Below are 55,433 nucleotides of genomic sequence, written 5' to 3'. Positions count from 1 at the left end.
TGAATCGATCAGGATCACTTGTGAGACTTCCCTGGGCGGAAGCCGCTTGACTGGTCTCAGGATGCATAGGGTTCAGCTCGCGGCCTCACGAGAGGCCAATTGAATCAGCTCCACCTTGTAGCCATCGGGATCTTCCACAAAGGCAATCACGGTGCTGCCATGTTGCATAGGCCCGGGTTCTCGCACCACACGCCCGCCTCGCTTTGAGATGGCCAAGCAGGTGGATTGAATATCCTCCACGCCCAAGGCGATATGGCCATAGCCCTCTCCCAACTCGTAGTGATCTTGGTCCCAGTTGTGTGTGAGCTCCAGCACAGTGGTGTCACTCTCCTTGCCATAACCGACAAACGCCAAGGTGAAGCGACCTGAGGGGTAGTCCTTTCGCCGCAACAGATGCATGCCTAGAACCTCGGTGTAGAAGCGCAGAGAACGATCCAAATCCCCCACCCTCAGCATCGTGTGCAACATCCGCATCTCGAGCGATCCTGACCTTTAAGACTCAGTTCATTCTGCGTCGTTCTACGACTGACAACAGCCTCAGCATCAGTAAAAGGGCTAGGCGGTACACAGTCCGAGGGATGGCAAACCATAGGATCCACGCAACTTCAATTCGTCACAGGTGATCGATTCCCTCGACCTCGTCATTGACACCATCGTGGCCAGAGAGGTTCTGGACTCTCGCGGCAACCCCACAGTTGAAGCAGAAGTGTTGCTCGAAGCAGGTGCTATCGGTAGGGCCATCGTGCCCAGCGGAGCAAGCACCGGTGCCCATGAGGCGCATGAATTAAGAGATGGCGACAGCCGCTACCTGGGCAAAGGGGTGACTAAGGCTGTGAACCATATCGAGGATCGGATTGCCCCAGCGCTCTGTGGGATCTCTTCCCTAGATCAGGCCAGTGTTGATGGCACCATGCAAGAGCTTGATGGCAGCGACAACAAATCAAGCCTGGGCGCAAACGCGATCCTGGCCGTGAGCATGGCCACTGCCCGCGCGGCCGCCAATGGCTTGGGTTTGCCCCTCTACCGCTACCTGGGTGGCCCCATGGCCTCATTGCTGCCCGTACCGCTGATGAATGTGATCAACGGCGGTGCGCATGCTGCTAACAATCTCGATTTTCAGGAATTCATGCTGGTGCCCCATGGAGCAAGCAGCTTCCGAGAATCGCTGCGCATGGGCGCAGAAGTATTCCACACACTCAAGGGCCTGCTCAGTGCTCAGGGGCTCTCAACGGCAGTTGGAGATGAAGGCGGCTTTGCACCCAATCTGGCCAACAATGATGCAGCAGGAGATCTGCTCATTCAAGCAATCGAAAAAGCAGGCTATTCGCCAGGTAAGGATATTTCCTTGGCACTAGATGTAGCCAGCACAGAGTTCTATCAAGACGGCTGCTATGCCTTCGGGGGTGGTCGTTACACCAGTACCGAAATGGTCAATGAGCTCGAAAAACTTGTTGATCGCTACCCAATTATTTCGATCGAAGATGGACTAGCAGAAGATGATTGGCAAGGTTGGGCTCTACTCACAAAAAAATTGGGGAAGCGTATCCAACTGATAGGTGACGATATTTTTGTAACGAGTACTAAGCGCCTACAGCAGGGAATTGATCAAAACGTAGCCAATTCCATCCTGATTAAAGTGAATCAGATCGGCTCGCTAACGGAAACGCTTCAGGCCATTGATCTTGCTGGGCGCTCTGGTTACACCAGCGTAATCAGCCACCGCAGCGGCGAAACGGAAGACACCACAATTGCAGATCTTGCCGTTGCCACCCGTGCTGGGCAGATCAAAACGGGCTCCCTAAGTCGCAGTGAACGGGTAGCGAAATACAACCAACTGCTGCGAATCGAAGACGAACTCGGTAGCCAAGCGGTCTATGCCGGTGCCACAGGACAAGGGCCACGGGGGCGAAGCTAAGCAAAGGCCTCAAAGGGGCTGGACGGGGATCACTTTGGAAGACTTTCAGCGACTCTGACTCGACAGATGATCCATGCGCGACTCACGTCCCAGCTTGATCTGCAATTTGAACCAACCGAAGCCCACCGGGAGAGCCGCGACCAACGGCAAGACAGCCCAAATCGGCCGACTACTTGCCCCCAAAAGAGCAGCTGCAATACCTAGAGAGCCCAATAACACCGATTGACCAAGGGCCTTCTGAACGCTGATCATGCGCCGCAACTGTCGATCGGATTCACCCATCCGGATCTGCAATTGCAGATCTCCTTGTTCCAGTCGTTCAAGGCTTTCGTCCAGACGTCTTGGCAAGGCTGCCGCCCGGCTGCCAATAGCACCGACCTGACGTCCGAGCTCATTGAACAAATCGTTTGGACCAGAACCGCTTGAAGTCATCAGTGGCAGTAAATATGGCTTGGCTATAGCCATCAAACTAAAGCCTGAGTCGAGGCTTCGCCCCACACCTTCAAAGGTGGAGAGAGCACGCATCACAAAAATCAGCTCAACTGGCAGCCGAAAGGGTTGGCCATAAACCAACTCGTACAGATCTCCGGAAAGTTTCTCGATCACATTGGCGCTGAAGGGGGGCGTCAAAGCGTCTTGAAACATCACTCGCACCAACCGCCGCACAGGTCCAACGTCGATGCCATAAGCAATCAAACCCGCAGCCTGCAACTCCTCAACCAGGGCTGCCGCATCTCTAGCCGCCGCCGCACGAATCATCGAACCGAGCCGACGTCGTAAAGAATCGGAGAGCAGCCCCATCATGCCGAAGTCGTAGTAAATGAGAGCTCCATCAGGGGCCACGGCAAGGTTGCCTGGATGGGGATCGGCATGAAAAAAACCGAATCGCACGAGCTGCTGCAGATAACTGGCGGCTCCAAGCTCCGCTACGGCCGAGGGATCAATGCCGGCCTTCAATAAAGCATCAAGATCATTCACCTTGATGCCTGGCAAATAATCGAGACAAAGAACACGCCGGGTGCTGAGCTCCCAGACCACTGCAGGCACGCGAATACGAGAATCATCAAGAAACTGTTGACGAAACCGAGCTGCGTACTGAGCCTCTACACGAAAGTCGAGCTCCCTTAACAAGACCCGACGGCATTCCTGAGCAATCCCCACCCAGTCGCGTCCACGTCCCCATTTGGGGTGACGTTGCAGTACAGCAGCGACCTGCTGCATGATTTGCAAATCCAGGCGAAACAATCGCTCCAGGCGAGGCCGTTGAATCTTCAGGACAACTTGCCGACCGCTGCGCAGACTGGCGCGATGAACCTGAGCTAGGGAGGCGGCGGCAAGGGGCTGATCATCAAGATCAATGATCTCTGCACAGCGGTCCCCCAATTCCTGCTCCAGCAGAATTTGAGCTTGCTCAAAACTAAATGCAGGGACCTTGTCCTGAAGATCAGCCAGTTCAGATACCCATTGAACTGGCAAAACATCAGGACGTGCCGAGAGCAACTGTCCAAGCTTGATAAAAGCTGAACCAAGTTGGAGCAATTCTGTAGTGAGCCAACGAGCTCGAATCGTTTGGCGGGCCTGCCGCCGCTCACTGGTACAACCACCTGGATAAGTCCAATGACGGGCATCCCACCAAACAAAGATGATTAACGTCAAAACTGCACGCCAAATACGTAGCGCACGCAGCCCACGCCGAATCGCTACCAGCAGGGACGGACAAGCCATTACTGGTTGATCTCAACTTGGCGATTGAGGTCTGCCACCTTTGCTCTAAGACGATCGATCTGATCCTGAGCCTGTTCTTGATTAGAAACTGGCGATGAGGTTGCCTTTGTCTCACTGACCTCGCCAGATTCCTGCTCCAGACGATCGGCCTCTGCAATCACCTCTTGCTGAAAAAGATCCCATTCCTTGCTAAAGCGCTCTGGAGCATCCTTTGCCAGCACGGCCAAGCCAGCAGCAGCGTCAGCAAGCCCATGACCCAATCGTGCTGCTAAGCGGTTCAAGGTCGCTCTGAGTAGGGAATCAGCAGAACTCATGACCACAGCACGGATGTCTGAAACTGTGGCAGATCCAACTCGCAATCAAAGCACTGAAGGAGCGTTGGGAGGCCTTGTCAAAGTATGAGGTGGGTCGCTTGGAAATGGGGTGATTACTTTCAAGGGCTTTTAGGGATAGTTCCTCCTAAGAAAGTCTGATACTGGCGAGTGCGGCCGTTGAGGGGACTCTCCCCTGCGAAGGAAATCTGATGCTGGTGTGCTGGAAGGCTTTGGCTTTGGCGCTACTGGCTGAGGCGGCGTTGGCCTGCCAAGAGAGTTTGATGCTGGTGTGCTGGAAGGCTTTGGTTTTGGGGCTACTGGTTGAGGCGGCGTTGGTCTGCCAAGAGAGTTTGATGCTGGTGTGCTGGAAGGCTTTGGTTTTGGGGCTACTGGTTGAGCAGGTCTTGTTCTCTGAGGGTTGATTGGTGCAGGCAGTTCTGGAGCAGCCAGAGCGGGGTCTGCAGAGTCGGCTTCTGTGGCTTGGCGAATCGCTTGAAGTTCTTGTTCACGACGAAGAGCAGCCGCCGCAGCCAACTTCTCTGCTTGCTGCTTTGCCTGCTTCTCAGCCTGCTCTTTGGTTTTACGTTTGGCTGAAATTTTGGCCTCCTTGGCAGCGACATCCGCCTGTAGATCTGCACTGCTGCCACCATGCCGACGACGCAGTCCTTCTAGGCGCTCTCCTGGAAATGGAAAAGGAGTCGGTCCAAAAGACTGTTGCTGAGGCTGCTGCGTGTTGCCACGCAGAATCATGATCCTCTGGGTCATGCCATAGCCCAGAGCAAAACACCCACCCACCAACAAAGGTCCAAGCCAAAAGCGTGGGCGCTTGCGGTTCTTCTGCTCAGTTGGTGATGGTTTGTCCACGTGATCAAGCATATCCAGTCGTCTTGATCAGCTTTAAAGTTCAAACAAGGGCAAAACAATCCCTGATGCCAATCAGTGCTAACTCGATCAAGACTGATCAATTATCCATATTTAGATGGGTCAAAGTAGATGCAAGCATAAAAGATTGAAACGAGAAGCTTTGAAGAATTTATAGACGTAGAGCAGGATGATCTAAGTGTTGCTAAAAGCTTCCAACTGCTGGCTTCCCACTAATTGCGATCTTAGGTTTATAGAAAGAAAGGCAAACTAGCTCCCGATCCCAACCATTCATGACATGACCTTGTCGATAGCCTGAGATAGAAAGTAAACAACCAAAAGCCTGATTCATCTGTAAAAGACGACTGACTAGCTTGGATTGCTGCATTACCATTCGCTTCAGCAAGCACACGCAAATTCGTTGTTCAAAAAGAAATGAGCCATTTCATGGCTGCCAAGTCAATGAACTGGAACAATCCGTTGCTGCATGGCAAGAGATGATGAGATAGAGATCACTGGAGCATCGGGGAGCTCCAGTGTGCTTGAACCAAGCTAAGCAGACATTTCTCTTGAAATGTAGATCAATGTCCATTAGTCGTACAAACTACCGTTGACAATATGGCCAATCCAGGTGCATTGAAGAATGGATAAGTAAATGAACTCGTGATGATCATGTATTCTCCTCTCAATCACTCTGAAAAGATTGCGCCCGCTGGTGTTGACGAAAGCAGGATTCAAGAGAGATTTAAGTTGGCTTTATTAACATATAATTTCCGCTTTATAGGATTACTTTTGCGTTGATGCATGCACTTATACAATAAGAATATTGCGAAACGAATTGCTTTAATCTGCTATGCGGCATAATAGAAAAACTGAAAGCAAGGAACGGGCATCTAGCCATCGCTGCCAATCATTATTGGCATTATCGTTGATGCAAGGGTTCATACAGGAAAAACTTTGATCATAGAAAAGCTTCTAACAATTCAATCTTAAGCAAAAAGTTGATAGCCAAAAGAAGAACTTGGGAACATGAAGCCTGGTGGCATCTTAGATAAGCAGAAAACAAACAATTGCAACACTACTCAATCAGCTCAGGAAGTTTTCCGGCCTTGCGCGCAGCTGTACAGGTCACTGAATTGACATTAGTATATTCTGGCGGCGCAAGATATCTAGATGTAATGGCACAAAGTTTCGAGCCAGTGTAAGGTTTTCGTTGCCCCGTAAGGTCTTCTGAAAAACCATTCGCTTGACACCAAGTTGATGTAGGGAATTGATAAGCACCAACTTTATCTTCACAGGCAACATTGGCTTGACGGAAAAAATAAGTATTTCCATTGTCACTATTGATTTTGATGCCGACGTCTTGTTGTGATTGAGCCTGAGCACTAGTTGGACCAGAGCATAGAAATGAAAGTAGTGTTGTCATTAAAATCGGGAGCCTTGATAATGTTCTCAACTGCCTAGCACTTGATTGATTGTATAATAACAGTCTCTAACACGAAAAGGTAAGCTTTTAACTTAATTGGCTCTAGTCTTAAATACTATTCTCGTGATGATCAATTGAATCATCACCTATGAGCTAGCTTGAAAAACAAGTCGATAGACTTTATGATTATTTATATCTGATATTTGAAAGTTATCAATTGAGCCGATGTGTCTTTTATAGACGAGCTAGCTTCTCCCCTCAAGCAAGAAAGATTAGATACAGTTTTATTGATCGAAATAACTTACGATCTTTTCTATCAAGAAATAGGTCGTTGTTAATTCAATCAAAGGGGGGGCGATGGTTGAATCAATATCTTGTCAATAGCAGCATACTTTGAATCCGAGGCTATGGAAATAATACCCAAAACTTCTTATAGAAATACACGCAGTATTGTGCTTCTAATCATCTAAACAAGGCAAAAAGCTTCATCTGCAAAAAAAGAAGGCATTCCCTTGGAGCGTAAGGTCACTTATGACACGCTGTGAGACAGTGGGATAAGTGATCCGCTGAAATGACCTTTGCAGTAAAAGCTACGTAAAGGAACTCTATCTTCAATGCCCAATCAATTATGCGGACCACTAGGCGCTTTAACAGCTAGAGATTGGCAAGAACAAAGTCTTGAAATTTATCTCTCAATGAATCAAACTCTTTACGAGTTTGATCATTGATTAGGCCCACATGCCCATTTTCTATGGCAGTGTGGGTTTCATTCAATGCTTTTAGCATGTAATAAATTTCTGATTGGGATTCAAAAGTAAATTTCATGGTAAAAGATATTAATATTATTAAAGTATCGCCGAGCAATGGAATGGGGCAATCTGTATAAACACTCATAAATTTAAATAGTGCACATGTCTATCGAGGGAATTGGCAGGTTGTAAATGTGAAGGGAAAATGAAAATGGTTAGGAAATCTAAGGTAAGGATCAAGAAACTGTCTCGCGCAAAAGATTACAGACTGAGCTTTACTGGGCAAGGCGAATGACTATTAACCTTATTCAAGGTGGCTTTACCTAACAGGTAATATGATTACCAGTTTAAAATTGAAATGATCGAAAACAAGCTTCTACCATACTGTTGAGAATTAAGATATAGACTCAGGCCTTGACTTGGCTCTATAATAGTAATTATATGATGCTAAGTCTATATGGGCCATCCTATTGCATTAATCATTGCTATTGCCATGTTGTGCACTCTTTGGCGACTGTTATATTTCTCAGATGCTGCCAGAAACTAGAGCTAATAGAAAGAGATCTAGGCATCATAAAGTCAACCCAAGAAATAGTTGTTATTTCTAATACTTAGCAGACAGTCAAGGCTTTCATTCATTAAAAGAGATTGATATTTTACGACCCACGCTAAACATCTTGTGACCGCTTAATCAAGTTTCGCATCGTCTTAAAGATACGGTTTATTCTCCTGCTGCATTTCTCTGACTATGAAGAAGCACCTTTTATGATTTGCCAGGAGAATATTAATCTTGCTGGGACCTTTTTCTCACTTAAATCAACAAAGGGATCATTAGTCAAAGCATATCTTAGCTTTGATGCTCTCAGTAAATTTTGTTGTCCATTGGGGAAACGCTCTGTATGAGACCTTCTAGAGGGATGAATTCTGCAAAGAATAAGCTCTGCAAAATTGTGCTGTATCAGATTAAGCAGCCAAGAGCGAATACCCCTCAAACGATATACAAAGACTATCGTTGCAATACCTAGAACAAGATGCCGATGAAATAACATGTGGGCATGATATCTTGATGGCAGTGGATTTGAACTATCTATCTATACGCATCCGCAAACGCTTTAAGAGTGCAATAGGTTGAGAAGAAGGAACTACTCTTTACTATCCATCGTGAAGATGTAGTACAAAAACCATCCTACACCAACTAGCAATAGCATGATAGCGCCAATTATGTCCCAAGGAATGGAATCCATAATCTACTTTTCAATCCTCACAGTAATAGCTTCATAGCAACTATAGTAGCTTAAGCACAAGCTCAAATCGAACAATGAAAAGGTACGCCTGCAAGGTTTGCACCTATGTCTATGACCCAAGGGTTGGTGACCCGACAAATGGGATCCCACCTGGCACGAGTTTTGCTGATTTGCCCAGAGATTGGAAATGTCCACAATGTAAAGTAGGAAAAGGAAAATTCAAGCCATGTAATTGATTCTGCGATCTCAAATTAACCATGCTTTGACTTCAAAAGTAGATGCTGGGATGAAACCACCAAAGCCTTGAAGCTGCTAACAAGACTCAAATAGATCTTAAACTAAGAAACCTGGCAATTTTCAATAGCCAAGAGGCCTATAAATCAGATGATGATTATTAGTATTTAGTGGCTTGTTGGCATCAACTTTTAGAAGATGTGACTTAGGGCTGATTTCTCTGCGAGTGCTTGGAAGCAGATCAAAAAAACGGAATTAATTTTGCCCGCAAGCCTTAAGAGCAACTTGCCTGCCTACACAATTGAATATGAAATATCCAAGACTTGTTGTGGAGAGATGTGTTGCAGAAAGCCTTTATTTGGTTGCAGACTTATCTTCTCGTAATTCATTGCTACCCTTGTAATTGCTGCATTTAATAAAATCATTGTCTTAGAATTTATCAGTCTAAGTATTGCTTGAGGTATTTAGAATGTATTTTACTCAGGATCTATTATGTGCGCCAGTGTCTCATTCGGCTAGGCAGCTTTAGATATAAGGATATTAAACTATGAAGAAATTGAGGTGATTGCTCGATCGACTGTATGGATGAGTACCCTCAGATGAAAGCCACACGCTGAGAATAAAGCTTGCATAGCATCTTCTTAATTGGCATGTAGAAATATGAGGAAGATAAAGAATGCGGTAAGTTTTCTTATTCGTATTCTCATGGCTTTTTAAACGCTGATTTTGAATCTCTAATTAGGGCACTATCTATCATATGGCTTGATCAAGCAAATAAGTCGATAAAGCAAAAACTTGATTGATTCTTATCTCCTCTTGACTAGCCAATATAATGATATTGATAGTCAATGAAGCCCGATGCTTAATCTGTTCAGTGATTCTCCACTTTTAGCCTCTTGTCAGGCGTCATTAGTGCTCATTTTTGGAGTTATTATGCTACTTAATGCACGCCGAAGCCGTCCTAATCTTAAATGGCATCCAGAATATCGTCAGTTGTTAACCAAAGCCTATGACAACTCACCCTATGTAAAAGGAAATAAACTATAAAATAAAAGCTTAGCTTAACCTCTGCCATTGATAGAAGCGGATCATGCGATGTTTATTCGATCCCGGTATGCCTTACTTGCAAAATATTAGATTGAGAGCAAAATTATTCTTCGCAAATGAAATCTGATGGTTCGGCTTTTTTCCAGTCGCACATCAATTACCTGGAAACGTTTGACTCATATTTATAAATGATAGATTTGAGCTTTGTTTACTGCAGCGATCTGTTCGATTTTAGATCTTCACCCAAGCGACTAATTGGATTGTCATCGTTCAGGTTTGGCGCCGGATAGAGGGTGGTGCAATTGAAGGCAAAATCACCACCAGCTTTCTGAACAATGTCTGCAATCTGGAGGAAGACCTCCTGTTGAATATCTAGCCAGTCTTTCCAAACAGTTGTTTTAGTAAAGCAATACACCATCATGTTGATCGAGGAGCTATCCCATTCGTTGAAATTCACTAAGATGCTCTGTTTTTGATCTATCTCTGGATGGTTTAATAGCAGACTACGAACATTCTTGCTAATCGCGTCGATACGGGGCAGATCTTCGTAGCGAAGACTAATGCTGGCCTTGATTCTTCTGTTATACATTCGTCCAGGATTCTCGATCGGAGTAGTCGCAAAGATCGAATTTGGGATATAGAGTGGTCGACGATCAAAGGTGCGAATGCGGGTGTGATACCAGCCAATTTTCTCAACTGTTCCATCATCAAAGCTCGAGACGCTAATCCAGTCACCTTCTGAGAATGGACGAGTAAAAAAGAGCATGAACCCTGCAAGGAAATTCTGAGAAATTTGCTGTGTCCCAAAGCCGAGGCCAATGCCTGCTCCACCAAGCAAAGCGCCTACTGCTGCGGTAGACACTCCAAAAGTCACCATCAGGGCCGCGATAGTTAAAACAATGACTCCAATGGTGAAAACTCGATCCAATAAGGCGGTCAACATCGCCTCATCTCTGGGATCTTCTACCTTCAGCCAGCGTTGAATGCGATTCGATTGCAGGAGCAGTGCCCGGCCGAGATTGATCGTGGCCCAGCCCAGAGCGATCACCACCAGAGCAGTTGAGACTGCTGAACTTTTAATAGGCAACAAGGCCTTGGCTTGCAGTTCCAAGAGGTGTAACAGCCAACCCAAGTAAAGAGCTGAACTAAATCCAAGCAATAAGGGCCTTCGGATGGATCTCGCTACCAGAGGGCCAATTCGCCTGCCGTACTTATCCAGAAGAACGAGTATCAACCAAAGAACAGCTAAGAAGACAGTTCCGACCAGGATCCCTTCTTGACTCTGAAAAAAATCGATCTTGTTGAGCAGCTCTTGTTGCGTATCGGGCATGCGGCTTGATCTGGTTTGAGCAAATCTTACTGAGGAAAGTTGAATCAGGGTAGAGATAAAACTGCCTTTATCACAGCAGCCACAATTGATCAAGAGCAAGATAAGCCTCTCTCAAGAAAGTGGTCTGATCCAGAAGTGGTCTGATCAAGAAGTGGTGTGTCTACCAGTTGATTTACAAGACATAGATGCACTGTCTCTCAGTGAATCAGACGATGCCATCTTCCAGACCATTACAAACATGTAGAGGCAGACAAGCTAGATTAATCAGAGCAAGGAGGCTAACAGTCACTGGTGGCAATGCTGATTCCAGCCTGAAGTTGACCGTGTCGCTGATGCCGATCTCTTAAGTTGCGCTAAAAAATTTATTGATTCTTGCTCATCTGCTGAAGATGATCAGATTGCTGTTGGTTATAGAGTCAGCATTGCTTTAAGCAAGTTTACGATGCTCTTTTGATTAGAGGTGATCGCTTTCCCCATAAATGACTTGATTTAGAGAAGGATCAGTTTCTTGTCTGAGATGATTGAGTGCATCCTTAATCAATCCAAAAAAATCTCATTGACACCCAGGCGATCACCTGTTGATGCAAATGGCTCAATCTTAGTTGGATCACTAGTAACCAAGAATTAGCCAGTAATGTTAAGCCTGAGATTAGTTCTCATCATCGTAAGCCTGCTTAATTTAAGTCAAAGAAGCCTTGTCGGTACAAGCAAGACAAGCAAATCTACTCATGAAGATCTAAGCTATGGATTCGCTAATGCGAAGTCTGCAAACTTTTTGCGTAATGTCTGAAAACCTTTGAGCGACTTCCTGTCCATTTCAAGCAATCCATTCTCAACACACCATTGAGTCTGGTTTAAGGCCTTCAACATGTAATAAATCTCCGTCTGAGATTCAAAGGTGAACTTGACAGCCATAGGAGATTGCTCTTTTGTGGTATCTAGCCTAATAGGAATAAAAGCAAAACGAGCGCGACAAGGATTTTCGCCCGATCCTAAGTAGTGGCGAAGGTGCGATTGTGTTGCTACTTTTAATGAAAACAATCTGATTTTAGTCAGCGTTATTTGAGGCCCACCCTTGAAAGCAGGTTGATGGAGATCTGTGAAATAATGTTGTAGCTATCCAGCCTATCCTAATTGCTTGGTGCCTAGATTAATATTTGCCTATTTCACTGCTTAACCTCTATGCAGCCCGAATGAATTTCATCTTCAGCTTACATGTAAATGAGAGTTAGTTTCTATGGTGGGAATATAAATAATTCCCTATGCGATTTGCTTTAAACCTGCCTCGAGGGATTCTCTTTAAGGAGTTTCATGAGAATCTTTTGCTGCATCTTGGCCGCACGAAGAATATCTCTTTCTTGCTCGGCCAATGCTAATTCTTTCTGAAGATGATCAATGCGCAGATCAAGCTCTTTCTCACTGCTACTCATGTTGGCTTCCGATCCATTAGGGGTAGGCTTAAGGTCTTCGCAGCTTAGATTCTATCCCTTCTTTAAGGGCATCCTATCAGAAATATTATAAATATCTAAATTGAAGTAGGCCTAATGGATAGAATCGAAGCTTGAATCACAGTTGACAGACATTTGTCTTGAATTTGTTGCTGATCTTAGGATCAGCACGCCACTCCGGAGAGAGTCCTTTGGGCTCGTAGATTTCGCCAGTGCTTGCGTTGCCCATAACAATTGTGTTGCCAGTGTCAGCGTCTGACATCCACAGGAAAAGCATACGAATCGTTGGTTAACCGCTAACAATCATTAGCAAGCCTGCCGAAAGGAGGAGGATGTGGATTGAGCCTCTGCAGATATGGTTAATGCAATCACAGAGCATAGGGCTGTGAGTATTTGTTTCACTTGACCATAGAATGATTTATAATAATATATTCATTTGCGTTCACCGAATGTCGATAAGGAAGAATAGATTTTGTTGATGCAACATCACGCAGGTCCTCCTTTTTTGACCTTGACATTCGATTAAAATAGCTCTGTCACTTGTGCTAAGACGATGCCAGACTTTTCACTTCCTACTATCCTGACAATTGGAGCACTGGTAGCTCTTATTCCTATTGCATTTGGTGGCTTTCTTGCGGTCAAGCGTCGCACAATCACAAGTTAAATCATTTGTTTTACCTTGTAGGTGTCGTTTTAATATCAAACTCCAAAAAGCTCTGGGATTACTACGACACTTGCTACTTTTATTCAATCAATTCGATCCTTGATGAGCTCCTAAGTAACCTGAGTGAAGCGAGCGTCCTCAGCAGTGATTTTGATGACTGATCACTGCTGAGGCACCAAAGTGATCAAATGACCTTTAGGCAGTCAAAAAAATGGTTTGATTACTTTCAAAACGACAATTCTTAAACCAATTTCTTCCGTCATGCGCGATCAGCAGTCAATAGAACTATGTTGTCTGCTAATAAAGAGGTGATTAGCCCGGTTAAAGGTTTTGAACGATTGATCGCAGGGTTTGGGATGCCTGCCATATTTCTTGATTTGGGTAACGGTAACCTTCGTCCTCAGGTTTGGCTTATCTTGGTTATCGGAGCCTCTATATGTAGCCAATACTGCTCTTGCCCCTACACCTGAACACATTCCAAGTCTTACCCCGGGCTATGTTCGGAGTAGTGGTGTCCGTCTGCTGTGCCGGCTTGACTCTTCCCGTAAGGGCTGAAGCTGGTTGTGCAGCCTTTGAGGCTATTGGATGGAATGAAAATTTAGCCTCTGGTGCAAAGTCAGGTTTGATCACGGGTGGCAGTTGGAGATGTTCAAATACTTACGCTGCTGGGGCTGGCTTTGTATCTGATGATTATGCAGTTACTGTACATACTTGTTTTGATGAAATATTTTGCAGTGACAGAGGCTTTGAAGTAGGAGCCATATATGTTCAGGTCAATAAGGATGGAATGAAAGGAAATTTTAGAGCTAGGGGACAGGTGCTCAAGACAGATCGTAAGAGCATGAAGGTGAAGCAGGTGGATTCGGATGTCGCATATAGCTGGACTGATGGTGAATACAATGAGTTCAATACTGCATCACTGTTGATAGATCGCTAGCATTAGAGAACTTTGTCGTTGCTAGGATGAACATTAAGCAACGACTGTAAAGAAAATACCTACACCTAATCGATGGCCTAAGGTCTTTGGCCAAATTTATCTATGCCCGACTAATGCAAGTATTGAAGGGATTGACTCTTTCGCCTTCCAGGCCTATCTCCTGGGGGTTGATGTTTTTAGTGTCTATATCGTTCTACGTTGTATTGCCATAATTGCGTTAATGCTCGAATTAGCATCCATTCTGTTGCCTTTTACTGGTCCAGGAGTTGAGGTTATCATCGAACTGATTCTTTGCACACTTGTGACTTTTCTGTTAAAGTCCAGATTTTATAAAAAATAAGCTTGTCTCGATAGAGACATTATAAATGAAGAGCTTAAATGCAGAAAATTGTAGTTATTTTCCTCAGTCCAGGTCTTCTTCATCAAGGAATCGATTGGCCACAAGGGCGTCGACTACTGCGAGCAAGGCGCCGCAACCCCAGATCAAACGCCAGACCTGTTCTTCGGCAAATAAAGAGAGGCTGAGGAAGACCAACGCCAGCACCACATCGAGAAGAAGTGCACGGCGTATCAGTCTCGGGGGTAGTGAAGGCATTCTTTTCAATGAAGTGATTAGCATGACGATAAGCTAGCCCTAGAACGCTGCAGATTATTGACAAATTTCATCAAGAAAAAGATTTTTGAGTTATTTAAAGTTTGGCTGTGAGTCACACTAAAGACTTTTCGCTGCCCGCGATGTGGTAGTCAGGGGTATATACCTTAGGCTTGTAAGGGTTGATATTCCTGAGCTATTTTCATGTCCATGAAAATAGCTCCTCTGGCGTCAATTTTTCTCCATTTCCTGCAAATGATGCAATTAATAACACCAAAGAGGCAGCGTAGAATGGGCATGCTGCCAAGATTTTGTGGCGATGGATGTATGATTAAGCAATCTGTAATCTCGGTAGGCTAATTTCTATTTAGTCATGTTTACTTTGGTTTCGCCTGCGATAAATTTGTTGTCGCGATTTTGCTTTTGCTGGCCCTTTGAGCAATCCATAGACAACACAGCTTGTGAAGAGAGCCGCGATTGCTCCTACCAAACTTGATCCAAGTAAAAGGCGAGTGCTGAAGACCCAGCCTTGAGTCCAAAGATCTTGCTCATTGAGTCGAGTGAGGTCAAGGTCATTTTGCCCTTGGCCAAGTAGGGAAGAGCCAACTTGATAGTTGAACCAATAGAGCGGCAAATAGGTGATCGGGTTACTGATCCAGGTGCCTATGGCAGCCAGTACATGGTTGCCGCGCACCACACTGGCTAAGGCGACACCGAGCAGTGTCTGTAACCCGAAGAAAGGGAAGCAGCCGCTGAACACTCCCGCTGCGACCCCTCGCGCCCGTTGCCCTGGCGTTCCTTCTTGCTGCCAGAGCCAAACAAGCCAGCGGCGCAGTCGCCTGCTGATGCCCTGGAGGGTTTGCTGGATCATGGCCAGACCGAAGCAATGGTGCTGCAGGGTGGCTTTGATCGTAGGAAGGGCTGAAGGTGCCAGTGATGATGTCTTCTCCAATCCCCCATCAACAAACGATTGCCGCAGTGGCAACGGCGGTTGCACCAGGCCAAGGGGGTATTGCTGTGGTGCGGCTTTCCGGGCCAGCGGCTGAGGTCGTTGGGCGGAGTGTGGTGTCGATCCCGGGGCAACAACTTTGGGTTAGTCATCGTGTGTTGTATGGCCATGTGATGGATGAGAGCGGCAAGGAACGGATCGATGAAGTTCTTGTGTTGCTGATGAAGGGGCCACGCAGTTTCACTGGCGAGGATGTTGTGGAGATCCACTGTCATGGTGGATTGATGGCTGTTCAGCGGGTGCTTGAGCGTGTGTTGGCTCAGCCGCATGTGCGCCGGGCATTGCCTGGAGAGTTCAGCCAGCGGGCGGTGCTCAACGGCCGGCTTGACCTCACCCAGGCGGAGGCGATCAGTGAACTTGTGGCGGCGCGTAGTCGTCGAGCAGCCCAGTTGGCGATGACGGGAGTCGATGGAGGCATTCAGCGCCGCATCACCTCCCTGCGGGAAAGGTTGTTGGATCAGCTCAGTGAGCTGGAGGCCAGGGTTGATTTTGAGGAGGATCTTCCCCCTCTCGATGGTGCTGAGTTGTTACTTGAGTTGCAGTGCGTGCGCAGAGAGCTCGAACAGCTTGTTGAAGATGCCAAGCGTGGTGATGTGCTGCGCCAGGGGCTACAGGTGGCTCTGGTTGGCCGCCCCAATGTTGGTAAGAGCTCCCTGTTGAATCGCCTCAGCCGCCGGGAGCGGGCGATCGTGACGGATCTTCCTGGTACGACCAGGGATGTCTTGGAGAGCGAGATTGTGCTGGAGGGTGTGCCGATCACCTTGGTAGACACCGCAGGCATTCGCGCCACGCAGGATGCTCTGGAGCAACTAGGGATAGATCGTAGTCATCAGGCTCTCGCTGCAGCTGATGTGGCGGTGTTGGTGTTTGATCTCAGTCTGGGATGGACAGCCGACGATGCGGCGTTGCTCGCTCAGATCCCAGATGATCTGCCAAGGCTTCTTGTGGGTAATAAAGCTGATCTTCAGCCTGCCTCGATGGCTGCTTCTCTAATGGTTGCTTCGCTGGGCAATGAGGTTGATGGCAAGACTGTGGATGTGATGTTGAGTGCACTCACTGGGCAAGGAGAAGAGGCCTTGATTAAGGCTGTTTTGAAGACTTGTGGTGCCAGCGAAGCGCAGGGGTTGGTGGTTGCGCTCAATCAACGGCAGCAAGATCTTGCCGCAGCAGCAGCAATTGCTTTGGCTCGCACGCAGGAAGCAGCAGAGCACCAGTTGCCTTGGGATTTCTGGACCATTGATCTGCGGCAAGCGATCAGCAGCTTGGGTGAGATCACTGGCGAGGAGATCACAGAGGCTGTGCTTGATCGCATCTTTTCGCGGTTTTGTATTGGCAAATAAGTGAAAATAGAAACGCACTAGTGTGAATCAATAGTGGCAAAACGCTTTTTTCTGCCTAGCCAATCACGCTTGGAAAGATTGTATTTTTGTTTGCAAGATGTTTTCCATGTCAGTCTCTTCACCTTCGCTGACCCTGACTCCAGAACTGCGCAGCAGGCTTGAGAGCTGGTTGGCAGAAGATCTCGGTCGCGGTGATCTCACCGCTCCTGCTTTGCGTGGTTGTCATGGTCGTGCGTGTTGGCGAGCGAAAGCCGATGGTCTGTTTTGTGGAGGAGTGTTCGTTGAGCCATTGCTGCATGCGCTTGATCCAAAGGCCAGGGTGCAGCTTCTCGTCAGTGAAGGGGCTTCAGTTTCAGTTGGCCAAGATTTACTGCGGCTTGAGGGGCAGGCCTCAGCGTTGGCGGCTGTTGAGCGAACAGCACTGAATTTGGCGATGCGATTGTCTGGCGTGGCAACCGCAACTGCCGCACTCGTGGATCAGTTGCGTGGGTCGTCTGTGCGCTTGGCTGACACCCGTAAGACCACTCCTGGGCTACGTGTGTTGGAGAAGTACGCCGTTCGCTGTGGGGGGGGAGTGAATCACCGTTGTGGTTTGGATGATGCCGCCATGCTGAAGGAGAACCATTTGGCTTGGGCTGGCAGCATGGCTGCAGCTGTCGCCGCTGTTCGCACAAGCGCACCATGGCCAGCTCAAGTGATCGTTGAAGCTGAAACTGCCGACCAGGCTGCTGAGGCGATTCGGGCTGGAGCGAATGGTGTGCTGTTGGATGAATTTTCCCCTACTCAGTTGCAAGACTTGGTGCCGCGCTTGCGTCTATTGGCAGAGCAGAGAGCTGAAGGGCCTGTGGTTCTGGAGGCGTCTGGTGTGGACCCTGGCCAGTTGCATGCCTACGCGGCAACAGGGATTGATTTGATCTCGACGAGTGCTCCAGTGACGCGCAGCCCCTGGCTTGATATCAGCATGCGATTTGAATCAACAGCGGTTTGAATCAACGACGCCTGCCTAAGTGGTATCGAGGTTGTTCTATTTTAAGCCAATCTTGCTTGCTAACACAGCGACTGACTCAAGCTCAGCCATTAAACCCATTATTCAAAGCAACATGGGCTGATTACTTAGTCAATCCCCGTGCAGAGTTCGGTTTGTCTTTCTTTATCGCTTACTGGTGCTGCTGCTCTTGTCTTAGCTATTTCTCCCATTCAGCCTGTTGTTGCTCAAGAGGATGGCAGTACAGCAGATCTCGGCGTGATGGAGATCAACATTAAAGATACCAAATAAGTCAAATCTTCAAGTGCATGCATTCAACAACCTTAGATTGGGCTATAGATGAAGAATAGACAACTAAATCGAGGAACAACTCAAAGCATTCATCGCCAAAGTTCAAGCCGATACTACATTGCAGGAACAGCTCAAGGCAGAAGGCGCTGATGTTATTGCTATTGCCAAAGCTGCAGGCTTCTCGATCACCATAGAAGACTTAAAAGAGCATCGTAAAACCCTGTCTGATGCTGAGCTGGAAGGTTTGGCTGGGGGTGCTTTCAACCACGACTGGGGGCAAACCACGAGAAACTACAAATGTGAAACCTCCTACTGTTGCTGAGTTGTTGAGTTGTCGGTTGAAATGTGGAGCCTACACACTCAAAGCCCTTGCATTAGCAGGGGCTTTTTATTTCTTCAATGACTTCCCTATTCGCTTAAAACGGCATCCGATACCTGGCCCCATTGACTTGCAAAAAGTTACCTTGATGTCTTCTTTAGCAGGCAGCAACCACCAATAGTTTTTCGTATTCATCACAAATTTACCTCTAAATCCTTTTGCCCTAAAACTACTTATATTCCTAACTTAATCACCACAGCCTGAGAGTTTGATCTCCATCTCTGATTCCATTCGGCTTGCTAAATCTCACCGCAACCTGATGCCACTCCTCTGGGATTTGATTGAGCCGAACATCAAAAGCAAAAGGGAGTTGCTGTTGACCTGGTGATATTCGCTTTCTCTTGCTTCTGTTGCTCCTGCTGCTCTGAACAAATCGCTTCAGGATCCGTGAGCCCCAATGGCATTTGGCTCCTGCTTTGGCGTGATGGCGATACCGCTCGCAAAAGCGCTCATAACGCCTGGAACAGCCCTTCAGGCTTGATGCCAGTTGCAAAAAGCTGGGGTGCCACTCACTGATGCCATCACATTCCAACCTGCCGTAATGCCCGTAATTGGAATAGGGGTCATAAAACCCTTTTCTGATTCCTGCTGCCTTTGGGTTGGCGTGGATGTAGCGCAAGGTATTCAGCACTCGTCTGTGATCTTTTGGAGCAATTGCAGTGGCGTAATACCTAGCCTCCCAAAAATGTCCGCAACGACCAGAAAGACGATTAAGTGCCATCGCTGAATACCAGCCAATCCAATGCATCAATTTCGGCAGCTCACTTGCATCATCAGGACGCAGCAGCAAGTGCAGGTGGTTGGCCATCAGGCACACCGCATACAAGCGATGAGGAACCTTCTGCTTGGCTTTAGCAAGCACAGCTAGCAGCACATCTCGCCTAAGGGCTTTTGCAATCAAGAACTGCCTGCTATTGCAGCGCAGCGTGATATGAAAACTGCAGCCAGCCGGCAGTAAGCGTTTGGCTCGAGCCATGCGTAGTACCCAGTTGTCGGCAGTAGGTCGTCCGAGCCATGTGCTGACGGCATCAGAGCAGAATCATCAGCAAGGGAACAACCAAGAGCTGATGAAGAGAACGAATAACGAAAGGATCAATCAGTGCATTGGCTCTGCTGATCCAGCTTTTATTGAGCCGCCTATTGAGCCGAAAACCTAGACGGAGAAGAAAGCTCTCAGGTTGAGCTAGGCAAGCTCTTCCTGCTGCTCTTTCACCTTTTAAAAGATCAGCCCTCATTGTTAATGGTGATCGCTTGAGAAGAGTGCTGAAGCAGGCTTGCTGGTTGCCGGCATCGTGGTCAGTGATGATCAGGGTGATTGCAGGCCCATTTCGCCTCGGAGTTCATGCTCAGCCTTGCTCACGCTCTGGAGAGTCAACTGCGGGCGGCGATCGACCGTGCCTTCCCTGAAGCCGCAGCCTCCGCACGTGAGAGTGGCACTGGCTTGGATCCACAATTGGCCCCAGCCAGCAAGCCTGAATTTGGTGATTTTCAGGCCAATGCTGCCTTACCCCTCGCTAAGCCGCTCAAGCAGCCTCCGCGTCAAATTGCTGCAGCGATTGTCGACCAGCTGATGGTCGATACGGCATTCACGGCCATTTGCTTGACGCCAGAAATTGCTGGGCCTGGTTTCATTAATCTCACCGTCCGGCCCGAATGCCTGGCTGCTGAAGTGCAGGCAAGGCTGGCTGATGCTCGTTTGGGCGTGCCGCTGGTGGAGGGCGATAACGATGGGCAACAGCCCACTCCAGTGGTGGTGGATTTCTCCAGCCCCAACATCGCCAAGGAGATGCATGTGGGGCACTTGCGTTCCACGATCATTGGCGATTCCCTCGCTCGGGTGTTGGAGTTTCGTGGACACCCCGTGCTGCGTCTTAACCATGTAGGCGATTGGGGTACGCAGTTTGGGATGTTGATTACCCACTTGAAGCAAGTGGCACCAGAGGCTCTTGAAACAGCTGATGCTGTTGATCTTGGCGATCTTGTGGTGTTTTATCGCCAGGCGAAGCAACGCTTTGATGATGACGAGGCTTTTCAGACCACCTCCCGTGAGGAGGTGGTGAAATTGCAAGGGGGTGATCCTATTTCCTTGAAGGCTTGGAGTTTGCTATGTGATCAGTCGCGCCGTGAATTTCAAAAGATCTACGATCGGCTTGATGTTCGTCTCAACGAGCGCGGCGAATCGTTTTACAATGCCTATCTAGAGAGCGTCGTTGAGGATCTCAATGTCTCCGGTTTGCTCGTTAGCGATGACGGCGCTCAGTGTGTTTTTCTTGAGGGTGTTACGGGTAAGGACGGCAAACCTCTGCCTGTGATTGTTCAGAAGAGTGATGGTGGCTTCAATTACGCCACCACCGATCTGGCAGCCATGCGCTATCGCTTTGCTGCTCCTCCCCAAGGTGATGGCGCTCGGCGTGTGATTTACGTGACCGATGCTGGCCAGGCCAATCATTTCGCTGGCGTCTTTCAGGTTGCTCAGCGCGCAGGTTGGATCCCTGATGCTGGTCGTCTCCAGCACGTGCCTTTTGGCCTGGTTCAGGGGGAAGATGGCAAGAAGCTCAAAACGCGTGCTGGTGACACTGTTCGTCTGCGCGAGTTACTCGATGAGGCTGTTGAGCGCGCTGAGTCTGATCTGCGCCGTCGGCTGCAGGAGGAGGGCCGGGATGAAGATGAATCTTTTATTGAGCAGGTGGCCACCACGGTGGGGCTGGCAGCAGTGAAGTATGCCGATCTCAGCCAGAACCGAATCACCAACTACCAGTTCAGTTTTGATCGCATGCTTGCTCTGCAGGGCAATACAGCTCCCTATCTGCTTTATGCCGTTGTTCGTATCGCCGGTATTGCGCGCAAGGGGGGCGATCTTGATGTCACTACGGCTGAGCTTCAGTTCAGTGAAACGCAGGAATGGGCTTTAGTGCGTGAGTTACTTAAGTTTGATGCAGTGATCGCCGAAGTTGAGGAGGAGTTGTTACCCAATCGTCTCTGCACCTATCTGTTTGAGCTCAGCCAGGTGTTTAATCGCTTTTACGATCAGGTGCCGGTGTTGAAGGCTGAGCAACCTTCTCGTAGCTGTCGCCTTGCACTCTGCCGGCTCACGGCAGATACCCTAAAACTAGGGCTGTCGTTGTTGGGTATTCCCACGCTGGAGCGGATGTGATGGGGTCTTCACCTGCACGAATGAGTTCTGGTGCCCCCGCTCCTCGGGTGGAAGTGGAGTGTCTGAAGGCCTATAGCGCTCCGCTTGAGGGACGCCGTGGATTGCTGCGTCTTGATTTTAATGAGAATACGATCGGCCCTAGCCCTCGTGTACTCGAGGCGTTGCGAGCGATTCCTGCTGATCAGATCGCCGTTTATCCGGAGTACGACGGGTTGCGAGAAGCGGTGGTGGCCAATTTGAGCAATCGTGATCAGGGCCGACCAGGGCTGACCCAGCCACTCAGCCCTAGTCAGATTGGCTTATTTAACGGCGTTGATGCAGCGATTCACGCCATCTTTCATGCCTATGGCGATCGTGGTGATCGCTTACTGACAACGAGCCCTACCTTTGGCTACTACACGCCCTGCGCCCAGATGCAGGGGATGAAGATTCTGGCAATTCCCTATGAAGGCAGCGATTTTCGCTTCCCTCTGCAGGTGATCCGCACGCTTTTGCAGCAGAAGCGGCCGAGGCTGCTGTTGCTCTGCAATCCCAACAACCCCACAGGCACGCGCTTGGCGCCTGAGCAGATCCTTGAGCTGGCTGTTGCAGCGCCTGAAACGTTGGTGGTAGTCGATGAGCTTTATGAGGCGTTCACGGGCGATAGCGTTTTGCCGCAAGCAGATTTCAGTGTTACCCCGAATCTGTTGGTGTTGCGTTCGCTGGCCAAAACCGCAGGTTTGGCTGGTCTGCGCATGGGGTTTGCGATCGGCTCTGCTGATGTGATCGATCGCGTCAGTCGTGTGACTGGGCCTTATGACATCAATAGCTTTGCGGTAACAGCAGCTTTCGCGGCTCTTGATGATCAGGCTTACGTGGATGCCTACGTGGCTGATGTGTTGAAGGCGCGTGATTGGATTAGCGCTCGTCTTGATGCTTCTGGTGTGCCTTACCACCTTGATGGAGGGAATTACCTGTTGATCTGGCCGCAGCAGCAACCAACAGAGGTGGAAGCAGCCTTACGCAAGCGAGGCATCTTGGTTCGGCTGATGACTGGCAAACCGCTGATTGATGGATCCTTGCGGGTCAGCATCGGCACGATTGAGCAAATGCAGCAATTTTGGCAAGCCTTTGCCACTGTTGAGTCTCTTGCAGCCTGAGTGATCGGCAAGACATGCTGATCGACTCACTCAGGCTATGGATGCGCTGTTAGCGCATCACCTCAATGACGGGTCCATCACCCAGATCGCTCGGCAGGCTGATGGTCGTTCCTGTTTGCTTGACCGGTGTACCTGCCATCGCATCAAGGAATGGTTGCACCCCTGTTTGATCACAGTCGCTTGGCGCTGCACCACTCACGTATTGCACTGGGATGACTCGGCGTGGATTGAGTGCATTGACGACTTGTGCTGCTTCAGCGCCGTCATAGACCTTGGCGCCACCCCCTACGCCGATGATCAAGACGTCGGGACGTCCAAGCAGAACTTTGTCTTCTCCCGATAAAGAGGCAGCGCTGCCGCCAAGGTGAGCAAATTGCAGGCCGCCTTGTTGCCAGCGCCAGAGGGTGGCTTGGCCGAAACGGCGACCGCCCAGGCGGTCATGGGGAGCCGCAAATCCCTCTAGGTTTAAGCCGCCAATGCGGTATGAACCTGGTTGCACGAGGAAGCGACCACTAGCGACTTGAGCTCCTTCATCAGCAAGCTCAGAGCTGGCAAGGATCACAGTGGCATTCACCCGGGGCTCGCGCAGGCCTGCAGCGCAGCCCACGGCCTTGAATGGGTTGAGCAACACCGATTGCCCACCGCCTTGGATCAGTAGAGCACTGTGGCCGTAACTCGTAATCGTGACTCCGCCGGCAATGGCCGAGGAGGCTGAGGACAGTACTAAACCCACAGCTGAAGCTGCAGAAAGGCTACGGGTGCTCAGAACCTTGAAGAGGGAAGGCATGAGTGGAAGCGGGAGTGTTTTGGAAGTTAGCAGTGCTTTTCGCTGGCTTCAGTCAGACGCAAAAAGTTGGTAAGCAGTTGATGGCCTGCTTCTGTGAGCACACTTTCGGGATGGAACTGCACTCCTTGTAGATGGGGGTGTGTTCGATGACGTAGGCCCATGATTGTGCCGTCCTCTAGCCATGCGGTGACTTCTAGGCAGTCCGGCAGGCTCTCTCGCTCGGCAATCAGGCTGTGATATCTGGTAGCAGTGAGTGGTAGGGGTAAGCCTTTAAACAGCCCTTCGCCGTTGTGCAGCACAGGCGAGGTTTTGCCATGCATCAGTTCATCAGCTTGCACCACCTTGCCTCCGTAGGCTTGAGCTAGGGCTTGATGCCCCAAGCACACCCCGAGGGTGGGGATTGTGGGAGCCAGCTCGGTCAGCACCTCCAGGCAAACTCCGGATTGATCAGGATTGCCCGGACCAGGTGAGAGCAGGATGGCGGCGGGGTGTAGCTCCCTGATTTGGCTGAGGCAGAGAGCATCGTTGCGCTCAACCCGTAGATCAGCAGCGACAGGATGCTTTGCGGCCAGTTCCCCTAAATACTGCACCAGGTTGAAGGTGAAGCTGTCGTAGTTGTCGATAATTAGGAGCATGGGGCTGCAGGGCGTCAGAGCCCAAGGCGGATCAGTAGAGGAGGGAGCAGCAGCAGCAGGGCAATCAGTAGAGAGCTAATGGCGGCAACCATCACAGCAGCAGCAGCAGTGTCTTTGGCGATGCGGGCAAGGGGGTGAAAGCGGCGACCGATTGCTAGGTCCACCACAGCTTCGATGGATGTATTGAGCAACTCCAAGACAAGTACTGCCGCCACAGTGAGAACCAAGACGGCTAGATCGTTGAGATTCAGTTGCAGCCAGAGCCCCAGACCGAAAACGACGGCACCGATTACGACATGGATGCGGAAGTTGCGCTGACTGACGATGCCATAGGCCAGACCTTGGGCTGCGTAGCGAAAGCTGCTTGGTAGGTCTGCGGCAATTCGCCAGGCGCCCCGCCGGGCAGCTTGATGCCCTTGGCTGGATAGTGGGGTGATCTCTTCGGACAACAAATTGTTGGTCTGAGGGAGCATGTAGTGATCTCTTGGATTGCATCACTAGTGGTGATGAACCTTACCGTTGATGCTGAGAAGTTGCTCCTGGTAGCTCAGCATCGTTTTCAGGCTCTGATCTGTTGGGTGGTCCCAGCCCAGTAGATGCAGGAGGCCATGGCTTACCAACCAGCGGAGTTCTAGGCCAAGTTCATGGCTGTGTTGTTTGGCTTGGCGTTGTGCTGTTTGCACTGAGACGACAATGTCGCCCAGTTCGACGCAAGTGTCTGTTGGTAGGACGAGGCTGTTATCCAGTGCTGGGAAGGAGAGGACGTCAGTCGATTCAGATCGTTGGCGCCAAGAGTGATTCAGTTCAGTGATGGTGGCGTCATCCGTGAGTTGAAGGCCCAGGCTGAGCATCGGGCTGAGGCGCACAATCTCAGGACAGGTCAGGGTTGGGTCACGACGGACGCTTTCAATCCAGGCTGTGAGGTCTTGCTGCCAGGGACTTGCGTGAGTGAGGCGGCGCTTTGTGTCTGCATCAACCAAGCTCGTCAAAGCATCATCGTTGGCGGGATGAAAGGCCAGATCGAGGTCGAGGTTGATCGGAGAGGTTTGCAGTGCGCTCATGCGCGCATCAATGGGGAAGTGTGGGCCTGCCGAGCCAGGCAATCATCAAGATGAACCCCACAACGCCAAAGGCGGTGAGGCCGAAGTGCCACAGGCTCTGTCCACCTTTGCGCACCATGTTGCGCATCGCCAGTTTTACGAAGCTTGGCGGTGGTGTTGCTTGTGATGGAGGCTCCTTGGAGCTTGGATCTGTCGTCATTGCATGTCTGATTTATTGATCCATATCACTGCCTGGACGATCGACACCCTGACGCAGCAGGGTCTGAATGAATCGGTCTAAATCACCATTCATCACCGCTTGCACGTCTGTGGTTTCTTCTGCTGTGCGCAGGTCTTTCACCATTTGGTAGGGATGGAAGACATAGTTGCGGATCTGATTGCCCCAGGCAGCTTCAACGATATCGCCGCGGATGTCAGCGATCTCGGCAGCACGCTGCTCCTGGGCGATCACCATCAGCTTGGCTTTCAGTAGAGCCAATGCCTTTTCTTTGTTTTGTAGTTGTGAGCGCTCTTGCGTACAGCGCACCGCTAATCCTGTTGGGATATGAAGAATGCGTACGGCTGTCTCCACCTTGTTGACGTTTTGGCCCCCGGCGCCACCGGAGCGGCTGGTGGTGACTTCTAGATCTTTCTCGGGGATATCGAGCTCTACTTCCTGATCGATTTTTGGCATGATCTCCACGCCTGCAAAGCTTGTTTGGCGCTTGCCATTGGCGTTGAAAGGAGAGATTCTCACCAAGCGGTGGGTGCCCTTTTCATTACGCAGATAGCCGTAGGCATAGCGGCCTTCAATCTCTACCGTGGCGCTTTTAATTCCTGCCTCTTCCCCTTCGGAAAGCTCGTCCACGGTCACGGTCATGTCGTGATCCTCTGCCCAGCGGGTGTACATCCTGAGCAGCATCTGAGCCCAGTCTTGAGCATCTGTGCCACCAGCTCCAGCGTTAATTGAGAGCACGGCGCCTTCCTTGTCGTACTCGCCGCTAAGTAGTCGTTCGAGCTCCCAGCGATCAAGCCCTTGGCGCAGCTGTTTCAGCCCCGATTGGGCTTCGCTGAGCATCTCGTCGTCTGGCTCTAGGTCGTAGAGCTCTAAGGTTGCCTGGGCATCATTGACGGCACTACGCCAGAGCGTGATTTGCGTTAGCTGGGCTTTAACTTCGTCCAGCTGACGCATCTGCTTCTGGGCGTTTTGCTGGTCGTTCCAGAAATCTGGTTGAGCAGCGAGTTGCTCGAGATCTTGTTGGCGAGCGTTTAGAGCAGGAACGTCAAAGACAGTCCTGGGCTTGGCCCAGGCGGTCGGTGAGCTCAGAAAGATCGCGTTTGAAGTCGGTGAGGTCCAGCAACGTTGGTGCTTGAGTCCAGAGATCTGACGCTATCAGCGGGGCCAGCCTGCATAGGATCTCAGTGACGTGATCACAGTGCCATGGCCAAGGTTGAGATCTATACCTGGCAGTCATGCCCATTCTGCCTGCGTGCCAAGGCTCTCTTGGATCGCAAAGGGGTGAGTTACCAGGAGCACGCCATCGATGGCGACCAGGCAGCCCGCGCAGTGATGGCGAGCCGGGCTGGGGGAAAAAACACGTTGCCCCAGATCTTTATCGATGATCTGAGCATTGGTGGCTGCGATGAGTTGCATGCCCTTGAGGGGGCTCAAAAACTTGATGGTTTGCTCCAAGGCAAGGTCTGAAGCCATGCGACAGCTGTTCGTCTTGGATCCCCTGCAGTGCATTCAACCTGCCAAGGATTCCTCAGCTGCGTTGATGCAGGCGGCCCAACGGGCATCAATTGAGGTTTGGGCTTGTACTCCCGCTGATCTTCAGGCTCGTGGAGATCAGCTCTCTGCGATTGCCGTCCCTGTGGTAGCTGAGCCTTGGATTAGCACCGGTGAGCCCCGCAGCCTTCCTCTAACGGACTTCGCCTGCATCTGGATGCGTAAGGATCCCCCGGTCGATGAGGGCTATCTCTATGCCACCCATTTGCTCGAGCTGGCAGAGCGGGCTGGTGTGTGCGTGCTCAATAGGCCAGCGGCGCTGCGGGCCTGGAATGAAAAGCTCGGTGCGCTGCGCTTCAACAACCTGATGGCTCCCACGCTTGTGGCCAGTCGGGTCAGTGAGCTTGCTGCCTTTGCCCGTGAGCAAGAAGAGGTGGTGCTCAAACCTTTAGGGGGTCGAGCTGGTCAGGGGCTGGTGCGAGTCGCTGGGGCCGCTCCCGGACTTGAGGCCTTGCTGGAGTTGGTCACGGATCAGGAGCAGCTACCGGTGATGGTTCAGCGGTTTTTGCCGGCTGTCATTGAAGGAGACAAGCGCATCCTGTTGGTGGATGGAGAGCCTCTTGGTGCCGTGAACCGTCGTCCTAAGGCTGGAGATTTTCGTAGCAACCTTGCCATGGGTGGTCGCCCGGAACCCACAGAGCTCGACAGTCGTGAATTGCAGATCTGTGCAGAATTGGCACCCGTTTTGAGAGAGCAGGGTTTGTTTTTTGTGGGAATTGATGTGATTGATGGCCTGCTGAGTGAGATCAATGTCACCAGTCCTACTGGCATTAGAGAGGTTGAGCGCCTCAAGGGGGTTCCCCTGGCTGATCAAGTGATTGCGCGTTTGCTGGTCAGTCTTGGGTGATCCTTGGCATCCAGATCGAGTTGGTCGGCCAGTACAGACAGCTTCATGCCAACTTCTTGTAATTCGCGTTCGACCACAGACCCTCGGACCAAACCAGCTCCAGCAGTGAGATCAAGCACTGAACCTCTGGCGTGGCCACAACGGATGGCTACGCGCAGTTCCGTGTCGCCTTGGCTGTCGATCCAGCCAATCGGCGCCGCATAGCTGCCACGTTCAAAAGGTTCCAATGTGCGCAGCCAGGCCATCGCCTCTCGGCAAGGCAGACCCGCGACCGCCGGAGTTGGATGGAGAATTTTGGCGAGATTGAGGGATGTGTGACCCATGGCATTGGCTGTAATCGGTGTATGCAGATGCACCAGTTGGCCATGACGAGCGAGCTGGGGGTTCCGTGGTCGCCGTGGTGTCAGTCCTTGATTGCACAGCTGACTGGTAATTGAGGCAACGACAAGTTCATGCTCGCGACGGTCCTTTTCCGAGCGGAGTAGGCCCTGTCCATCGTCATTGCGATCAGCAGTGCCGGCTAGAGCGTCGGTGCGTAGCTGATTCCCTTGCAGGCTGAGTAGTCGTTCAGGCGAAGCTCCAAAGAAGGCATCCTCGTGAGTTCTTCGCCATAAGAAGCGGCAGCTACCTGATTGTTGTTGACGTAGCTTGGCCAGTACTGGCAGCGGGTTTAAGGGTGCTTGGAGCTGAATGGATTGGCGCACAGCCAGCACCAATTTGTTGAGCTCACCGCTGCTCACTAAATCCAGTCCGCGTTTGAGAGCTGGTCTGTAACACTCCTGCCAGGGCTGGAGTGCCGTGGTGCCGCGGACGCTGCTGGGCCAGAAATCTTTTGAATTGTGATTGGGGTCGAGCAGGTTTTCCGCCATCAGCCAAAGCTGTTCTGCTAGGTCGCGCGCTTCTGCTTGCTGGGTGATTACGCCATTGAGACGCAGCCAACCGTGTCGACCCTGGCGGCTGAGTTGCCAGCGTGGCAGTACCGCTTGAACTGCACTGGTGTGGATCTGGCTGCGTTGTCGTTCTGCGGGATGGTCGAAAAAGGAAAAGGCCAGCAGGATTTTGGCTCGAGCCTGGGCAGGGGTGTTGGGCGTCGCGTCTGTGAGGCGTGCCAGGGTTGTATCGCTGAATCGTTGGGCTAGCTCAAAGCGTCTGGGGCCTGCAAGATCAAGGCTTTGGCACTGACCAGCTGCTGCAAAGCAAAGGCCTGGTGCACTATCCCAGAGAAACTGGAAGGGATGCTCATCGGCTAGTAAGGGCAGGTGGCACAGGGGATCCACCTCGTCGAGAGGCAGGGCCAGGCTGAGGACACCTTCATCGCCCTTGCGCTCGCACCAGCCCCGGGATGCGGCAGTTAAAAGGTTGCTGAAACTACGGTCAGCTTTCATCCGGGATCGGAGTTGAGCGCGGGTCCTGCTCAAATGTATGGGCCTTTCCCTGGTTTCCAGGCTTCTTTCCCATGCCAGACCAGCAGGATGTTGCATCCCTTTACGCCAAGGCCTCTACAAGGCGAGCTCTTTGGAAAGCCGCGATCAAGTGGCCGATGTACTCCGTGGCAGTGATGCCGGCGTTGCTGGCGGCTGGTTGGCGGGTGGGGGCCGGCGAAGCAGTGCGTCTTGATCAACTGCTTGGCTTTTTGGTTGCTGCTGTGCTGCTTTTGCTTTGGGAAAACCTCAGCAACGACCTCTTTGATGCAGATACCGGCGTGGACAGCTTCACCAAGTTGCATTCGGTGGTTGCGCTGCTGGGTCAGCGGAGACCTGTGCGCCGCTTTGCTCACTTAGCGCTCGTGCTGGGCTTGTTGTTGATGTTGCTGTTGGCTTTGCGCAGTAGTGCTGCTGTGCTCTTTTTGGTGCTGGTGAGTTGTGGTTTGGGATATCTCTACCAGGGGCCGCCCTTTCGCTGGGGCTACATAGGCCTCGGTGAGCCGCTGTGTTGGTTGGCTTTTGGCCCTTTCGCTACTGCCGCTGCCTTGTTGGCGTTAGCACCGCTCAACGGTGATGGATCAGTGATTCCATGGGCAACGGCGTTCACCCTGGGGAGTGGTCCGGCCTTAGCGACAACCTTGGTGCTCTTTTGCTCTCATTTTCATCAAGTCGCTGAGGATGCGGCTTTTGGCAAACGATCGCCTGTGGTGCGCTTGGGCACAGCTCGTGCGGCGGCTTTGGTGCCCTGGATTCTTTCGCTTGTGTTTGCTCTGGAGTGGATCCCTGTGCTGCAGGGAGATTGGCCGCTGACAGCTCTGCTTGGTGGTTTGGGATTGCCTGCAGGAGCAGCGCTGGTCCGTTTGCTTCGCCATCACCATGATCAGCCAGAGAAGATTCGTGGCAGCAAGTTTTTGGCATTGCGCTTTCAGGCGCTCAATGGCTTGGGGTTGAGCTTGGGCCTAGCGCTAGCGCCTTGCTTGGGCTTTGCGCTATCTAGCGCAGGTTGAGTTGATGGCTCTCAAGTTTCAGTGCAAACCGTTTTCATTTCGTTTGAGTCGGGTGTTGCAGACGGCTCAGGGGGTTGTTGAAGAACGTCAGGGTTGGTTGCTGAGATTGGAGGATTGCGCGGGTCGTTGTGGTTGGGGGGAGGTGGCTCCGATGGATGTGGCTGGTTTAAAGGCCTGCGGAGATTGTTTGGTCCAGCTGCGCTTGGCCCCAACGCGTTTGGAGTTGGAGGATGGAATGGCGTTTTGGCCTGCGCCTTTGGCTTTTGGCGTGGGTGCAGCTCTGGCGGAATTGGATGGCCTCGTGGGGTCTGTGGCAGCAGGCGGTTGGCTTGCGGCGCCTGCCTCGGCTGTGTTGTTGCCGGCGGGGCAGCCTCTTTTGAAGGCTTTGGATTCCATGCTTGAGAGGGTTCCCTCAGCAGCTGATCCCTTCACTGTGAAGTGGAAGGTGGCGGTCGCTCCAGATGCACTGGAGCGGCGCCTCTTGTTGCAATTGTTGGAGCGGCTGCCAGAGCATGCGCGTTTCAGGCTTGATGGCAATGGCGGTTGGGATCGCAGTGTGGTCAGCTGGTGGGTGGAGCGATGTCTGCAGGATCCGAGGCTGGAATGGTTGGAACAACCTTTGCCTGCTGGTGATCTTGAGGGGTTAAGAGCTTTGGCGCAACAGGTTCCCGTGGCTCTTGATGAGTCGCTTGTGCTTGATCCATCACTGCGAGAGTCATGGTCTGGCTGGCAGGTGCGGCGTCCGCTTTTAGACGGTGATCCCAGACCTCTGCTGAGGGGGCTGCAGGAGGGTGTTGGCTACCGGATGTTGAGCACGGCCTTTGAAACCGGCATTGGTCGGCGTTGGCTGCACCATCTCGCTGCTTTGCAGCATCAGGGCCCTACACCAGTGGCTCCTGGCCTGGCCCCGGGTTGGTGCCCTGATGGACCTTTATTTAGCGCTGATCCCGAAGTGGTCTGGGCGGCGGCATGAGGGAGTTGGTTGCCCTGCGTTGCAATCCCGCTCAGGCTGAGCAAAGGGCCTTGCAGCTCGCTCAGGCCTTGGAGCAAGGCGATTGGGTGCAACTGCTGCCGCCTCTTGGAACTAGCGGTTTGATCCCTAGGGCTCTTTTGCCTGATGGTCCTGGTGTGGTGGTCGCAAGTGGAGGCACCTCCGGCGGACAGCAGCACTGTTTGCAGCCTTGTAGCCATCTCGACTTATCAGCTTCGGCTACAGGTCAATGGCTTCAGCAGCAGGGTTACGACCTGCAGCAATGCATGGTGCTTAATCCTTTACCGTTGCATCACGTTAGTGGCTTGATGTCTTGGTGGCGTAGTCGTTGTTGGCGTATTGGGCATACATGGCTACAGCCTGGCTTGATGAGGGATCCAGACGCTTTAGAGCAGTTGTGTGGCTCGTTGCCGGGATGGGGAGAGCAACTGGTCTTGATGTCTTTGGTGCCAACACAACTGCAGCGGTTGTTGACGCATAACGCTGGTGTGCGTGTGTTGAAGGCTTGTGCTGTGATTTGGGTTGGTGGAGCAGTGCTTTCGCCAGGGTTGATGAAAGCGGCACGGGCCGAAGGCTTGCGCTTGGCACCCTGCTATGGAGCAACTGAGACAGCGGCGATGGTGACAGCGCTTGCTCCTGAGGATTTCCTGGCGGGTGCGACGGGCTGTGGATCACCGCTTGAAGATGTGGAGCTGCAGTTGACGCAAGCAGGCGCGTTGCAAGTTCGAACGGCGCGGTTGGCGTTGGCGCGCTGGTTGGGTGAGGGCTTGGAGGATGTTCGCGATCAGCAAGGTTGGTGGACCTCTGGAGATGCTGGTTGCTTGATCACTGAGAGCAACCGGGTTTGGCTCAGCATTGCTGGCCGCTTGGATGGAGCGATTCACTCTGGTGGTGAAACGGTGTTCCCTGAACAGTTGGAGGCCCGTTTACAAGTGGCGGCGGTTGGTTTGCCTGTTGAGGCTGTGTTGCTGCTTGCTGTTGAAGACAGGGAATGGGGGCAACGCTTGGTGGCGCTTGTGCGTCCTGCTGCTGGGGCGAATGGAGAGGATTTGATCAAGCAACTACGCCATCTCTGTGCCGATTGGCCGCCTGCCGATCGGCCGATGCATTGGCGGCTTTGTCCAATGCTTGCTCCGATGGCGAATGGAAAATGGCAACGGGGCTATTGGCAGCAATGGTTGCGGTTGCTAGAAGCGGAAAGTACAGAGTTTTGATTATGGCCAGTCTTTCTGATGCTGAGCTTAGTAATAAGAAATTAGCCGCGGGTTTGCTAGGGATCTTTCTTGGCGCTTTAGGGATTCATAAATTTGTCTTAGGCAAGAATAATCCGGCGATGATTATGTTGGTGGTTTCGCTTGCGGGAGGCTCTATTACTTGTGGGATTGCATATGCAGTCATGCAAGTTATAGGTTTAATTGAGGGCATTATTTATTTAACACAAACACCGCAAGAATTTAAAGAGATTTATCTTGATGGTGATAAGGAGTGGTTCTGATGAGTGTTAGTTCAATGCGCATATTGCAACGACTGATGCTTGCAGGATCCGCCCTGATGAGTTGTAGTATCTTCGCGTCTATGCCACAGGATGCCTTTCATCCTTTTGCATTGATGGCAAGTTTTTTACCGCTGCAGTTGGGGGCGTTGGCGTGGGTCAGATTGAGCCAATCTTCCCCACACCGGAAGCCTCCAGCCAGCGATCAATGCCTTCTGGTAGTGCACAGCGATGACGTGTCTGGGCGTTGATCGCTAGATGGCGGATGAGAGCGTGGGCAGCGATTTGCTCTTCGCAGCGGAATTCGAAGTGAACTTGGAAGCTGTTTGGATTGAGTCGCTCTGGGCGTAGCTCCATAGCCAATGCGTCTCCGGTGTGGATCGGCCTGCGGAAATCTGCTTGACAATGGATGATCGGCAAGGCCACTTCCGGTGTGACTTCAGACTTGCGGCTGCCAGGAAAGATGTCTGCGGGGTTTAGTCCGTAGCTTTCAAGGCTTTCTTCCCATGACTCATGGCACCAGCGGAATAGCTGATGGAAATGCATCACGCCGGCGGCATCAGTATCGCCAAAACGCACCACGCGGCGCAGCAATAACCAGTTTTCTGGATTCATGACTGTGATTGTGGTTGCTAGGCAAGACCACCACAATGGTTTTGATTTGGATTGTGATGGGTTGATGGCGAAAGATTTTATTGGTAGCGGATCCAACAGTTTGAGTGTTGTTGGTTCCTTCGCGAAGGGAAGCCTCTTTGGTAATGAATTGGTCTTGAATCTGCTAATAAGAACTCATGCGAATTTAGGTCTTACTTGATCATTCCAAAACTTTTAATCATAGAGGTAGTCCTGAAGAGTATTGATGAATGAGATGTAACAAATACTGCAAAGAAAGGCTCATAAGGCTAAAACCTGCAAAGAACACAATTCTGCAAATGTCGATCTCGACTGATACCACTCAAGCAACAGCAATTTTGCCGAAGCTTTCACTGACTAATTTTGGCTTCCCTTGGTATAATGTTGGCGAGAAGACCTTTGAAGACTATTGCAATAACCTGCTAAATTTCGTGAACAATAGCAAGATCAAGACCTCCTATTTTCATATCAACGATTATACGGATGACGCAGCTGGTAATGGAACGTATAACTATTTAAACCCAAACCCGCCTTCGGGCATGAGAAAAGATAAAGGGACAGGCGAGATCACTCCTTGGATTGTTACTTATTGGTTGGATAAGCTGCCTAGTGAGGTTGAAGCTGGTGTTGTAACCACTGTGAATCCTACGGATCCCTGGAAAAGCGATCCAAGCAATACAGCTGGTAATGCAAGTATTGGCGATGGAACAGCTGGTCATCCGAAGGATAATATGCGCCAAAGTTTTGAACTCATCCAAGCAATCAACAATGCTGCCGGTGCAAAGAAGATTACTAATATGGAATTTGATCATGAGGGTGGTGGTGCCTATCAAGATGCCACGCCATATGGGGGAGTGAATGGCCAGCCAGTTGGAATTGGCTACACGAAGTGGCTATGGAATCGATATATGCCAGAAAGTGTAAGATTCACTGATCAAGACGCAAGTCAACAAGGGTTTGCAGGCCATTATAGCTATGGCTTTGTTAATTATCGAACCGAAGCTTGGGCTGAGTCAAGCGGTGGGTCTATAGAAGCCTTTGCAGAAAATTACTGGTTTGGTGAGTTGGAATATGAGCCAAATGAGTTTGACTTTGCGATGGAGTTTAGCGTCGATAGAGATACTCGCTTGCATCAATTCTTGTCTACAGAAACTATGACTGAAGCTCTCGGTGAGAACCCCGGAAAGATCATTCAAGGGAATATTGATAATGATTATCCGAATGGCCAAATCAAGGGTGCAGGAACAAGCTTGAATTAGTTTGCAATTCCTGATCTTGATAATAAGTCAGTGCATGTTTTAGCGCCTCATAATGTGGATACACCGTATCGTTATTTTCGCGAGTTCCCAGAGCTGCTTGCTGGGATGTTTTCTGACCACGATTACCCTTCTGGGGGTGCACCTTCAAGACTCCATCCAGATACGAAGGGTTGGGGCCCTCCACATTGAGACGAGATTTATTATCAACCTTTAGATTTAACAAAAAGAAATGGTGATACTGATACGCCTCAAGGTGGTGTTCCGTTATTCTCTATCGAGAACCTTTCAAGTACCAATCAAGCCAGGGTTGGTACGACTAATCGTTTCCAAGATATCCAAGGTGTCCCTTCTGACAGCTTGATCGCGAAGGCGATTAAAGAGCTTGATCAAAATATTAGTAAGCCGGGTAAAACAGTCGATTCGATGAAAGACCTGAATAGCTTTGGTGGCACTTTTGATGGCTTGAGTGCTTCGGACTACAGCAAGTTTGTTGACTTCCTTAATGCGGCAGCCAAGGAGATTAATCCTGATGATCCTGAATCTGTCACCCTTTCAATCTATGAAGCACCCTTTTTGCCGATGTCATGGATAGATCAGAAAGTACCCAATAGTTGGGACGCAGAAGTTATTGAAGGATCTAATGATGTGGAAGATACTTTAACGGCAGGGAATGGTAGCCAGACTCTGATGGGCCTGATGTTTGACGATATATTGATTGGCGGTTCGTGAAGTGATTTTTTGGTTGGTGGTGAGGGTGCAGATACCTTTCAGTTTAATAGTGATGATGATTCTCGACCAGGCGGGAAACGTGATGTGATTACAGACTTCAATGACGAGGAGGGAGATCGTATTGATCTCTCAAATATTCAGACTGCGATTAAATTTATTGGTTCGGCTGAGTTCAGCGGATCTCCAGTAGAGGTGAGGTTTGATGCAGGTAGTTTACAGATCAATACAGATAAAGATCAAAATAGCGATATGGAGATAGAGCTTGCAGGTGTGCAGAGTTTCTCGAGTGATTATTTGCTCTTGGCGCTTCATTGGACCCAACTTATTTAATCATAACCTTGAGCTGGCCAGCACTGCGGCAAAGCAATAGTGCTGGCCAGCTCAGAAAGATTCTTTAAATCATCTCAAGTGCAAACTCTTACATTGGGCTTGCAAGGCTTGATCTCGTTGCTCAATTGATTGCTTGTGCTGTCATTGCGTCACTCTGCTAGCTGCTGATGTGATTGACTACATGTTAGCCCTCATATCTGATCATGAGAGTCAATCTCAACGGGGAGAAGAATGCAGCAGGTAATGTCTTCGCGTATATCACCATTGGCCTGGCATTAGGGCTTAATGGATTGGTGATAGCAGCTTGGCTAATTTGGATAAGATTAAACTAGTCAGTATCTATTTAGATCTCAGTAAAAGGCTCCGCAGCAGCTCAAAACTTTTCTTGCCTTTTGCTCTTTGTGGATTCTTCAGTACATAGGGAATGCTTGCATTCCTAGGCCAAAGTTCAAGCCAAGTCTCACCAGCCAGTAGCTGATCAACGCAACGGCTGCCGCGATTAAATGCCAAGCGTGGATAGCAAAGGGCATCAATCGGCGCTGCTGGATTGCCAGCACCGACCAGCTGATCAAGATTGCGGCCACCACTGGCCCAAAAGCATGCCATTGCATTGAGCTGCTGAGATTGCCCTGCAGTGCTTCAGTTGTGGCCCTAGTAAGGAAGCAGGTTGGGCAGGGAATGCCGGTGAGAGCTCTGAGTGGGCAGGGCCAGCCTGGTAGCGATGGATGCAGACCCTTGATCCATAGGCAGCCAGTGAGTGTTGCCGGCAGGAGATAACCAGCCCGTTGCAGCCGTCGCAGAAAACGGTTCAGTGCCTTGTGCCTTAGCGATCCACAGACCCCATGATCACGTCGATGGAGCCAAGGATCGCCATGATGTCTGCGACTTTCGCTCCCTTGAGGATATGAGGCAGGATTTGCAGGTTATTGAGATCAGCAGCGCGGATTTTGAAACGCCATGGTGTGACGTCATTGTTGCCCTGTAGGAAAACGCCGATTTCTCCCTTGCCTGACTCAAGCCTGGTGTAAAGCTCGCCATTAGGGATCTTGAAGGTGGGTGCAACTTTCTTGGCGACGTATTGATAGTCAAATCCCATAAAGGGGCTTGTCTTACCCTCCGCCATCCGCTGAGCTTCGAGGTTTTCTGTTGGGCCGCCTGGGATCATGTCGCAGGCCTGGCGCAGGATCTTCAGTGATTGGCGCATTTCTTCGATCCGAACGCGATAGCGCGCATAGCAATCGCCTTCTTTCTCCCAGGCGACATCCCAATCGAAGTCGTCATAGCACTCGTAGTGATCCACTTTGCGTAGATCCCATGGCACTCCTGATGCCCGCAGCATTGGCCCCGAAAGGCTCCAGTTGATTGCCTCATCTCGCCCAATGGCGCCCAAACCTTCGATGCGGCGACGGAAGATTGGGTTGTTGGTGATTAGTTTTTCGTACTCATCGATTTTGGGACCAAACCAGTCGCAGAAGTCTTGGCATTTCTCTAGCCAGCCCCAGGGCAAATCACAGGCGACGCCACCGATGCGGAAATAGTTGTTGTTGATCAATCGTTGCCCTGTGGCTGCTTCCCACAGGTCGTAGATCATTTCTCTTTCTCGGAAGATATAGAAAAAGGGTGTTTGGGCACCCACATCAGCCAGGAAGGGGCCAAGCCAGAGCAGGTGGTTGGCAATGCGATTGAGCTCGAGCATCAGCACGCGGATGTAGCTGGCTCGCTTCGGCACAGAGATGTTGGCCAAGCGCTCCGGAGCGTTCACGACGATTGCCTCGTAGAACATTCCGGCTGCATAGTCCATGCGGCTCACGTAGGGCACGAACATCACACTCGTGCGGTTTTCGGCAATTTTTTCCATGCCCCGATGGAGATAACCGATCACCGGTTCGCAGTCCACCACGTCTTCACCGTCGAGGGTGACCACCAGCCTCAGCACTCCATGCATCGAGGGATGATGGGGGCCGAAGTTGACGACCATTGGCTCCGTACGCGTTTCCAGCTGCGACATGGGGCCTTGAGTTGCAGAGCGTTAGCGGGATCTTAGGAAGGAACCCATGCCCGATTCGTCCATTAATTCGGATTCAGGTTTCAAGCATCTGTCCGTAATGGAAGATGCCGTGTCGCAGCCTGTCGCTGCTTTGCCTGCAGAGCTGCTCGTTGGCGGGTTGATCATTGATGCCACTCTGGGCGGCGGCGGCCATAGTGCTCTGTTGCTGGAACGTCATCCAGATCTCCGCCTGATCGGTTTGGACCAAGACCCCACGGCTCGTGCGGCGGCGGCTGAGCGACTGGCGCTATTTGGAGATCGCGTCACGATCGTGGCGACTAATTTTGTCGATTTCAGCCCCGCCGAGCCGGCAGTGGTGGTGATGGCTGACTTGGGAGTGAGCAGTCCCCAACTGGATGTGGCGCAAAGAGGTTTTAGCTTTCGCCTCGATGGTCCGCTCGACATGCGCATGAACCCCCAGGTGGGCGAAACGGCGGCTGAGCTGATTGGGCGTCTCGAAGAAACAGAGCTGGCAGATCTCATCTATGCCTATGGCGAGGAGCGCTTGTCCCGACGCATCGCCCGGCGCATTAAGCACGATCTGGCAGAGCAAGGACCCTATGCCGGCACCGCCGCTTTGGCTTATGCGGTGGCTGGTTGCTATCCGCCGAAGGCCCGTCATGGTCGTATCCATCCAGCCACCCGTACTTTTCAGGCCCTGCGCATTGCTGTGAATAATGAATTGGATGCCTTAGATCGCTTCTTGCAAAAGGCCCCTGACTGGTTAGTCCCAGGTGGTTTGCTCGCAGTGATCAGCTTTCATTCTCTTGAAGACCGTCGCGTCAAGACTGCTTTCTTGCGTGATCAGCGCCTGGAGCGGCTAACCCGTAAGCCTTTGGTGGCCAGCGAGATGGAGATCGCTGCCAATCCACGCAGCCGTAGTGCAAAGTGTCGATTCGCTCGCCGCTTGCCTCAAGCGACCACTGCCGATGCCCTCTGATCCAATCTGGTGGTGGGCTTTTGGAGTGCAACTGCTAGCTCTCCCTGGAGCATTGTTGCCGGTGTTACCGAGTTTGTTGTGGTTGCCACTCGGTGCTGGTTTATGGGTTTGGCATGTGGGCTGGAGTGCAGGTTGGCTCAGCCTTGGTTTGGCCTGCATTGTTTTTTTACTTGGCCTTATTGCTGATCTGTTAGCGGTAGCTCTTGCTTCTGCTCGTTTACGAGCAAGCCGCTGGGCAGTTTTGGGTGCTGGATTGGGGCTGCTGCTTGGCTTGGTGGGTCTATTGCCGGCTTTGCCTTTTGGAGGCCCATTGCTAGGGGCTCTCTTTGGACCTTGGCTGGGTGCTGCTTTGGTGGAAACGTTGACGGCTAGGCAACCTCCTTTAGCACTTGGATGGTTGCTTGCTGCTCGCCGTGGTGCGCTGGTCGGGCTTGCAGTGGTCGCTGGCTTATTGGTGAGCCGAGTAGCCCAATTCGTTTTGGCGCTACTCGGCATCGCTGGCTTTTTGCTGCTCAGTTGGGCTTAAGCAGGCCAGTGTTGTCTGTGCTGCCGAACAACTGACGGTAGGCCGCAGTTGAGATGCAAACCATGGCAGGAACCATCACGAAGAGACCTCCATAGTGGAAGGTGGCGGCGATGGCATGGATCACAGCCTCCACAATCAGCAGCCAGAGCACGATCCACCAGGAAGGGTTGATCACATCGATACCAGAACTCAATGCATTGGCTGAGTTCTTGCTGCCAAGCAGGCTGTTTTGAACGAGGAACTGTTGGGTGACCAGGAACCAGATTGCAAAGATTGCTAGGGCAATGCTTGGAATCACGATTAGGGCTTGATTGATCTGGCCTAGCCCCAGGCCTATCAGGTAGGCAATCACTGAGGCAACAGCGATCACGACGATATAAAGAATCAATGAGCCCAGTAGCCGCCAGCTGGAGCTTTGATCCCAACGTGTAAAGACGGCGAAGTCAGGCTTTTGACCATCGAGTGCTGTCCAAGCGCCTCGGATTAGTCCCACAATTCCCCATAGCACCACAATGATGTAACCGATCAGGCCAACGACCAGCAGTAGATAACCCAGGACTGGATGTAACCATGCAACTTCTTTGACAGCGGCGATGCGAGTACCGCCAAGAGCAGCAATTCCGATGAAGGGGAGCGTGACCACCCCCACCAGGATTTGGAAAAGCAAAAAACTCCAGGGAGCTTTACAGAAGGCGTTCCAGCCGTCCTCGACGGCTTTGAGCACCTGAAGGCTGGAGCCGGTAGGAGTAGTTGCCACCGTCTAATACACAGATGTTGTTAAAAACTAGCTGCAGTAAAAGTTTTGCTCAGGATTTTTTGAAACTGCGACATCGATTGTGAGGCAGTTGTTGCTATCTAGCTCTCAGGTCGGTCACGACATTGCTAATCGACTCCACAGCCTGGGTGATCTCTTCGCTTGAGGTGTTGCGACCCAAGCTCAGTCGAATCGAGGCTTCCGCCTCAGCTGATGTGCGTCCTAAGGCCATCAGCACATGGGATGGGGCTCCTTGGCTGCAGGCAGAGCCGCTGCTGCAAGCAATGAGCGGTCGCAATTGTTGATGCAGGTTGCTGCCGCGCACGCCTGGAATTGTGATGTTGAGATTGTGAGGCAGCCTGTGCTCTAGCGATCCATTGAGGATGAGATCGGGGAGGCGTTCTCGTAAACCATCCCAGAGTTGATTACGCAGCGTGCAGAGCTTGTCTTGGCGGCTCGTGATGTCCTCCATGGCTAGTTCTACGGCTTTAGCGAGGCCCACAATTAATGGCACGGGTAGTGTCCCAGGCCTTAGGCCCTGCTCTTGGCCCCCACCCCACTGCAAGGGTTTGATTGGTACTTCAGGACGTACGACGAGTGCGCCGATCCCTTTAGGGCCGTAAAGCTTGTGGCCGCTGATGCTGACCAGATCGAGCCCGAGAGCATCTGCATCGAGATGGACGTGACCAAAGGCTTGTGCGGCATCGCTATGCAGAACCACATCACGCTTACGGCAAAGCTCTGACAGCTCTGCTAGGGGTTGGATGACACCCGTTTCATTGTTGGCGACCATCACGCTCACGAGCAGCGTGTCGTTTTCAAATGCCTCAGCCAGTTGCTCCGGTCGCAGTAGACCATCAGCCCGTGGTTGTAGTTCGGTTAGTCGGAAACCTTCCTTTTGCAATTGGCGCAGCGGATCGAGTACGGCATGGTGTTCAGTAACCAGCGTGATCAGGTGGCCTGGTGCTCCGCGTTGTTCTGCTCTTGCCCTGGCATGGCCCACTAGCGCCAGGTTATTAGCTTCTGTGGCACCGCTCGTAAAGATCACGCGTTGCGGTGTGACGCGCAGATGGCAGGCCAGTTGCTCTCGAGCGAGGCTCACTGCGGCTGCGGCCTTCAATCCAGAGCGATGTTGGCGGCTTGAGGCATTTCCCCAGTCCTCGCTCCAGTAGGCGGCCATGGCCTTGACAACCTCGGCAGCACAGGGTGTGGTTGCCTGATAATCCAAGCAAAGGGGGGATTGTTTTAGGGATCCACTGGAAAGGCTTGGCAGCATGGTGGAAAGTTCCGTTGCTCTGTCGCGCATGCGTCGTTCTTTCAGGATCGTTGGTCTGAGCCTCACGGCCTTGTTTTTGTTATGCCTCCGCCCTTCAGAGGCTATTGAGCCTCAGGAGGTTATTGAGCAGATGAAGAAGAGTCGGCCTGCCAATTTGGTGGTGTTAATTAAGCGCCCTGATGTTGGTGGCGATTATCTCTTGGGGATGTATGCGCTCAAGACGGACAAGTTTGATCAGGATCTGCGCCGCTTCAAACTTTGGCAGGAGTGGTCATATGACCTCAACGTTCACACGGAGTCAGTGAGCTGCAGCACCGAAGAACCACTCCGGATCACCCGAGATAGCAGAGCGGTGTATGTGCGTCGTCTTAATCCAGGGGGGATTGTGAACCCAGCGAATCGGGAGGACCATCTTGTGTGGTGGGCGGCTTGTGTCCCAGAGCTGGGCGGCACAGATCCAACCAATCTGAAAGATAAGGCTCTATCACTCGGTTATTCAACCGTGTTAGTTGAATTCCAAGAAGTTTTGGTCGGACCAGTCCGTTGAGGTCCCTATCGCTTCAGGACTGTTGGGGCGATCGCTTCTAGATTTTTGCAGCTTGCAATCCTGTTGGCCCATGAGTGAGACCCTTCCCCAGAATGTGGAGGCTGCCCCGTCTCCGCGTTTACTACTGGTTGATGATGAACCCGGGCTGCGCACTGCGGTGCAGGCTTATCTGGAGGATGAAGGATTTGAGGTCACCACTGCTGTCGATGGAGACGATGGCTGGCAGAAGGCTCAAGAGATGCTGCCTGATTTGGTCATCAGCGATGTGATGATGCCGCGTTGTGATGGCTATGGACTGCTTAAGCGGATGCGGGAGGACGAGCGCTTGGGTGGCACTCCTGTGATTTTTCTTACTGCTAAGGGGATGACGGCCGATCGCACCGAGGGTTATCTGGCTGGGGTGGATGACTACATCCCTAAACCCTTTGACCCTGAGGAGTTGGTGGCTCGTGTCCGCAACGTGGTTCGTCGGCAAGATCGCCTTCTTCGGGAAGCAGCTCGTTTCGCGGATACTGATGTGGGTCAGATGGCCCGGCAGATCACAGAGATTCGCACCATGCTTGCCCATGGTGATGGCAGTTCATCCAAGGATGTAGCGCTTCACAACTTCACGCCGCGGGAGGCGAGTGTTCTGCAATTGGTGGCTGAGGGGTTGATGAATAAGGAGATCGCTCGGAAGTTGGAGACATCAATTCGCAATGTTGAGAAGTACGTGAGTCGTCTGTTCATCAAAACGGGTACGTCAAGTCGCACTGAGTTGGTTCGTTATGCCTTGGAAAACCAGTTAGTGACATGACCATTGGCAGGCTGCAATGGCGTGTCTGATGCGGATTGGCTCTCAGCCAGCTTCAACCATGGCTGGACCTACAGCCAACGCATTGCTGCTGTGGATGCTGGTCGAGGGTTGGTGGAGCTGCTTGCGGTGCATTACACCCACTCGAGCCGAGATGTATGGCAACAGCGTTTGCAGGCGGGGCAGATTCGGCTGAATGGCGAGCTGGTGCGATTGGATCAGCTGCTCGCCTCAGGTGATCAGGTGTGTTGGCAGCGCCCTCCATGGCTGGAAGCTGCAGTTCCGGCGAGCTGGGAGGTGATTTTTGATGATGGCGATCTGCTGGTCGTCAATAAGCCTTCAGGGTTGCCGGTGATCCCAGGTGGGGGGTTCCTTGATCACACGCTGACGGGGCTGCTGCAACGTCGTTGTCAGCTGGATGGGGAGTCTCGGCTGCCAAGGCCGGTGCATCGCCTGGGACGGTTTACATCGGGACTGTTGATCTGCGCTAGGCAAAGGGAGACTCGAGCGAAACTCTCAGCGATGTTTCGTCGTGCCACTGCCGGTGATCAAGGCTGCAAGAAGATTTATCGCGCTTTGGCGCACCGCAATCTGAATGTCCATTGCGATGAGGTTGCCACGATCAGGGTCCCGATTGTGCAGACGGCTCACCCCATGGTGGGCAAGGTTTGGGTTGCTGCTGATTCATCTCGGCAACATGATTCAAAGCAGTCTGAATCTCGTGTTCTTACAGCCTTGTCAACTGTGCGATTGCTGGAGCGACGTCAGGATGCAGATTTACTGGAGGTAGCCATTCAAACTGGGCGTCCGCATCAAATTCGAATCCATCTGGCAGCGATTGGTTCGCCTTTGATTGGAGACCCTCTCTACGGCTTTGATGGGCAGATTTCATCAGCAGCAACACCAGGTGATGGTGGTTATTGTCTTCATGCTCACAGGCTTCTGGATGTGCCCTACCGCAACCGTCTGCATGGCTTCACAGCCTGCTCGCCGCGGTGCCTCCAGATGAAGACGGAAAGATGAGCGGCGCCTATTTCACCAGTTAGGGTGATCGTTGAATCCCCAAGAGCTCGTGACTTGTTGATGTTGAAGCGTGGGTTGCTGATTGCATGCTCTTTGATGGGAATTGCAGGTTGCTCTTTTAATTCTGTGCGCCAGCATCAAGTGTTGCAACCTGAAAGATTGGACCTACAATTATTAGTCTGCAAAATAAAATCTACGTTTTTCTCTGATGTAAATCAGGACGGACAAATTTCAGTTGGAGATCATATGACCTATGTTTTTAATGTTTCTGAGGATGCTGCTTGTGCTCAGTCGCAATCAACCTTTTATGCTGTTGAGCAGATTGTGATGAGCCAGGCTTTGGGGCATGATCTGCAGCAGAGTTTTGTGACCCATTTTCAGGGAACTTTTAGGTTGAACAAAGGCAATCTTCAGTTGCGAGGCCTGGGTTCTCTCGGTTTAAGCGCTAGCAAGTGGAAAGCTATTAATCAATCCGGTTCTATTGATCTTGTTCTTGCCAACATCTTTCCTGAGAGCCATCGGCTTTCAGTTATTGGCGAGGGTGGTTCTTACACTGGGCTGGTGGGTACCGCATTTGTTAAGCCTGGAGATGTAGTGGCAGTTGATATTAACTTGTTTGGTCAATTCAAGCTTGATTGAGTTTAGTAGATATTGCCTTTCCCTGTTGCTTTTGCTAGAAGATTTAGCTGTAATTTTAAATTTTCTTGAACTCAATCAGTCGTGAAAAGTAGAATGGAGCCTGATTGAGTTTGCTGCGGATGGGTTCGAATCCGCAGCCCATTGCGGCTTTGATGATGCCGTCTTCGCGAAGGGTATACGCGCGAGTTGTTTTACTAGGCCCTGGGAACAGCTGGCCAATGCGTTTGAGTAGCGCTAGTAGAGGGGTGTAAGGGGCAAAGCTCACTAGCAAACTTTCTTGTGTGAGTCCGCATAGGTGACGGACCATCTCTTCCGCTGCCTGTTGGGGGTAGTGGATGAAGACATCCAGGCAGATCACGGTGTGAAAGCAACCCTGCAGGCTTTCGAGGTCGGAGGTGGTGAAAGTTAGTCGGCTTAGATCCAGCTGCGCATCTGCAGCGCGGCGTTTGGTTTCGGCCACCATGGCGGCGGAAATGTCACTTGCGGCAATCGATCCAGCCCCCATTGCGGCCAGAGGAAGGCTGAGGCTTCCTACCCCGCAGCCGGCGTCGCAGAAACTCATGGCACTCAGATCACCGCGTTCCTGAAGCCAGGCGAGCACATCATCCACCGTTTTTTGATGGCCGATGCGGATATTGCGCTGCACTTTATTGACATCATCACTTTCGCTGTAGATGCGATTCCAGCGATCAAATCCTGTTCCGTTGAAGTAGTTGGCTACTTCAGTTTTTTCGGCCTGTTTGAGCTCTTGGCGCTGTTCCATGGCCATTGAGTTGGGTTCAGACGATCGGGATCTTAAGCAGCATGCTTCCAGATCAGCTCTTCAGTATCCGGTTTCCACTGCCAGCGGAGTAAGTCTGTTAAGGGCTGATTCACAAGTAGCTCATCCAGTGTGCGGCCATTGCCCATCACCTGACGAGGGGCCATGGTGGCAGCCCAGATGGCCGCGGCAGGTTCACCACTCCAAGTGGCTAAACGTCGACTCCCTTCCAGGAGCGGCAATGTGACTCCTGCCAGAGTGCCATCTTCCAAACGACAGGTTCCTTTTTCGACCAGCAGAACTCTTTCATCCCAGCGATATTTGCCATCTTTGAGGCCGTAGGGAGCGAGACTATCGCTCACAAGTATCAGCTGTTGTGGTGCCAGTCTTTGCAATAGCACCGCCATGGTGGGGTCAACATGAACTCCATCGGCGATTAGTCCCATAGCGATTTCTCCATGCATGCAGGCTTCCCCCACCGGGCCAGCTGCACGATGATGAAGACCGGGCATGGCATTGAAGGAGTGGGTCAGCATTCCCACTCCCTGGGAGAAGGCATCGGCAGAGGCTTCCCCATCTGCGTTCGAGTGCCCTAGGCATATCACGATGCCTAGGGTCCTTAGTCGTTCAATCACTTCAGATGATCCGGGCAGTTCTGGAGCCAGGGTCATCAAACTGATGTCTTGCTCAAAGCCGCGAATGCGTTCATCCAGTGCCCTTAGGCTCGGAGCACAGAGATGCTCCAGGGGATGGGCGCCGTGGCGTGCTGTTGCCAGAAAAGGGCCTTCAAGGTGGGCCCCTAGTAGTTCACAGCGTTGCGGGCAGTGTTGTTCTCGGGCTGCATGCAGCACCGTTAAAGATTGACGCAGGGCTGCTACGCCGCAGCTCACAACCGTGGGGCAGATTGCCTGTACACCGTCTTGCCAGAGTCTGTCGAGCAGCTTCAGGAGCTGGGGAATGTCTTTGGCGGTGAGCTCGGGGAAGGCCAATCCCAGCCCTCCATTGATTTGTAGATCGATGCCCATGGGGCTGAGCCAGTCGCCCTGCCAGCTCTCCCCGTCCATGGCAGAGCCATCTGCCATGGGTTGAACACTGAGCACCCGCTCGTGCTCATCTACGGCCATCCACCACAGCTTGGTGTCCACGGCTTTGTTGAGAGGTTCGGGCAGGCGGATGTGGGTGATCCGATGCATGGGAGGTGGCCAGGCGGTGCTAGTGCGGGACCATGGCATTGTCGTCATTATTCATCGTGACCTCTGCTTCTCTGCCTGTGCCTTTGGCAGCTGCTGAATCGCCGCCGCAGGTGGCTGTGGTGATGGGTAGTGATTCTGATTTGCCAACCCTGCAACCGGCCGTCACCGTCTTAGAGGAGTTCGGTGTGAAGGTGGAGGTGCGTGTGCTTTCTGCGCACCGTACGCCCCTTGAGATGGTGGCCTTTGCAAAGGAAGCTCATCAGAGAGGTTTGAAGGTGATCGTGGCAGGTGCCGGCGGTGCTGCTCATTTGCCGGGCATGGTGGCGTCACTCACCACGCTGCCAGTGATTGGAGTACCTGTGCAGAGCAGGGCTCTTTCCGGGGTGGATTCCTTGCATTCGATTGTGCAGATGCCTGGGGGAATCCCTGTGGCAACAGTGGCGATTGGTGGAGGGCTTAATGCTGGCTTGCTGGCGGCTCAGATCCTGGCGATCTGTGATCCACAGCTTGCAGAGCGGTTGAGGGCCTACCGCCAGGATCTTCACGATGCTGTGGTAGCCAAGGATGCTCGCTTGTTGGAGCTTGGCAGTGAGGCTTATTTGGGGCAGATGTGAAGGTCTTGTTGGAACCTCGCAACTCCACTCAAGCCACAGGTAAGGTCCCGGCTTGATGCTTGTCTATGAGTTTTGATGCTGCGTAATCCTTTCACCCGCCTCTTGGTTGTTGCTATTTTCCCGGCATTAATCGTCTACATTGTTGTGCTGTCTCTCTCGGCAGCTGCGGGTATTCAACCTGGAAAAGTTTTAACGGATCTAATGCAGACATGCGACTTCCCAGTTGCTGTTGGCATGCTTTCTAATTTTGGATTTTTGCTTTGGGCTGCAGCGGCAGCCATAAGCCTTTTTGTTTCCCTCTCTGGGCTAGCAATAAAGCGTGATTGGTGTCAGCTGTTGCTAGTGGGTGGCATTTTTTCCACTATTCTTTGTCTCGATGATTTATTTTTACTTCATGATCGTCATATAGGCCCTGATTTTCTATATACCTCCTATGCCATTTTGGCCCTATTCATCTTGTTACGCTTTCGCAAATTAGTCATCCAGGCTGATGGTGTGGCATTCCTGGCGGCGGCCATGCTTCTGGGCCTCTCGATAGTCAGCGATAAGGTTCAGGATCTATTGCCCATTGGCTACGCCACGGTGCAGTTGTTTGAAGAGGGCTTTAAGTTTGTTGGGATTGCTTGCTGGCTTGCATTTTGGTGGCAGGCTTCTTTGCGAGGAGCCAAGCTTCAGGCTAGCGACTGACCTGCTGAGGATCTCAACGAGCGCTTTGGATTAGCCCTCGCGGAACAATATCGCTTGAAGAGAAGGCTAAACTTAATCAGCGGGGGCATTGCATTCTTTCACCATCTCCTGGTTGTTAGAATCAACTTCATGGTAATACTTGGATAGTAGTAATTGCTTTAGGCTTTGATTATTCGGAGGCAGCATTTGGCGTAAATATTAAAGAAATAATCATATTGTTCTCAATTGCATAGAAGCGTTTTGATTGCTGATCGCCAGGAATTCGCAAGGCGTTGATAATATTAAATCATTAATTGTTAGAGGTAAATTAGATAGCCTAATGGAGTGGCGGCAAGCCAATCCATTAGGCTCCAGGAAGCATGTTCTGGTATTCCTAGAAGGATTACAAGCCAACGAAGGGTGTTCGGATGCATATCAGAACAAAGCCAATTCTGCATTTTGATGAAGTACGAATCGATAGATGTTGGCATAAGCAAATGAATGGAGGAATATTGATTAACATTAATCAGATCCGTTTGGGCCCAAACCAATACGATTAGTAAAGTGCTTAGATACCAGAATGATAGCCAGCGACCATAGTCGGTTCCGAGGATAAATAGGGGTGCAATGGCGATAATTTGGATCGAGGCCACCATTAGAGCAAAGCGGCGTAATTGAAAGCGATCAAAATTAATATTGGCCATGGCACTATGGCCAAATCCTGCCAAGAGTAGACGTAATCCAGCCATGGCCGTTATCAGCCAAGCCAGGGGCACCCAAATCGGACCCGCAAAGCTTTTGAAGATTGTATAGGTTTTGGCAAATTGAGTGCCAGGGACCCTGGCTAGGGCCTTAATTGCTCCATCGGGTGATCCACTGATTAGCTTGTCTGACGGCCCCATTAGATCGGCAAGTGCTACCCACGAACTATGGATGGCATGGGCAATCTGACTATTGCCACGTGCGTGCAGAACTAAGGAAAATATTGCCAAAGTAGGGAGCAAGAATAGAAAGGCCCTTATTAAACCTTTCCAAAAAATAAATACATGGCAATTTCCATCTTGCGCGATCAAATAACCTGCTATTAGAATTAATATTGGTAGTGCAACAAAACCATATATTTCCTGGCTAAGGATGCCCATGATTGAGATTGTATTGATCATGATTAGAGCTGGAATTGTCGACCATCGACGAGACCACCAGGCCCTAAGAATTAATAGACAAGCAAGCAAAAGAATTAGTACAGTAAAATCCTTTCGGATCAAATTGCCAGTTGTCAATGGCCCTAGAAGCCCTACTGATGAAAGAATGACCAGTGGATGCAACAACAGCTCTCTACGCCAGCAGAGAAAGACCGCTACAATTGCGAAGAATAAAAGAGATATAGCTAAAACAAGATTTTCAGGATTAACTCCTGTGAGAATTGTTAGATGATAAATGCCGGATCCAGGCAGCCCTCGGCGTACAAAGCCTCCTGAGTAGTTTATAAGCCATTCCCCAACAGTCCAAGAATCGTTGTAGCTATTGTTTTCACTAATATTGCGCAGTATGCCTCGGAGGAATGTAGCGGAAAGCATCAGCATCACAATGCTGTCTGCTGAAGATAATGAGACACCCCAGAAGTGACTCATAAAAAGCTGTAGCCATCCATGTTTTTTCAAATCAATAGAAGCCTCTATTAATTTCTTGATTTTAGCCTTGGCGCTGACCGGTAGGATCAAGCCAGCTTTAAATCACATTGCAAGGCCTACTTATTGGGTATAATAAATGCAATATAGCCGGCATAAAATTTTGCAAAGGTTGATTTGTTGATGCTACTTCCATTGGAATATCTCTTCTTGAGATCGCTAAATGCTGCCATTCTCTTTTTGTTAATGTGTAGACTGTTTGGTTGATGGGCTTTGTAAGCTCTTGTCATGTGGGCTTGACAACCACTCTTTTGGTTGAATGTATGTTCTGGCAGGTATGCTTGTGATTTACGATATTGCTTTTGAATCCAATCCTTAGCCGATTGGGTATGATTCAACCGGCAGTATTTGGCTTAAGCAAAATTTCTAAGTATTCTTTGCAAGCCAATATTTGGCTTAGCTGATTTGCTTCAAGATGAATAGTTTTGGACTGTATCTTCTTCGCTATCCCCAGCCGATGACACTACTTGTTGACAACGATCATGTTCGCTAGAGAAGGATTGACTTGTTGGCGCAGAATGATTGCGTCATATACATGCAGATAGTGTCAGGGAGTGTTCTCTAGATTGATGAGAATGATTGGTCTAAAGTCCAGTCCTAATAGCCATGTCTGAAGAGAAGACTTTGCTGGGGTCAAGTTTTTCTCTTGCTTGCTGCCACTCCTCCAGTCGTGGATAAGTTCGGCGAAGGATTGTGGCTGATTGGCGCGAATCTTTCGCTAGGTAAAGTCTGCCATTCTCAGCAGCTATGTGTTCATCTAGATGGTCAAGTACCTCAAATAATCCCGGTACCGCTGCAGGAAGATCCACTGCAAGTGTCCATCCCTGCATTGGAAACGACAAGTGGCCTGGGTTACTAGGACCAAAACGCTTGAGCACAGTCAAAAAGCTCGAAGTGCCAATTTTTCGCAAGGCTTCTAGCGTGTAGAGCACTAAGTGTGAGGCGTTGTCTGGCACAACGAATTGATACTGCAAAAAACCGGCCGGGCCATAGATACGATTCCAGTCCTGCACACCATCAAGAGGGTGGAAATAGGCTCCGATTGTCTGCAATTCACCTAGCCGCTGCTTGGGTGCCTTGCGAAACCAGGCTTCGTTAAAGGCTCGTACGGTGAGCTTGTTGAGTAGCCCTACAGGGAGAAAAGTCGGTGCTGAGGCCAAGGGCTTTGGGTCGTAAACAAGTGGATCCGCCTGTTGGCTGGTGGGTAGTTGTTCGGCCATGGCATGGTCACCGCAGCTGAGAACTCCGCGGCCCTTTGCATTGAGGCTGTCGATCCAGGCGACGCTGTAACGGTAATTGCTATCAGACGCCACCATCGCAGCCATCAGCTCATCGAGATTGTGATATCGAGCGGTATTGACGCTGATCAAAGAGCTGCTGATTGGGATGAGTGAAAAGGTGGCTTCCACGATGATGCCGGTGAGACCCATCCCACCCACCGTTGCCCAGAACTGTTCGATTTCATCCACGCTGCTTTTCCCGCTGGGGGTGAGCTCACGCAGCTCGCCTCTGCCATCAACAAGCAACAGCCGTTGGAGATGATTGCCAAAGCTGCCATCAACGTGATGGTTTTTGCCGTGCACATCTGCTGCAATGGCACCGCCAATGGTGACGTTACGAGTGCCAGGGGTGACGGGCAAAAAAAAGCCTGCCGGCACGATTACCCGCAGCAACTGATTCAGACTTACCCCTGCGCCGGCTGTCACAGAGCCTTTGACAAGATCAAGGTTGATTTGATCAAAGGCTCCCATCTCAACCGCAGAGGCACCATCCAGTTGGGCCGCATCACCGTATGAGCGGCCTAGCCCTCTCGCGATCAGTGAGGCCGGGCTTGCCTGACGCACTAGCTCCTGGACTTGTTGGACGCTGGCTGGCTGCACAACCTTTGCCTGCACTGGCATTGTGCGGCCCCAACCGCTGAGGATTTGTGTTTGCGAAGAGAGGGGCAAGGTCACAGCCTTGAAGCAAAGGGCGCAGGCAACAAGCGAATGAACCACATGATCTGTGCCCACCACCAGGGGAGGTATTCGATACCTCTACGGTTGGGGCGTCTCAGTAGATCACGCGCCACCGATTGTGGACTGACGCACAGAACTTTTGGTGCCTTGCCAATCGTCATCGATGTGGCCATAAAGCCAGCCTTGATGGTGCGCACTGCAAAAGGCTTCCTTTGGCAGCGCAGTTGTAGACCCTCGCAGAACGCAGTAAGAGCAGCTTTGGCTGCTCCGTAGTGATAGTTGGAGGGTCTGCCAAGATCAGCTGCAACTGAACTGAACACCCACAACCGCCCCGGGCCAGAAAGCCGCTCAGGAGTAGCAATTGCAGTTAACCATGGCAGTAGACCGCTGTAGTTTGCAGCTGTGATTCGCAAGGCCTCAGTGGCATCGTTGCGCGCTAGTTCGAGATCACCAAGAGAACCCGCAGTGATCAAATACAAGTCATAGTTGCCCACCTGCGGCTTGCCAGGACCATCAAGGGCTACATCAGTCAAAAGATCGGTCTGCTCCTGGGTGACGACTGCGCCATAGTGATTTCTCAGTTGTTCGGCCAGTTGTTCGTTCCCAGCCTGGTTGCGGGCAATCAAATGGAACTGACGACAGCCACATCGAGCCAACTCATGGCAAATTGCCTTGGCTATTTCACTGGTACTTCCGAGCACAAAGGAGCTGCGAATCGGAGTTCTCGCTGCTTGACCCATAGTGTTCATCCTTTCGCAAACTTGCTAGATGAGAAGGCTGGATAAGGCCAGAAAATCCTAATCGCAGCAGCGAGAGCCACGATTGACCAAAGGGTGATAATCCGCCTAAGCACCGCAACCGGCAGGGCGACTGCAGGGCCAATGTCCAGTCTGCTTAAAAGCAAGACTGTGACGGCCTCATTCACTCCAACCCCGCCAGGTAATGATGAAGCTATGCCGATGACACCAGACAGCAAATAAATGCTGATGGCTGTTGGGATGGTGATCGGTGTAGGGCTCAGCAAGTGCACCAGTAACCAAAGCACTAAGGCCTCATTGGCCCACAGCGCCATTGAAATCAATATGGCGGGCCAGATGGCGCGCCCCAGAGCGCCGCTGGGTAGATGATGATGCCAGCTTTTTAGGCGATTGGATAAGAAGCAGCGCAGGGGGCGTAAGGCGGAAAAGAAAACAACAGCCAACACCCCCACAGCTAGCAGTAGTTCAACGATCCAATTCAGGCCTGAAAGATGCACCAGCAATTGATTCGGCGTCAACAGCATCAGCAGAAAAGCCACGGCAGATGCATCAGCGATGCGTTCAACTACAAAGACGTGCACCAGGGGGCTGCGGGGGTAGTTCAGCTGCCTATGGAGCTGCCGAATCCGATTGAGTTCGCCCAACTTGGCGGGGGTTGCCGTGAGGGCAAAGCCACGAAACCAGCCGATCAGATCGGCCCAACTCAGTCGACCGATTCCAATTCGGCCCAGTAATAGCCTCCAGCGCCAATAACGGCCTGCATAGCTGACTACCACGATGCCGTAGAGCACTGGAAGCCACAGCAGCAGCTTGTGGGTCGACGCTACAAGTACTTGGCGCTCAGAAGCTGGCCTCTGCAGCATCGCCGTTAAAGCCACAGCTAGGAGTGTCAGGGCAATGAAACTGCTCCATGCTGGTTTCCAGCCTTGACTGGGTTCAGAGTCAGCAGCTGACATCAGCTTCTACGCTCTTGCCATAGCAAGCACAACACTCCCAGACCGGTAGCGAACCAGAGAGTCATCAAGCGGATTAGCAGAGTGGCCGGAGTGGCGACGGCAAGAGGTACACCTTGGAGATTCAACAGACCAATGGTGCCTGCCTCGGTGCTGCCAAGTCCACCTGGCAATAGGGAAAGAGCTCCAAGGAGGCCAGCGGCCGTGTGAGCAATTGTTGCTTCATTCCAGTTGATGCCGCCTGCGCCGATGCCTTTAATCAATATCCATAGGCTGAGGCCTTCTAATGACCATGCCACTACCCCAATCATGGTTGCCGTTAGCAAGAGTCGCGCTCGCAACAATTGCCGTAATGCAATCAGACCATCTCCGCTTGCGCTGACAAACTTTTCAGGCAGCAACTTGTTAGCAGTCGACCAAAACAACGATCTCAACCAGCGTCCCCAGCCCAACAGCCAGAACCCGATCACAGCAATTAGCCCCAAGGTGCATAGCAAGACCAAAGGAAGTTTCCAACGCAGCAGCAAGGGCAGATTGAACAACAAAATAAGCAGTACAGAAGTACCGTCAGTGAGGCGCTCTACCGCCAACGCCATCAGAGTCGGGGGTGCCGGGATATTGCAGTTCTGCTTGAGTAGCCAAGAACGAACAGCTTCTCCGCTTTTACCTGGCGTAGCCGTAAAAGCATAGGAACCCATCCAGATCCTGGCATCATCTGCTATTGGTGGTTGCAAAGAGAGAGCCGCCAGTAACAGCCTCCACCTGCCGTAGCGAACCGTATAGCTAACCAGTACAAGCAGCAGCCCCACTGATATCTGTGGCCAAAGGCGCAGAAATAGCGGAAGTAACTTGTCGCCCTGGCTCCAACTCCCCAACAGCCCATAGCTCAGCAGGGTCAGAGCTATCAATGGCAACAAAGCGCCCAGCGAGAAAGCAGGGTAGGGCCTTGGTTCAGTACAAAAGCTGCGGTAGTGGGGGATCGCGGCAGCTTGTAGTAGTTCCCGATCGCCACGACTATCGCCATAGGCTTCAATTGTGAAATGTTTTAGTGGCCCTAAATGGGCTTCCAGGCATCGCACCTTCTCGGAGCCCTTGCAATTAGCACTCACCAATTGCGGTTGCCATAAACCGTCTACTTTTGCTAATTCAGTGCAGAGCAGTTCTACGCCCAAAACATCGGCTAGTGGTTGTAAGAGTAGGCGCGGTGAAGCAGAGCAGAGCAATACTCGATCACCACGCTTCTGATGCCATTGCAATCTCTGAACAGCTTCATCACGTAGTTGACGCTGCAGCATTGGCAGTAACCAATCCTGGCGATCGTTCAATGCGGCTTGATTAACGGCCTCACAGATACGAAAGGCTGCAATTACCTTCTCTTTGCAACGTCCAGTTTTGATGAGCCGTAGTTGCCATGCAATCAGCCAAGGCATACAGATCAGGACTGCCAAGACTGTGCCCAAGGCGCCACGCGATCGTCGGCATGCCATCAGTAGACAATCACCCTGCAAAAGGGTGCCGTCCACATCAAAAACTGCAATCGCCATGATTATGCAGCTGCGTGGTTGACTAACCCGATCAGCAAAGTAGTCAAGACCCAGCCGATCAAGGTGAACTGAATGCCGCGATCATTCAACAGAATCTCCTCAGGCTTTTCGCCATTGAGATCTGGTCTCAATGTGCCACGGCGTTCGACCTCTTCAGGATCACTGAGCAACTGATAGCGGAAAATCCCTACTAGTACGAAGGGTACGGTGAGTAGCATCCAACTGGTTGACGCTCCTTTCAGAGCTGGACCGGCGGCCCAGAGTGAATAAGACATAAAGGAACTGGTTGCCACCAAGCTTTCAAGCCGCAGCAGCAGAGGTAATGAGTAGCGCTTCAATACTGTGCGGGTCGTTACCCCAGCGTTCTTCGTTACGCGAAGTTCGGCCTTGCGCTTTTCAATAGCTAGAAAAAGCGCTAGCAGTCCCACAGTGAGCAGGAACCAGGGGGAAAGGGGTAGGCCAGCAGCAACAGCACCTGCGATGGCCCGCAATAAGAATCCCGATGCGATAGCGAAAAGATCAAGTAACGGTTGGTGCTTCAGCTTTAAGCAGTAGCCGACTTGAATGAGGCCGTATAGCAGCACCACGCCTGCCAACTTTGGAGTAATTACGGCTGCGAAACTGAGGCTGACTACTGTGAGCATCAATGCTGTTGCTAGGGCTGCAGGCACCGTGACCAGCCCAGAGGCGATGGATCTATATCTTTTGCTGGGGTGAACTCGATCGACCTCGACATCAAGACAGTCATTCAGTAGATAGATCGCGCTAGAGATCAAGCAGAAAGCCACAAGTGCAGCAAGTGCTCGCTGCCAAATCTCAATCTCGAAGCGGAAGGCAAAAAGTGGAGCAGCGAAAACCAACAGATTCTTTGGCCATTGCCGGGGCCGACATGCAGCCAGCGTTGGGGAAAGAGCCAAATTCATTGACTAGACCTTTTAGGTGATTAGCGATGCCGGGATAGAACCAGCGAGATCGTGTTTGTAAGGCAGGCTTTCTACCGCTGAGCCA

The 55,433-nt window shown here is 51.2% G+C and carries 59 protein-coding genes and 1 pseudogene (1 of these 60 running past the window's edge); 27 read left to right on the top strand and 33 right to left on the bottom strand.

The window, feature by feature from the left end:
• Window positions 1–67, bottom strand: partial view of an ATP-dependent Clp protease ATP-binding subunit gene (locus AKG35_RS11105; protein ID WP_011131449.1) — the start only. It extends 2,720 nt beyond the left edge of the window; 67 of the gene's 2,787 nt are visible here — the first part of the coding sequence; the start codon lies at window positions 65–67; its stop codon lies beyond the left edge, outside the window.
• Between the two features lie 5 nt (window positions 68–72).
• Window positions 73–474, bottom strand: coding sequence for a lactoylglutathione lyase (gene gloA, locus AKG35_RS11100; RefSeq protein WP_011131448.1), 402 nt, complete (start codon window positions 472–474; stop codon window positions 73–75).
• Window positions 475–619: 145 nt separating this feature from the next.
• Here gloA and eno point away from each other — a divergent pair, with 145 nt between their 5' ends.
• Window positions 620–1,915 (top strand): phosphopyruvate hydratase, encoded by a 1,296-nt coding sequence (gene eno, locus AKG35_RS11095; protein WP_011131447.1) that lies wholly within the window; start codon window positions 620–622, stop codon window positions 1,913–1,915.
• Window positions 1,916–1,960: 45 nt separating this feature from the next.
• Here the strand turns inward: eno and AKG35_RS11090 are convergent, their stop codons facing one another.
• The 4 genes from AKG35_RS11090 to AKG35_RS12520 form a co-directional block, all read right to left on the bottom strand.
• Window positions 1,961–3,640: an ABC1 kinase family protein gene (locus AKG35_RS11090; protein WP_011131446.1), complete on the bottom strand. Its 1,680-nt coding sequence runs from the start codon at window positions 3,638–3,640 to the stop codon at window positions 1,961–1,963.
• The gene (locus AKG35_RS11085) at window positions 3,640–3,954 is read right to left on the bottom strand and encodes a hypothetical protein (RefSeq protein WP_011131445.1); all 315 of its coding nucleotides are present in this window, start codon (window positions 3,952–3,954) and stop codon (window positions 3,640–3,642) included. The genes AKG35_RS11090 and AKG35_RS11085 overlap by 1 nt, the downstream gene beginning before the upstream one ends.
• A gap of 129 nt (window positions 3,955–4,083) precedes the next feature.
• Window positions 4,084–4,818, bottom strand: coding sequence for a hypothetical protein (locus AKG35_RS11080; protein ID WP_236069597.1), 735 nt, complete (start codon window positions 4,816–4,818; stop codon window positions 4,084–4,086).
• Window positions 4,819–5,893: 1,075 nt separating this feature from the next.
• Window positions 5,894–6,241 carry a hypothetical protein gene (locus AKG35_RS12520; protein WP_236069596.1) on the bottom strand — a complete coding sequence of 116 codons (348 nt, stop codon included), beginning with the start codon at window positions 6,239–6,241 and terminating at the stop codon, window positions 5,894–5,896.
• 2,067 nt (window positions 6,242–8,308) lie between these two features.
• Here AKG35_RS12520 and AKG35_RS12515 point away from each other — a divergent pair.
• Complete coding sequence (locus AKG35_RS12515; protein ID WP_071818094.1) at window positions 8,309–8,470, top strand: rubredoxin; 162 nt, start codon at window positions 8,309–8,311, stop codon at window positions 8,468–8,470.
• 1,253 nt (window positions 8,471–9,723) lie between these two features.
• Here AKG35_RS12515 and AKG35_RS11060 read toward each other — a convergent pair.
• Complete coding sequence (locus tag AKG35_RS11060) at window positions 9,724–10,845, bottom strand: mechanosensitive ion channel family protein (RefSeq protein ID WP_011131441.1); 1,122 nt, start codon at window positions 10,843–10,845, stop codon at window positions 9,724–9,726.
• A 1,274-nt stretch (window positions 10,846–12,119) separates the two neighbouring features.
• Entirely contained in the window at window positions 12,120–12,275 is a 156-nt protein-coding gene (locus AKG35_RS13090; RefSeq protein ID WP_155728142.1) for a hypothetical protein, read from the bottom strand.
• 1,214 nt (window positions 12,276–13,489) lie between these two features.
• Here AKG35_RS13090 and AKG35_RS11055 point away from each other — a divergent pair.
• Window positions 13,490–13,894, top strand: a complete 405-nt coding sequence (locus tag AKG35_RS11055) for a Paralytic/GBP/PSP peptide (RefSeq protein WP_236069595.1) — start codon at window positions 13,490–13,492, stop codon at window positions 13,892–13,894.
• A gap of 403 nt (window positions 13,895–14,297) precedes the next feature.
• Here AKG35_RS11055 and AKG35_RS11050 read toward each other — a convergent pair whose 3' ends face one another.
• Entirely contained in the window at window positions 14,298–14,489 is a 192-nt protein-coding gene (locus tag AKG35_RS11050; protein WP_041385260.1) for a hypothetical protein, read from the bottom strand.
• Window positions 14,490–14,853: 364 nt separating this feature from the next.
• On the bottom strand, window positions 14,854–15,357 hold the full coding sequence (locus AKG35_RS11045) for a DUF2062 domain-containing protein (protein ID WP_011131439.1): 504 nt from the start codon (window positions 15,355–15,357) through the stop codon (window positions 14,854–14,856).
• Between the two features lie 68 nt (window positions 15,358–15,425).
• Here AKG35_RS11045 and mnmE point away from each other — a divergent pair, with 68 nt between their 5' ends.
• The 4 genes from mnmE (at window position 15,426) to AKG35_RS11030 (ending at window position 18,433) form a co-directional block, all read left to right on the top strand.
• Entirely contained in the window at window positions 15,426–16,835 is a 1,410-nt protein-coding gene (mnmE, locus tag AKG35_RS11040) for a tRNA uridine-5-carboxymethylaminomethyl(34) synthesis GTPase MnmE (protein ID WP_041385258.1), read from the top strand.
• A gap of 97 nt (window positions 16,836–16,932) precedes the next feature.
• The gene (gene nadC, locus AKG35_RS11035) at window positions 16,933–17,823 is read left to right on the top strand and encodes a carboxylating nicotinate-nucleotide diphosphorylase (protein WP_011131437.1); all 891 of its coding nucleotides are present in this window, start codon (window positions 16,933–16,935) and stop codon (window positions 17,821–17,823) included.
• 138 nt (window positions 17,824–17,961) lie between these two features.
• On the top strand, window positions 17,962–18,111 hold the full coding sequence (locus AKG35_RS13360; protein WP_167523918.1) for a hypothetical protein: 150 nt from the start codon (window positions 17,962–17,964) through the stop codon (window positions 18,109–18,111).
• A gap of 67 nt (window positions 18,112–18,178) precedes the next feature.
• Window positions 18,179–18,433, top strand: coding sequence for a Nif11-like leader peptide family natural product precursor (locus tag AKG35_RS11030; protein WP_041384739.1), 255 nt, complete (start codon window positions 18,179–18,181; stop codon window positions 18,431–18,433).
• Between the two features lie 247 nt (window positions 18,434–18,680).
• Here the strand turns inward: AKG35_RS11030 and AKG35_RS11025 are convergent, their stop codons facing one another.
• Window positions 18,681–19,466 carry a transposase gene (locus tag AKG35_RS11025; protein WP_011131436.1) on the bottom strand — a complete coding sequence of 262 codons (786 nt, stop codon included), beginning with the start codon at window positions 19,464–19,466 and terminating at the stop codon, window positions 18,681–18,683.
• Here AKG35_RS11025 and AKG35_RS13085 point away from each other — a divergent pair.
• The 3 genes from AKG35_RS13085 to AKG35_RS11010 all read left to right on the top strand — a co-directional run bounded on the left by AKG35_RS13085 (window position 19,465) and on the right by AKG35_RS11010 (window position 22,783).
• Window positions 19,465–19,647 (top strand): hypothetical protein, encoded by a 183-nt coding sequence (locus AKG35_RS13085; protein ID WP_157859893.1) that lies wholly within the window; start codon window positions 19,465–19,467, stop codon window positions 19,645–19,647. The two genes, AKG35_RS11025 and AKG35_RS13085, sit on opposite strands and share 2 nt — an antisense overlap.
• 185 nt (window positions 19,648–19,832) lie before the next feature.
• Window positions 19,833–21,644 carry an arginine--tRNA ligase gene (gene argS / locus AKG35_RS11015; protein WP_041384735.1) on the top strand — a complete coding sequence of 604 codons (1,812 nt, stop codon included), beginning with the start codon at window positions 19,833–19,835 and terminating at the stop codon, window positions 21,642–21,644.
• Window positions 21,644–22,783, top strand: a complete 1,140-nt coding sequence (locus AKG35_RS11010) for a pyridoxal phosphate-dependent aminotransferase (protein ID WP_011131434.1) — start codon at window positions 21,644–21,646, stop codon at window positions 22,781–22,783. Before argS ends, AKG35_RS11010 begins: the two co-directional genes overlap by 1 nt.
• Window positions 22,784–22,832: 49 nt before the next feature.
• Here the strand turns inward: AKG35_RS11010 and AKG35_RS11005 are convergent, their stop codons facing one another.
• The 6 genes from AKG35_RS11005 to prfB all read right to left on the bottom strand — a co-directional run bounded on the left by AKG35_RS11005 (window position 22,833) and on the right by prfB (window position 26,606).
• Window positions 22,833–23,570 carry an MBL fold metallo-hydrolase gene (locus AKG35_RS11005; RefSeq protein ID WP_011131433.1) on the bottom strand — a complete coding sequence of 246 codons (738 nt, stop codon included), beginning with the start codon at window positions 23,568–23,570 and terminating at the stop codon, window positions 22,833–22,835.
• Window positions 23,571–23,596: 26 nt separating this feature from the next.
• Window positions 23,597–24,205, bottom strand: a complete 609-nt coding sequence (locus tag AKG35_RS11000) for an anthranilate synthase component II (RefSeq protein WP_011131432.1) — start codon at window positions 24,203–24,205, stop codon at window positions 23,597–23,599.
• Between the two features lie 14 nt (window positions 24,206–24,219).
• Window positions 24,220–24,678 (bottom strand): diacylglycerol kinase family protein, encoded by a 459-nt coding sequence (locus AKG35_RS10995; RefSeq protein WP_011131431.1) that lies wholly within the window; start codon window positions 24,676–24,678, stop codon window positions 24,220–24,222.
• A 24-nt stretch (window positions 24,679–24,702) separates the two neighbouring features.
• On the bottom strand, window positions 24,703–25,266 hold the full coding sequence (gene ybeY / locus AKG35_RS10990) for an rRNA maturation RNase YbeY (protein WP_011131430.1): 564 nt from the start codon (window positions 25,264–25,266) through the stop codon (window positions 24,703–24,705).
• 7 nt (window positions 25,267–25,273) lie between these two features.
• The gene (locus AKG35_RS10985) at window positions 25,274–25,465 is read right to left on the bottom strand and encodes a DUF3285 domain-containing protein (protein ID WP_011131429.1); all 192 of its coding nucleotides are present in this window, start codon (window positions 25,463–25,465) and stop codon (window positions 25,274–25,276) included.
• A 12-nt stretch (window positions 25,466–25,477) separates the two neighbouring features.
• Window positions 25,478–26,606 (bottom strand): peptide chain release factor 2 gene (prfB, locus tag AKG35_RS10980; RefSeq protein WP_011131428.1). Its coding sequence is split into 2 segments (ribosomal slippage): window positions 25,478–26,530 and window positions 26,532–26,606, totalling 1,128 coding nucleotides; the frame shifts between segments, so codons are not numbered across the junction.
• A gap of 80 nt (window positions 26,607–26,686) precedes the next feature.
• On the opposite strand from prfB, the gene grxC reads away from it, so the two are divergent.
• Window positions 26,687–26,950: a glutaredoxin 3 gene (gene grxC / locus AKG35_RS12510; RefSeq protein ID WP_011131427.1), complete on the top strand. Its 264-nt coding sequence runs from the start codon at window positions 26,687–26,689 to the stop codon at window positions 26,948–26,950.
• A gap of 4 nt (window positions 26,951–26,954) precedes the next feature.
• Window positions 26,955–27,881, top strand: coding sequence for a glutathione synthase (gene gshB / locus AKG35_RS10965; RefSeq protein ID WP_041385256.1), 927 nt, complete (start codon window positions 26,955–26,957; stop codon window positions 27,879–27,881).
• On the opposite strand, the gene AKG35_RS10960 is transcribed toward gshB, so the two are convergent.
• Window positions 27,845–29,266: an isochorismate synthase gene (locus tag AKG35_RS10960; RefSeq protein WP_011131425.1), complete on the bottom strand. Its 1,422-nt coding sequence runs from the start codon at window positions 29,264–29,266 to the stop codon at window positions 27,845–27,847. The genes gshB and AKG35_RS10960 overlap by 37 nt on opposite strands.
• A 71-nt stretch (window positions 29,267–29,337) precedes the next feature.
• Between AKG35_RS10960 and menA the strand changes: the two genes are divergently transcribed.
• Genes menA through AKG35_RS10940 form a run of 4 tightly spaced genes read left to right on the top strand, consistent with a single transcriptional unit; the run spans window position 29,338 to window position 32,798 of the window.
• Window positions 29,338–30,312: a 2-carboxy-1,4-naphthoquinone phytyltransferase gene (gene menA / locus AKG35_RS10955; protein ID WP_011131424.1), complete on the top strand. Its 975-nt coding sequence runs from the start codon at window positions 29,338–29,340 to the stop codon at window positions 30,310–30,312.
• A 4-nt stretch (window positions 30,313–30,316) separates the two neighbouring features.
• Complete coding sequence (locus AKG35_RS10950) at window positions 30,317–31,285, top strand: o-succinylbenzoate synthase (RefSeq protein ID WP_011131423.1); 969 nt, start codon at window positions 30,317–30,319, stop codon at window positions 31,283–31,285.
• Entirely contained in the window at window positions 31,282–32,517 is a 1,236-nt protein-coding gene (locus tag AKG35_RS10945; RefSeq protein ID WP_011131422.1) for an AMP-binding protein, read from the top strand. The genes AKG35_RS10950 and AKG35_RS10945 overlap by 4 nt, the downstream gene beginning before the upstream one ends.
• 2 nt (window positions 32,518–32,519) lie before the next feature.
• Complete coding sequence (locus tag AKG35_RS10940; protein WP_041384731.1) at window positions 32,520–32,798, top strand: TM2 domain-containing protein; 279 nt, start codon at window positions 32,520–32,522, stop codon at window positions 32,796–32,798.
• Window positions 32,799–32,954: 156 nt separating this feature from the next.
• Here AKG35_RS10940 and AKG35_RS10935 read toward each other — a convergent pair whose 3' ends face one another.
• On the bottom strand, window positions 32,955–33,410 hold the full coding sequence (locus tag AKG35_RS10935; RefSeq protein ID WP_011131420.1) for an acyl-CoA thioesterase: 456 nt from the start codon (window positions 33,408–33,410) through the stop codon (window positions 32,955–32,957).
• Window positions 33,411–33,727: 317 nt separating this feature from the next.
• On the opposite strand from AKG35_RS10935, the gene AKG35_RS10925 reads away from it, so the two are divergent.
• From AKG35_RS10925 to AKG35_RS10915, 3 genes are all read left to right on the top strand, one after another.
• The gene (locus AKG35_RS10925; protein ID WP_041384728.1) at window positions 33,728–34,687 is read left to right on the top strand and encodes a hypothetical protein; all 960 of its coding nucleotides are present in this window, start codon (window positions 33,728–33,730) and stop codon (window positions 34,685–34,687) included.
• Window positions 34,688–35,044: 357 nt separating this feature from the next.
• A complete protein-coding gene (locus tag AKG35_RS10920) occupies window positions 35,045–35,416 on the top strand; it encodes a hypothetical protein (protein ID WP_157859892.1) in 372 nt (123 codons plus the stop codon).
• 9 nt (window positions 35,417–35,425) lie between these two features.
• Entirely contained in the window at window positions 35,426–35,746 is a 321-nt protein-coding gene (locus AKG35_RS10915) for a M10 family metallopeptidase C-terminal domain-containing protein (RefSeq protein WP_011131416.1), read from the top strand.
• Window positions 35,747–36,085: 339 nt separating this feature from the next.
• Here the strand turns inward: AKG35_RS10915 and AKG35_RS13580 are convergent, their stop codons facing one another.
• The 3 genes and pseudogenes from AKG35_RS13580 to AKG35_RS10905 all read right to left on the bottom strand — a co-directional run bounded on the left by AKG35_RS13580 (window position 36,086) and on the right by AKG35_RS10905 (window position 37,754).
• Complete coding sequence (locus AKG35_RS13580; protein WP_011131415.1) at window positions 36,086–36,352, bottom strand: hypothetical protein; 267 nt, start codon at window positions 36,350–36,352, stop codon at window positions 36,086–36,088.
• Between the two features lie 20 nt (window positions 36,353–36,372).
• Window positions 36,373–36,426: pseudogene (locus AKG35_RS13575) on the bottom strand (DUF2752 domain-containing protein); the annotation flags it as partial.
• Between the two features lie 143 nt (window positions 36,427–36,569).
• Entirely contained in the window at window positions 36,570–37,754 is a 1,185-nt protein-coding gene (locus tag AKG35_RS10905) for an NAD(P)H-quinone oxidoreductase subunit H (protein WP_011131414.1), read from the bottom strand.
• 46 nt (window positions 37,755–37,800) lie between these two features.
• Here AKG35_RS10905 and rsmH point away from each other — a divergent pair, with 46 nt between their 5' ends.
• Together rsmH and AKG35_RS10895 are read left to right on the top strand one after the other, a co-directional pair.
• A complete protein-coding gene (rsmH, locus tag AKG35_RS10900) occupies window positions 37,801–38,733 on the top strand; it encodes a 16S rRNA (cytosine(1402)-N(4))-methyltransferase RsmH (protein ID WP_011131413.1) in 933 nt (310 codons plus the stop codon).
• Complete coding sequence (locus tag AKG35_RS10895; protein ID WP_011131412.1) at window positions 38,723–39,259, top strand: DUF456 domain-containing protein; 537 nt, start codon at window positions 38,723–38,725, stop codon at window positions 39,257–39,259. The genes rsmH and AKG35_RS10895 overlap by 11 nt, the downstream gene beginning before the upstream one ends.
• On the opposite strand, the gene AKG35_RS10890 is transcribed toward AKG35_RS10895, so the two are convergent.
• The gene (locus AKG35_RS10890; protein WP_011131411.1) at window positions 39,246–40,016 is read right to left on the bottom strand and encodes a hypothetical protein; all 771 of its coding nucleotides are present in this window, start codon (window positions 40,014–40,016) and stop codon (window positions 39,246–39,248) included. The genes AKG35_RS10895 and AKG35_RS10890 overlap by 14 nt on opposite strands.
• Before the next feature lie 94 nt (window positions 40,017–40,110).
• A complete protein-coding gene (locus AKG35_RS10885) occupies window positions 40,111–41,319 on the bottom strand; it encodes a cysteine desulfurase family protein (protein WP_157859891.1) in 1,209 nt (402 codons plus the stop codon).
• Between AKG35_RS10885 and AKG35_RS10880 the strand changes: the two genes are divergently transcribed.
• From AKG35_RS10880 to AKG35_RS10865, 4 genes are all read left to right on the top strand, one after another.
• Window positions 41,288–41,836, top strand: a complete 549-nt coding sequence (locus tag AKG35_RS10880; protein ID WP_011131409.1) for a hypothetical protein — start codon at window positions 41,288–41,290, stop codon at window positions 41,834–41,836. The genes AKG35_RS10885 and AKG35_RS10880 overlap by 32 nt on opposite strands.
• 70 nt (window positions 41,837–41,906) lie before the next feature.
• Window positions 41,907–42,632, top strand: a complete 726-nt coding sequence (locus AKG35_RS10875) for a response regulator transcription factor (RefSeq protein WP_011131408.1) — start codon at window positions 41,907–41,909, stop codon at window positions 42,630–42,632.
• Between the two features lie 21 nt (window positions 42,633–42,653).
• Window positions 42,654–43,652, top strand: coding sequence for a pseudouridine synthase (locus AKG35_RS10870; RefSeq protein WP_236069594.1), 999 nt, complete (start codon window positions 42,654–42,656; stop codon window positions 43,650–43,652).
• 24 nt (window positions 43,653–43,676) lie between these two features.
• Window positions 43,677–44,291 (top strand): hypothetical protein, encoded by a 615-nt coding sequence (locus tag AKG35_RS10865; protein ID WP_041384725.1) that lies wholly within the window; start codon window positions 43,677–43,679, stop codon window positions 44,289–44,291.
• A 55-nt stretch (window positions 44,292–44,346) separates the two neighbouring features.
• On the opposite strand, the gene bchM is transcribed toward AKG35_RS10865, so the two are convergent.
• Together bchM and AKG35_RS10855 are read right to left on the bottom strand one after the other, a co-directional pair.
• Window positions 44,347–45,060, bottom strand: a complete 714-nt coding sequence (gene bchM, locus AKG35_RS10860; RefSeq protein WP_011131405.1) for a magnesium protoporphyrin IX methyltransferase — start codon at window positions 45,058–45,060, stop codon at window positions 44,347–44,349.
• A 26-nt stretch (window positions 45,061–45,086) separates the two neighbouring features.
• Complete coding sequence (locus tag AKG35_RS10855) at window positions 45,087–46,292, bottom strand: N-acetylglucosamine-6-phosphate deacetylase (protein ID WP_011131404.1); 1,206 nt, start codon at window positions 46,290–46,292, stop codon at window positions 45,087–45,089.
• Here AKG35_RS10855 and purE point away from each other — a divergent pair.
• Window positions 46,277–46,858 carry a 5-(carboxyamino)imidazole ribonucleotide mutase gene (purE, locus tag AKG35_RS10850; protein WP_080502871.1) on the top strand — a complete coding sequence of 194 codons (582 nt, stop codon included), beginning with the start codon at window positions 46,277–46,279 and terminating at the stop codon, window positions 46,856–46,858. The two genes, AKG35_RS10855 and purE, sit on opposite strands and share 16 nt — an antisense overlap.
• Before the next feature lie 75 nt (window positions 46,859–46,933).
• Complete coding sequence (locus AKG35_RS10845) at window positions 46,934–47,545, top strand: hypothetical protein (protein ID WP_011131402.1); 612 nt, start codon at window positions 46,934–46,936, stop codon at window positions 47,543–47,545.
• A 296-nt stretch (window positions 47,546–47,841) separates the two neighbouring features.
• Here AKG35_RS10845 and AKG35_RS10840 read toward each other — a convergent pair whose 3' ends face one another.
• The 7 genes from AKG35_RS10840 to AKG35_RS10815 form a co-directional block, all read right to left on the bottom strand.
• On the bottom strand, window positions 47,842–49,245 hold the full coding sequence (locus tag AKG35_RS10840) for a hypothetical protein (RefSeq protein WP_157859890.1): 1,404 nt from the start codon (window positions 49,243–49,245) through the stop codon (window positions 47,842–47,844).
• 26 nt (window positions 49,246–49,271) lie between these two features.
• Window positions 49,272–49,550, bottom strand: coding sequence for a hypothetical protein (locus AKG35_RS13080; RefSeq protein ID WP_157859889.1), 279 nt, complete (start codon window positions 49,548–49,550; stop codon window positions 49,272–49,274).
• A gap of 246 nt (window positions 49,551–49,796) precedes the next feature.
• Window positions 49,797–51,167, bottom strand: coding sequence for an FAD-binding oxidoreductase (locus AKG35_RS10835; protein ID WP_041384721.1), 1,371 nt, complete (start codon window positions 51,165–51,167; stop codon window positions 49,797–49,799).
• Window positions 51,164–51,919 (bottom strand): SDR family NAD(P)-dependent oxidoreductase, encoded by a 756-nt coding sequence (locus AKG35_RS10830; RefSeq protein WP_236066156.1) that lies wholly within the window; start codon window positions 51,917–51,919, stop codon window positions 51,164–51,166. Before AKG35_RS10830 ends, AKG35_RS10835 begins: the two co-directional genes overlap by 4 nt.
• Window positions 51,916–52,884, bottom strand: coding sequence for a lysylphosphatidylglycerol synthase transmembrane domain-containing protein (locus tag AKG35_RS10825; RefSeq protein ID WP_011131398.1), 969 nt, complete (start codon window positions 52,882–52,884; stop codon window positions 51,916–51,918). The genes AKG35_RS10830 and AKG35_RS10825 overlap by 4 nt, the downstream gene beginning before the upstream one ends.
• Window positions 52,884–54,425 carry a flippase-like domain-containing protein gene (locus AKG35_RS10820; RefSeq protein WP_011131397.1) on the bottom strand — a complete coding sequence of 514 codons (1,542 nt, stop codon included), beginning with the start codon at window positions 54,423–54,425 and terminating at the stop codon, window positions 52,884–52,886. Before AKG35_RS10820 ends, AKG35_RS10825 begins: the two co-directional genes overlap by 1 nt.
• A gap of 2 nt (window positions 54,426–54,427) precedes the next feature.
• Window positions 54,428–55,348 carry a decaprenyl-phosphate phosphoribosyltransferase gene (locus AKG35_RS10815; RefSeq protein WP_011131396.1) on the bottom strand — a complete coding sequence of 307 codons (921 nt, stop codon included), beginning with the start codon at window positions 55,346–55,348 and terminating at the stop codon, window positions 54,428–54,430.
• Window positions 55,349–55,433: the final 85 nt, after the last annotated feature.

The sequence above is a fragment of the Prochlorococcus marinus str. MIT 9313 genome, from assembly GCF_000011485.1.
GTDB lineage: Bacteria > Cyanobacteriota > Cyanobacteriia > PCC-6307 > Cyanobiaceae > Prochlorococcus > Prochlorococcus marinus_D.
Note: the sequence above shows the minus strand (reverse complement) of the source record. Positions and strands in the feature narration are given on the sequence as shown.

Excerpts from the sequence above, each read along its gene's own strand:
- AKG35_RS11010 (WP_011131434.1), top strand. The coding sequence starts at position 21,644 with ATGGGGTCTTCACCTGCACGAATGAGTTCTGGTGCCCCCGCTCCTCGG.
- AKG35_RS10945 (WP_011131422.1), top strand. The coding sequence starts at position 31,282 with ATGAGGGAGTTGGTTGCCCTGCGTTGCAATCCCGCTCAGGCTGAGCAA.
- AKG35_RS11085 (WP_011131445.1), bottom strand. The coding sequence starts at position 3,954 with ATGAGTTCTGCTGATTCCCTACTCAGAGCGACCTTGAACCGCTTAGCA.
- AKG35_RS10895 (WP_011131412.1), top strand. The coding sequence starts at position 38,723 with ATGCCCTCTGATCCAATCTGGTGGTGGGCTTTTGGAGTGCAACTGCTA.
- ybeY (WP_011131430.1), bottom strand. The coding sequence starts at position 25,266 with ATGAGCGCACTGCAAACCTCTCCGATCAACCTCGACCTCGATCTGGCC.
- AKG35_RS11090 (WP_011131446.1), bottom strand. The coding sequence starts at position 3,640 with ATGGCTTGTCCGTCCCTGCTGGTAGCGATTCGGCGTGGGCTGCGTGCG.
- purE (WP_080502871.1), top strand. The coding sequence starts at position 46,277 with ATGGCATTGTCGTCATTATTCATCGTGACCTCTGCTTCTCTGCCTGTG.
- gshB (WP_041385256.1), top strand. The coding sequence starts at position 26,955 with ATGCGACAGCTGTTCGTCTTGGATCCCCTGCAGTGCATTCAACCTGCC.
- bchM (WP_011131405.1), bottom strand. The coding sequence starts at position 45,060 with ATGGCCATGGAACAGCGCCAAGAGCTCAAACAGGCCGAAAAAACTGAA.
- AKG35_RS10815 (WP_011131396.1), bottom strand. The coding sequence starts at position 55,348 with ATGAATTTGGCTCTTTCCCCAACGCTGGCTGCATGTCGGCCCCGGCAA.
- AKG35_RS10825 (WP_011131398.1), bottom strand. The coding sequence starts at position 52,884 with ATGTCAGCTGCTGACTCTGAACCCAGTCAAGGCTGGAAACCAGCATGG.
- AKG35_RS10905 (WP_011131414.1), bottom strand. The coding sequence starts at position 37,754 with ATGTCGCAGCTGGAAACGCGTACGGAGCCAATGGTCGTCAACTTCGGC.
- AKG35_RS10830 (WP_236066156.1), bottom strand. The coding sequence starts at position 51,919 with ATGAACACTATGGGTCAAGCAGCGAGAACTCCGATTCGCAGCTCCTTT.
- AKG35_RS13085 (WP_157859893.1), top strand. The coding sequence starts at position 19,465 with ATGCGTAGTACCCAGTTGTCGGCAGTAGGTCGTCCGAGCCATGTGCTG.
- AKG35_RS11045 (WP_011131439.1), bottom strand. The coding sequence starts at position 15,357 with ATGATCCAGCAAACCCTCCAGGGCATCAGCAGGCGACTGCGCCGCTGG.
- grxC (WP_011131427.1), top strand. The coding sequence starts at position 26,687 with ATGGCCAAGGTTGAGATCTATACCTGGCAGTCATGCCCATTCTGCCTG.
- gloA (WP_011131448.1), bottom strand. The coding sequence starts at position 474 with ATGCGGATGTTGCACACGATGCTGAGGGTGGGGGATTTGGATCGTTCT.
- AKG35_RS10995 (WP_011131431.1), bottom strand. The coding sequence starts at position 24,678 with ATGCTCCCTCAGACCAACAATTTGTTGTCCGAAGAGATCACCCCACTA.
- AKG35_RS10855 (WP_011131404.1), bottom strand. The coding sequence starts at position 46,292 with ATGACGACAATGCCATGGTCCCGCACTAGCACCGCCTGGCCACCTCCC.
- AKG35_RS10950 (WP_011131423.1), top strand. The coding sequence starts at position 30,317 with ATGGCTCTCAAGTTTCAGTGCAAACCGTTTTCATTTCGTTTGAGTCGG.
- AKG35_RS13580 (WP_011131415.1), bottom strand. The coding sequence starts at position 36,352 with ATGGCATGCTTTTGGGCCAGTGGTGGCCGCAATCTTGATCAGCTGGTC.
- AKG35_RS11000 (WP_011131432.1), bottom strand. The coding sequence starts at position 24,205 with ATGCTCCTAATTATCGACAACTACGACAGCTTCACCTTCAACCTGGTG.
- AKG35_RS10960 (WP_011131425.1), bottom strand. The coding sequence starts at position 29,266 with ATGAAAGCTGACCGTAGTTTCAGCAACCTTTTAACTGCCGCATCCCGG.
- nadC (WP_011131437.1), top strand. The coding sequence starts at position 16,933 with ATGTTTTCCATGTCAGTCTCTTCACCTTCGCTGACCCTGACTCCAGAA.
- AKG35_RS10875 (WP_011131408.1), top strand. The coding sequence starts at position 41,907 with ATGAGTGAGACCCTTCCCCAGAATGTGGAGGCTGCCCCGTCTCCGCGT.
- AKG35_RS10885 (WP_157859891.1), bottom strand. The coding sequence starts at position 41,319 with ATGCGCGACAGAGCAACGGAACTTTCCACCATGCTGCCAAGCCTTTCC.
- AKG35_RS11060 (WP_011131441.1), bottom strand. The coding sequence starts at position 10,845 with ATGCCCGATACGCAACAAGAGCTGCTCAACAAGATCGATTTTTTTCAG.
- AKG35_RS10820 (WP_011131397.1), bottom strand. The coding sequence starts at position 54,425 with ATGGCGATTGCAGTTTTTGATGTGGACGGCACCCTTTTGCAGGGTGAT.
- AKG35_RS10985 (WP_011131429.1), bottom strand. The coding sequence starts at position 25,465 with ATGACGACAGATCCAAGCTCCAAGGAGCCTCCATCACAAGCAACACCA.
- menA (WP_011131424.1), top strand. The coding sequence starts at position 29,338 with ATGCCAGACCAGCAGGATGTTGCATCCCTTTACGCCAAGGCCTCTACA.
- AKG35_RS11050 (WP_041385260.1), bottom strand. The coding sequence starts at position 14,489 with ATGCCTTCACTACCCCCGAGACTGATACGCCGTGCACTTCTTCTCGAT.
- mnmE (WP_041385258.1), top strand. The coding sequence starts at position 15,426 with ATGTCTTCTCCAATCCCCCATCAACAAACGATTGCCGCAGTGGCAACG.
- AKG35_RS10845 (WP_011131402.1), top strand. The coding sequence starts at position 46,934 with ATGCTGCGTAATCCTTTCACCCGCCTCTTGGTTGTTGCTATTTTCCCG.
- AKG35_RS12520 (WP_236069596.1), bottom strand. The coding sequence starts at position 6,241 with ATGACAACACTACTTTCATTTCTATGCTCTGGTCCAACTAGTGCTCAG.
- AKG35_RS12515 (WP_071818094.1), top strand. The coding sequence starts at position 8,309 with ATGAAAAGGTACGCCTGCAAGGTTTGCACCTATGTCTATGACCCAAGG.
- AKG35_RS11005 (WP_011131433.1), bottom strand. The coding sequence starts at position 23,570 with ATGCCTTCCCTCTTCAAGGTTCTGAGCACCCGTAGCCTTTCTGCAGCT.
- AKG35_RS10935 (WP_011131420.1), bottom strand. The coding sequence starts at position 33,410 with ATGAATCCAGAAAACTGGTTATTGCTGCGCCGCGTGGTGCGTTTTGGC.
- AKG35_RS10880 (WP_011131409.1), top strand. The coding sequence starts at position 41,288 with ATGGTGGAAAGTTCCGTTGCTCTGTCGCGCATGCGTCGTTCTTTCAGG.
- argS (WP_041384735.1), top strand. The coding sequence starts at position 19,833 with ATGCTCAGCCTTGCTCACGCTCTGGAGAGTCAACTGCGGGCGGCGATC.
- AKG35_RS10925 (WP_041384728.1), top strand. The coding sequence starts at position 33,728 with ATGTCGATCTCGACTGATACCACTCAAGCAACAGCAATTTTGCCGAAG.
- AKG35_RS13090 (WP_155728142.1), bottom strand. The coding sequence starts at position 12,275 with ATGAGTAGCAGTGAGAAAGAGCTTGATCTGCGCATTGATCATCTTCAG.
- rsmH (WP_011131413.1), top strand. The coding sequence starts at position 37,801 with ATGCCCGATTCGTCCATTAATTCGGATTCAGGTTTCAAGCATCTGTCC.
- AKG35_RS10940 (WP_041384731.1), top strand. The coding sequence starts at position 32,520 with ATGGCCAGTCTTTCTGATGCTGAGCTTAGTAATAAGAAATTAGCCGCG.
- AKG35_RS11025 (WP_011131436.1), bottom strand. The coding sequence starts at position 19,466 with ATGGCTCGAGCCAAACGCTTACTGCCGGCTGGCTGCAGTTTTCATATC.